Source organism: Nocardia sp. NPDC051900, assembly GCF_044452545.1.
Classification (GTDB): Bacteria; Actinomycetota; Actinomycetes; order Mycobacteriales; family Mycobacteriaceae; genus Nocardia; species Nocardia sichangensis.
Genome location: NZ_JBITBU010000003.1, coordinates 1 through 57671, shown reverse-complemented (window position 1 = coordinate 57671; position 57671 = coordinate 1). Strand labels below are relative to the sequence as shown.

At 69.2% G+C, this 57671-nt stretch carries 41 protein-coding genes (1 of these 41 running past the window's edge); 21 read left to right on the top strand and 20 right to left on the bottom strand.

Translation table 11 applies throughout. The annotated features are described in order from the left end of the window. Both ACIA5H_RS05150 and ACIA5H_RS05145 read left to right on the top strand, forming a co-directional pair. Window positions 1-3815 carry the final stretch of a non-ribosomal peptide synthase/polyketide synthase gene (locus ACIA5H_RS05150; protein WP_397074055.1) on the top strand. 21535 nt of this gene lie to the left of the window's left edge, so only the last 3815 of its 25350 coding nucleotides appear in the window; its start codon lies off the left edge, out of view; the stop codon is at window positions 3813-3815. 40 nt (window positions 3816-3855) lie between these two features. Further along, window positions 3856-4074: an MbtH family protein gene (locus ACIA5H_RS05145; RefSeq protein ID WP_355074840.1), complete on the top strand. Its 219-nt coding sequence runs from the start codon at window positions 3856-3858 to the stop codon at window positions 4072-4074. 71 nt (window positions 4075-4145) lie between these two features. Here the strand turns inward: ACIA5H_RS05145 and ACIA5H_RS05140 are convergent, their stop codons facing one another. Beyond that, entirely contained in the window at window positions 4146-5441 is a 1296-nt protein-coding gene (locus ACIA5H_RS05140; protein ID WP_379250581.1) for a helix-turn-helix domain-containing protein, read from the bottom strand. Between the two features lie 307 nt (window positions 5442-5748). Here ACIA5H_RS05140 and ACIA5H_RS05135 point away from each other — a divergent pair, with 307 nt between their 5' ends. Both ACIA5H_RS05135 and ACIA5H_RS05130 read left to right on the top strand, forming a co-directional pair. Further along, window positions 5749-5937, top strand: a complete 189-nt coding sequence (locus ACIA5H_RS05135; RefSeq protein ID WP_355074836.1) for a hypothetical protein — start codon at window positions 5749-5751, stop codon at window positions 5935-5937. A gap of 6 nt (window positions 5938-5943) precedes the next feature. Continuing rightward, window positions 5944-6210, top strand: coding sequence for a hypothetical protein (locus tag ACIA5H_RS05130; protein WP_379250583.1), 267 nt, complete (start codon window positions 5944-5946; stop codon window positions 6208-6210). 208 nt (window positions 6211-6418) lie between these two features. On the opposite strand, the gene ACIA5H_RS05125 is transcribed toward ACIA5H_RS05130, so the two are convergent. The 4 genes from ACIA5H_RS05125 to ACIA5H_RS05110 form a co-directional block, all read right to left on the bottom strand. Next, entirely contained in the window at window positions 6419-7306 is an 888-nt protein-coding gene (locus tag ACIA5H_RS05125) for an aldo/keto reductase (RefSeq protein ID WP_397074052.1), read from the bottom strand. Window positions 7307-7800: 494 nt separating this feature from the next. Next, the gene (locus ACIA5H_RS05120; RefSeq protein ID WP_355074828.1) at window positions 7801-9045 is read right to left on the bottom strand and encodes a helix-turn-helix domain-containing protein; all 1245 of its coding nucleotides are present in this window, start codon (window positions 9043-9045) and stop codon (window positions 7801-7803) included. Window positions 9046-9194: 149 nt separating this feature from the next. Next, the gene (locus ACIA5H_RS05115; RefSeq protein ID WP_379250587.1) at window positions 9195-10436 is read right to left on the bottom strand and encodes a TetR/AcrR family transcriptional regulator; all 1242 of its coding nucleotides are present in this window, start codon (window positions 10434-10436) and stop codon (window positions 9195-9197) included. A gap of 278 nt (window positions 10437-10714) precedes the next feature. Then, window positions 10715-12061 (bottom strand): cytochrome P450, encoded by a 1347-nt coding sequence (locus ACIA5H_RS05110; RefSeq protein ID WP_397074049.1) that lies wholly within the window; start codon window positions 12059-12061, stop codon window positions 10715-10717. A 169-nt stretch (window positions 12062-12230) separates the two neighbouring features. On the opposite strand from ACIA5H_RS05110, the gene ACIA5H_RS05105 reads away from it, so the two are divergent. Then, a complete protein-coding gene (locus ACIA5H_RS05105; RefSeq protein WP_355074823.1) occupies window positions 12231-12413 on the top strand; it encodes a hypothetical protein in 183 nt (60 codons plus the stop codon). Between the two features lie 133 nt (window positions 12414-12546). Here the strand turns inward: ACIA5H_RS05105 and ACIA5H_RS05100 are convergent, their stop codons facing one another. The 6 genes from ACIA5H_RS05100 to ACIA5H_RS05075 all read right to left on the bottom strand — a co-directional run bounded on the left by ACIA5H_RS05100 (window position 12547) and on the right by ACIA5H_RS05075 (window position 20834). Beyond that, on the bottom strand, window positions 12547-14496 hold the full coding sequence (locus ACIA5H_RS05100; protein ID WP_397074047.1) for an acetoacetate--CoA ligase: 1950 nt from the start codon (window positions 14494-14496) through the stop codon (window positions 12547-12549). Between the two features lie 31 nt (window positions 14497-14527). Next, the gene (locus tag ACIA5H_RS05095) at window positions 14528-15340 is read right to left on the bottom strand and encodes an HpcH/HpaI aldolase/citrate lyase family protein (protein WP_397074045.1); all 813 of its coding nucleotides are present in this window, start codon (window positions 15338-15340) and stop codon (window positions 14528-14530) included. Between the two features lie 202 nt (window positions 15341-15542). After that, window positions 15543-16028, bottom strand: coding sequence for a MaoC family dehydratase (locus ACIA5H_RS05090; RefSeq protein WP_379250597.1), 486 nt, complete (start codon window positions 16026-16028; stop codon window positions 15543-15545). Further along, window positions 16025-17185: an acyl-CoA dehydrogenase family protein gene (locus tag ACIA5H_RS05085; RefSeq protein WP_379250599.1), complete on the bottom strand. Its 1161-nt coding sequence runs from the start codon at window positions 17183-17185 to the stop codon at window positions 16025-16027. Before ACIA5H_RS05085 ends, ACIA5H_RS05090 begins: the two co-directional genes overlap by 4 nt. Next, a complete protein-coding gene (locus ACIA5H_RS05080; protein WP_397074042.1) occupies window positions 17182-19230 on the bottom strand; it encodes a biotin carboxylase N-terminal domain-containing protein in 2049 nt (682 codons plus the stop codon). Before ACIA5H_RS05080 ends, ACIA5H_RS05085 begins: the two co-directional genes overlap by 4 nt. 5 nt (window positions 19231-19235) lie before the next feature. Next, entirely contained in the window at window positions 19236-20834 is a 1599-nt protein-coding gene (locus ACIA5H_RS05075; RefSeq protein WP_397074040.1) for a carboxyl transferase domain-containing protein, read from the bottom strand. Window positions 20835-20927: 93 nt separating this feature from the next. Between ACIA5H_RS05075 and ACIA5H_RS05070 the strand changes: the two genes are divergently transcribed. Next, window positions 20928-21521 carry a TetR/AcrR family transcriptional regulator gene (locus ACIA5H_RS05070; protein ID WP_379250603.1) on the top strand — a complete coding sequence of 198 codons (594 nt, stop codon included), beginning with the start codon at window positions 20928-20930 and terminating at the stop codon, window positions 21519-21521. 8 nt (window positions 21522-21529) lie between these two features. Here the strand turns inward: ACIA5H_RS05070 and ACIA5H_RS05065 are convergent, their stop codons facing one another. Both ACIA5H_RS05065 and ACIA5H_RS05060 read right to left on the bottom strand, forming a co-directional pair. Further along, a complete protein-coding gene (locus tag ACIA5H_RS05065; protein WP_379250605.1) occupies window positions 21530-22276 on the bottom strand; it encodes a 3-hydroxybutyrate dehydrogenase in 747 nt (248 codons plus the stop codon). After that, window positions 22273-23649, bottom strand: coding sequence for an MFS transporter (locus ACIA5H_RS05060; RefSeq protein WP_355074803.1), 1377 nt, complete (start codon window positions 23647-23649; stop codon window positions 22273-22275). Before ACIA5H_RS05060 ends, ACIA5H_RS05065 begins: the two co-directional genes overlap by 4 nt. Before the next feature lie 141 nt (window positions 23650-23790). Here ACIA5H_RS05060 and ACIA5H_RS05055 point away from each other — a divergent pair, with 141 nt between their 5' ends. From ACIA5H_RS05055 to ACIA5H_RS05035, 5 genes are all read left to right on the top strand, one after another. Continuing rightward, a complete protein-coding gene (locus ACIA5H_RS05055) occupies window positions 23791-24708 on the top strand; it encodes a LysR family transcriptional regulator (protein ID WP_364424902.1) in 918 nt (305 codons plus the stop codon). 504 nt (window positions 24709-25212) lie between these two features. Beyond that, on the top strand, window positions 25213-26433 hold the full coding sequence (locus ACIA5H_RS05050; protein ID WP_397074036.1) for an acetyl-CoA carboxylase biotin carboxylase subunit family protein: 1221 nt from the start codon (window positions 25213-25215) through the stop codon (window positions 26431-26433). A gap of 18 nt (window positions 26434-26451) precedes the next feature. Beyond that, complete coding sequence (locus ACIA5H_RS05045) at window positions 26452-27684, top strand: MFS transporter (RefSeq protein ID WP_397074034.1); 1233 nt, start codon at window positions 26452-26454, stop codon at window positions 27682-27684. A gap of 40 nt (window positions 27685-27724) precedes the next feature. Next, a complete protein-coding gene (gene egtD, locus ACIA5H_RS05040) occupies window positions 27725-28699 on the top strand; it encodes an L-histidine N(alpha)-methyltransferase (protein WP_397074496.1) in 975 nt (324 codons plus the stop codon). Next, window positions 28696-30336, top strand: coding sequence for an MFS transporter (locus ACIA5H_RS05035; RefSeq protein WP_397074032.1), 1641 nt, complete (start codon window positions 28696-28698; stop codon window positions 30334-30336). The genes egtD and ACIA5H_RS05035 overlap by 4 nt, the downstream gene beginning before the upstream one ends. A gap of 88 nt (window positions 30337-30424) precedes the next feature. On the opposite strand, the gene ACIA5H_RS05030 is transcribed toward ACIA5H_RS05035, so the two are convergent. Then, window positions 30425-31825, bottom strand: coding sequence for a PLP-dependent aminotransferase family protein (locus ACIA5H_RS05030; protein ID WP_397074030.1), 1401 nt, complete (start codon window positions 31823-31825; stop codon window positions 30425-30427). A gap of 72 nt (window positions 31826-31897) precedes the next feature. Here ACIA5H_RS05030 and ACIA5H_RS05025 point away from each other — a divergent pair, with 72 nt between their 5' ends. Further along, entirely contained in the window at window positions 31898-32218 is a 321-nt protein-coding gene (locus tag ACIA5H_RS05025; RefSeq protein ID WP_397074028.1) for a cupin domain-containing protein, read from the top strand. Window positions 32219-32602: 384 nt separating this feature from the next. Here ACIA5H_RS05025 and ACIA5H_RS05020 read toward each other — a convergent pair whose 3' ends face one another. From ACIA5H_RS05020 to ACIA5H_RS05010, 3 genes are all read right to left on the bottom strand, one after another. Further along, window positions 32603-33262, bottom strand: a complete 660-nt coding sequence (locus tag ACIA5H_RS05020; RefSeq protein WP_397074026.1) for a QsdR family transcriptional regulator — start codon at window positions 33260-33262, stop codon at window positions 32603-32605. A gap of 260 nt (window positions 33263-33522) precedes the next feature. Next, window positions 33523-34827 carry a helix-turn-helix domain-containing protein gene (locus ACIA5H_RS05015; protein WP_397074024.1) on the bottom strand — a complete coding sequence of 435 codons (1305 nt, stop codon included), beginning with the start codon at window positions 34825-34827 and terminating at the stop codon, window positions 33523-33525. A gap of 201 nt (window positions 34828-35028) precedes the next feature. Continuing rightward, the gene (locus tag ACIA5H_RS05010; RefSeq protein WP_397074022.1) at window positions 35029-36345 is read right to left on the bottom strand and encodes a helix-turn-helix domain-containing protein; all 1317 of its coding nucleotides are present in this window, start codon (window positions 36343-36345) and stop codon (window positions 35029-35031) included. A gap of 257 nt (window positions 36346-36602) precedes the next feature. Between ACIA5H_RS05010 and ACIA5H_RS05005 the strand changes: the two genes are divergently transcribed. From ACIA5H_RS05005 to ACIA5H_RS04995, 3 genes are all read left to right on the top strand, one after another. Continuing rightward, on the top strand, window positions 36603-36974 hold the full coding sequence (locus tag ACIA5H_RS05005) for a hypothetical protein (protein ID WP_397074020.1): 372 nt from the start codon (window positions 36603-36605) through the stop codon (window positions 36972-36974). Window positions 36975-37264: 290 nt separating this feature from the next. After that, window positions 37265-37627: a hypothetical protein gene (locus ACIA5H_RS05000; RefSeq protein ID WP_379250625.1), complete on the top strand. Its 363-nt coding sequence runs from the start codon at window positions 37265-37267 to the stop codon at window positions 37625-37627. 41 nt (window positions 37628-37668) lie between these two features. Then, window positions 37669-38601 carry a hypothetical protein gene (locus ACIA5H_RS04995; RefSeq protein ID WP_397074018.1) on the top strand — a complete coding sequence of 311 codons (933 nt, stop codon included), beginning with the start codon at window positions 37669-37671 and terminating at the stop codon, window positions 38599-38601. A gap of 9 nt (window positions 38602-38610) precedes the next feature. Here the strand turns inward: ACIA5H_RS04995 and ACIA5H_RS04990 are convergent, their stop codons facing one another. The 3 genes from ACIA5H_RS04990 to ACIA5H_RS04980 all read right to left on the bottom strand — a co-directional run bounded on the left by ACIA5H_RS04990 (window position 38611) and on the right by ACIA5H_RS04980 (window position 41335). Next, window positions 38611-39087: a hypothetical protein gene (locus ACIA5H_RS04990; protein WP_397074016.1), complete on the bottom strand. Its 477-nt coding sequence runs from the start codon at window positions 39085-39087 to the stop codon at window positions 38611-38613. A 361-nt stretch (window positions 39088-39448) separates the two neighbouring features. Further along, window positions 39449-40192, bottom strand: a complete 744-nt coding sequence (locus tag ACIA5H_RS04985) for an ABC transporter ATP-binding protein (RefSeq protein ID WP_397074014.1) — start codon at window positions 40190-40192, stop codon at window positions 39449-39451. A gap of 96 nt (window positions 40193-40288) precedes the next feature. After that, the gene (locus tag ACIA5H_RS04980; protein ID WP_379250632.1) at window positions 40289-41335 is read right to left on the bottom strand and encodes an ABC transporter permease; all 1047 of its coding nucleotides are present in this window, start codon (window positions 41333-41335) and stop codon (window positions 40289-40291) included. 130 nt (window positions 41336-41465) lie between these two features. Here ACIA5H_RS04980 and ACIA5H_RS04975 point away from each other — a divergent pair, with 130 nt between their 5' ends. The 6 genes from ACIA5H_RS04975 to ACIA5H_RS04950 form a co-directional block, all read left to right on the top strand. Next, window positions 41466-42842 (top strand): histidine kinase, encoded by a 1377-nt coding sequence (locus ACIA5H_RS04975; protein WP_397074011.1) that lies wholly within the window; start codon window positions 41466-41468, stop codon window positions 42840-42842. Beyond that, window positions 42839-43456 carry a response regulator transcription factor gene (locus ACIA5H_RS04970; protein WP_355074768.1) on the top strand — a complete coding sequence of 206 codons (618 nt, stop codon included), beginning with the start codon at window positions 42839-42841 and terminating at the stop codon, window positions 43454-43456. Before ACIA5H_RS04975 ends, ACIA5H_RS04970 begins: the two co-directional genes overlap by 4 nt. Before the next feature lie 99 nt (window positions 43457-43555). Then, window positions 43556-43894 (top strand): hypothetical protein, encoded by a 339-nt coding sequence (locus ACIA5H_RS04965; RefSeq protein WP_379250636.1) that lies wholly within the window; start codon window positions 43556-43558, stop codon window positions 43892-43894. A gap of 175 nt (window positions 43895-44069) precedes the next feature. Next, on the top strand, window positions 44070-44495 hold the full coding sequence (locus ACIA5H_RS04960; protein ID WP_379250638.1) for a PPOX class F420-dependent oxidoreductase: 426 nt from the start codon (window positions 44070-44072) through the stop codon (window positions 44493-44495). 24 nt (window positions 44496-44519) lie between these two features. After that, complete coding sequence (gene cobM, locus ACIA5H_RS04955) at window positions 44520-45269, top strand: precorrin-4 C(11)-methyltransferase (RefSeq protein WP_397074008.1); 750 nt, start codon at window positions 44520-44522, stop codon at window positions 45267-45269. 409 nt (window positions 45270-45678) lie between these two features. Beyond that, on the top strand, window positions 45679-57671 hold an 11993-nt coding region (locus ACIA5H_RS04950), incomplete at its 3' end, for an amino acid adenylation domain-containing protein (RefSeq protein WP_397074006.1).

The following is a 57671-nucleotide window of genomic DNA, read 5'->3' as shown; positions in this document are numbered from 1 at the left end:
ACGACGTGCTGCGCACCGTCTACCCGCTGCACGCGTCCGGACCGGTGCAGGTCGTGTTGCCCGTCGCGGACACCACCCCGGTGCTCGCGCCCATCGCCGTCGCGGCCGACGACCTGGCCGCGGCGGTGGCCGATTTCGTCGGCGGCGGCTTCGACGTCGCCGAGACCGTCCCGGTCCGCGCCCGGTTGTTCGCGCCGGTCGACGGCGACGCGGCGGGGACCGAACACGTGCTCGTGGTGGTGGTGCACCACATCGCCGCGGACGGCTCGTCGCTGGCGCCGCTGGCGCGCGACGTCATGTCCGCCTACGCGGCACGCAAACGCGGCGTCGCACCGGACCGGCCACCGCTTCCCGTGCAGTACACCGATTTCAGCGTGTGGCAGCGTGAACTGCTCGGCGCGGAGGACGATCCCGCCTCGCTGCTGGCGCGGCAGATCCGATTCTGGACCGAGACGCTGGCCGAGCTGCCCGCGCAGCTGAGCCTGCCCACCGATCGCCCGCGTCCCGCCGTCGTCTCCACGCGCGGCAGGCACGTCGATTTCGCGATCACCCCGGATGTGCACACGCGGCTGGCCGATCTCGGCCGGTCCTGCGGCGCCACGCTGTTCATGGTGTTGCACACGGCGTTCACGGTGCTGCTCGTCCGCCTGTCGGGCACCTCGGACATCGCGGTGGGCACCCCGGTGGCCGGGCGCGGCGCCGCCGAACTCGACGACGTCGTCGGCATGTTCGTCAACACGCTGGTGCTGCGCGCCAGGGTGGACGCGGGCGAGGGCTTCACCGACCTGCTCGCGCGCGTGCGCGCCGCCGACGTCGCGGCCTTCGCGCACGCCGACGTGCCGTTCGAGCGTCTGGTCGAGGTGCTCAACCCGGAGCGCTCCACCGTCCGCCACCCGCTGTTCCAGGTCGGCTTCTCCTTCCACAACCAGGCGGAGGCCGATTTCTCGCTGGACGGATTGACCGTCACCGCCGCCGATTTCGAATCCGAAGTCGCCCAGTTCGACCTGCACCTGATCGTCACCGATCGCTACGGCCCCGACGGAACCCCGGCTGGCATGGCGGCTTCGATCACCTACGCCACCGCCCTGTTCGACGAGTCGACGGTGGCCGGTTTCGCCACTCGCCTGCAACGGCTGCTGGGCGCGGTGTGCGCGGACCCGCGACTGCCGGTCGGGGATCTCGCGCTGCTGGACCCGGCGGAGACCGAGCGCGTGCTGGTCACCTGGAACCAGACCGGGCGCGCCTTCACGCCTGCCACGCTGGCCGCCGCGTTCGAAGCGAGGGTGGCCAGGACGCCGCAGGCCATCGCGATCGTCGACGACGCCACGACGGTCACGTACGAGGAGTTCGGCGCGCGGGTCAATCGCCTGGCCCGGGTGCTCATCGCGCGCGGCGTCGGCCCGGAAGAGCTGGTGGCGCTGGCTATTCCGCGCAGCGTCGACCTGCTCGTCGCGATGTACGCGGTGGTGACGGCCGGTGGCGCCTACGTGCCGCTCGACCCGGCGCATCCACTGGAACGCACCGCGAGCGTACTGGCCGCCGCAGGGCCGCGGCTGGTGCTCACTTCGGCGCGGAAGCCGATGCTGCCCGCGACGGCGTCGGAACACAGCGTGGTGCTGGATATCTCGACCGTCGCCGACACGGTGGCCGACGGTCCGGTGCGCGACGACGAACGGATCGCCGCGTTGTCGCCCACGAACACCGCGTATGTCATCTTCACCTCCGGTTCCACCGGCGCGCCGAAGGGTGTGGCGATGCCGCACGCGGCTGTCGCGCACCAGCTGGATTGGATGCAGTCGGAATACGCGCTCGGCCAGGACGACGCGGTGCTGGTGCTGACCTCGGCCGCGTTCGACCTGTCGGTGTGGGAGTACTGGTGGGCGCCGCGGACCGGGGCGCGGCTCGTGCTCGCACCCCGGGACGCGCAGCGCGACCCGGCGGGGCTGCTCGACCTGGTGCGCCGTGCCTCGGTGACGACGCTGACGCTGGTGCCGTCGCTGCTGGCGATGCTGGCCGAAGCGTCCGGCGAGCGCCGCCTGCCGCGTTCGCTGCGCCGACTGCTGGTCATCGGCGAGGCGTTGCCCGCCGCGACGGTGCGGCGGGTCGAGGCGCTCACCGCGGCCAGGATCGACAACCTCTACGGACCCACCGAAGCCGCGGTGTCGGTGACCCGCTTCCGCACCGCCGCGGGCGACCGGCAAGCGCTGGTGCCCATCGGCACACCCGAATCCGGCAACCGGGTCTACGTGCTCGACGACCGTCTGCACCCGGTGCCCGCCGGGGTGACCGGCGAGCTGTATCTCGGTGGCGCGCAGCTGGCCCGCGGCTATCACGGCAGCGCCGAGCTCACCGCGGAGCGGTTCGTGGCCGACCCGTTCGGACCCGGGGGCACTCGCCTGTACCGCACCGGCGACATGGTGCGCTGGTCCGCGGGGGGCCACCTCGAGTACGTCGAGCGGCGCGACTTCCAGGTGAAGATCCGCGGCTACCGCATCGAACTCGCCGAGATCGAGCATGCGCTGCGCTCGCGGCCGGAGATCGGCGAGGCGATCGTCGTCGCCTACGACACCGACGGCGCGAACGCCGTGCTGGCAGGCTATTTCACCGCCGCAGAGCGGCTCGATCCGGCCGCGTTGCGCGCCGCGCTGGCCGAGATCCTGCCGAGCTACATGGTGCCCGCCGTGCTGCGGCAGTTGGCGACGTTGCCGCTCACCGCGAACGGCAAGGTCGACCGCTCCGCCTTGCCCCGGCCCGAGACACAGGCCCGGGAATTCCGCGCCCCCGGCACCGACTTGGAGCATGCCGTGTGCGCCGATTTCGCCGAGATACTCGCCGTCGAGCGGGTCGGCCTGGACGACAATTTCTTCGAGCGCGGCGGCAACTCGCTGCTGGCCACCCGCCTGGCCGTCCGGCTGAGCGCGGCGCTCGGCGAACAGATTCCCGTGTTGTGGCTGTTCGCCGCGCCGACACCGGCCCGCCTGATCGCCCAGCTGGAGCAGCACCGGTCCGGTCGCGGCCGGGTGGACGCGACCGCCGCGTTCGACGTCGTGCTTCCGCTGCGCACCGGCGGCGCGCGGGAGCCGCTGTTCTGCCTCCACCCGGCCGGCGGCGTCGCGTGGTCGTTCGCGGGCCTCGCGGCGCACTTGGACCCGGAGCGCGACGTGTACGGCATCCAGTCGCCGGTGCTCAACTCGGAGGCCATGCCGGAGTCCATCGACGACTGGGCGAGCCGCTACGTGCGCGAGATCCGCGCCGTGCAGCCCGAGGGCCCGTATCACCTGCTCGGCTGGTCGCTCGGCGGCGTACTCGCGCACGCGGTCGCGGTGCGGCTCCAGGAGCAGGGCCAGCGGGTCGCGGTACTGGCCATGATGGACAGCTCGCTGCGGGTCGCCGCGCACGCGGCCATCGCGCTGCCGGTCGCCGATCTGCTCGGCGGGTTGCTCGGCGAAGCGGCCGACGACGAGGACGCCGAACTCGACCCGCCCCGGCTCGCGCGCCTGCTCGCTGACCTGCCCGAGCCGTTCGCCTCGTTCGGCGCCGACCGCCTCGATCGTGTGCTCGGCGCGGGCGCCGGGTCACTGGAGTTGATCCGGCGCTACCGCCCCCGCCCCTACAAGGGCAACCTCGTGTACTTCACCGCCGCGCTGGACGATCCGACCGGTGCCGCGGGCGCCGCGAGCTGGGCGGACGCCGTGGACGGCACCGTGCACAACCACGCGGTGCACGCCTCGCACTGGCGGATGACCTCCGAATCCGCGCTGGCACGGATCGGCCACGTCCTCACCGCGGCGCTGGCCGACACCGACCGCCCTTAGACCCCCCAACCTGATCCGACCAGGAAGAAGGAAATCCGAAATGACCAATCCGTTCGACGACGACAACGCCAAGTTCTACGTCCTGATCAACCAAGAAGGCGAACATTCCCTATGGCCGGTCTTCGCCGCCGTTCCCGGCGGCTGGTCCATCGCCTACGGCGCCGCCAACCGCAAGTCCTGCCTCGAGTACGTCGAGACCCACTGGGTGGACATGCGTCCCAAGTCGCTCATCGAAGCCATGTCCACCGAGGCGAACTGACCACCTGAATACGCGGGGCGCGCCGGTCCACATCCCCCTGCCGACCGGTGCGCCCCGCCTCGTCTCCGGGCTCAGACCTCGGCGTGTGCCGCGTCGATCACCGCGTGCGCGTGCTGCCGCCATTCCGCGACGGCTCTGGTGCGCAGGCCGCCGAGCGCCGAGTCGAACTGTTTCGCGCGCTTGGTGACCGTGAGCCCCACGTAGGTGTGCGCGTTCGTGATGGCGCTGGTCGCCACCGCGCAGGCCTCCTCGACCTCGCCCGAGGCCAGCAGCGCCGTGGCGTGCTCGAAGCGGACCAAGGCGGGCTCCATGGTCTCCGACGGGTCGTACAACGCCATCGCGCGGGCGGCCGCCACGGCGGTCTCCTCGGCGCGGCCGAGCCGGGAATATCCGATCGCCTGATAAAAAGCGAGTTTCTCCGGGCGGAAAGAAAAAATACCGACCGAAAGGTCTTCGGACCCGACGTCTTCCAAAGCCGATGCCGATCGTGCGATACACCGCGCGAATTCATCGGCGTGCCCGAGACTGGCGTGCGCGCGCGCCGCCATTCCCCACAACCATGCGGCGGCCGGGCCGTAGGACGGATTTTCTTGCAAGCGGCCGTCGAGTAACTGCAAAACTTCCTTCGGTTTATCGCTATAGGTCGGCAAATACGCGAGTCCGGCCAGGGCGATGTCCTCCGAATAACGGTCGCCGATGTCCTGCGCGGCGTGGATCGCGGTGGCATACCACATGCGCGCCTGACCGAAATGCCCTTCGTTGAAGAGGATCTCGCCCACCACGTTCGCCAGCCGTCCGGCCGTGCGCACCAATCGGACCTGCTGATGGGTGGGCTGCCGTTCGCCGAGACAGCCACGTACCAGCCGGAATTGCTCGAGCCCCGTCTGCAACAGCTCGTGGGGCGGAACCTGCACCACCCGCGTGCCCAGGACCTCGGCCGACTGCTCCAGGAACGCCAGTCGCCGTTCGCTGATCGACCCCGCGTCGAGGGTTGCCAGCATCCGCTCCGGTTCGCTCGCCACCAGGTCCGCCGCCTGGCCTGCCATGCCCGCGCCGATGCAGGCCAGCAGTTCTCGCCTTCTCACGTCGTCTTCCTCGACTTCCTTGTCGAGCCCGATTTCCCTACCGAGCTTGGTGTGCCTTTCGGGCGCCGAATCGGCGCGTTCGTGGTCGGGGGCCGGCTCCTGGCGCGTGGTGATCGCGCGCTCGAATCGTTCGGCGACGACGGAATCGACGCCCGACAAGACCCTGTCCAGGAGACGCTGGCTAGCGGCGTGCATCCGGGTTGTCCGGCCGTTCTCCCACAGGACCACGGTGCGCGGTGTGACGCCCACCAGACGCGCGAATTCGTAACGGCTTCGCTTCATCGCCGTGCGAAGCGCATGTACAGCTTCGCCCGTCCAGTCGACCTCCACCATAGGTCTCTCTTCCTCGCTCCAGGCCGCTACAAACGGAAAGTACTCGCAATTACCGCATTCGGGTCTGTTATCTACCGAATCGCAACGCGCACTGTTGAATCGCACCCGGCATCGGGGGTCCGCCCAAACCCTGTCGAGGGCGCCCGTTGTCCGGAACCCGGCGCACGGTCCCGACACGGCCCGATCCATCCGTGTCGAGCGCGGCTCCGGCGGCGCCTTCTCGGTGCCGGGTGCACTGCGCTTATGGAGGTGAACGATGGACGTGTTGCACTCGGATGTCCGAGAGCTGTGGTTGATTCAGAGCCGCGACTGCTCGCAGGAACCGCTCGGCCTGACCTATGACCGCGCGCGGTTCCTGTGCGCCGTCCACGCCGGGCACGGCGCGCACTGCAGGCAATACCTAACCGCGTCGGCGTTCTGTTCCCGGCAGGCCGCCGACCAGTGAGCGGCCGTGAACCCGCTGCTGAGCATGCTCGGCGCGTGCACCTTGCTGGTGGCCGCGATCGTCGGCGTCGGCTCCTGCCTGCCGCACGGCGGCGCGGAGGACGCGCACCGACCGCCCGATGAGCCGTTCACCGTCGAGCAGGCGCACCGCGTGATGCAGGGCCACCGCCCCTGCCGCGCCGACGCCTGCCCCCGCAAACAAGCGGCCTTCCGCACCTTGGTCGCATCCGGCCGCGTCGTCCCCGACAACAGGGCCGACGGATACTCGCGCTGACCGACTGGCAGCGCAGCGAACTCGTTGCCGGCAGCGTGATCCGCCCGCCAACGACGTTCATCCCCTGCACGGGACTACGGCGAGGGAGCCCCGGCAGCGCCGAAGTCCTCGTACCCCGTACGACGGGGTACGAGGACTTCCCGGCGTCCGCTCACGCGTCGCGTTCGATCGGTCCTGCCGTGGGGCGCTCAGCCGACAGCAGCAACGGTCAGTTTCCGCTCGACGCGGTGGCGGCCGACAGCGCCTCGAATTCCTTGTCCGTCAGCTCGATTCGCGCGGCGGCGATGTTCTCCTCGACGTGCGCGACGCTGGAGGTGCCCGGTATCGGCAGCATGACCGGGGAGCGGCGCAGCAGCCAGGCCAGGGCGAGCTGGGCGGGGGTCGCGCCGTGCTCGGCGGAGATGGCGGCCAGCGGACCGCCGGGGGCGGCGAGTTCGCCCGTGGCGATGGGGAACCACGGGATGAAGCCGATGTTCTCCTGCTCGGCGTAGTTCAGCACGTCCTCGTCGGCGCGGTTGGCGAGGTTGTACAGGTTCTGCACCGAAACGATGGTGGCGAGTTCGCGCACCTGGCGCAGCTGTTCGACGGTCACCTGCGAGAGGCCGATGTGCCGGATCTTGCCCTCCCGCTGGAGCGCGACCAGCTCGCCGATCTGGTCGGCCAGCGGCACCTGCGAGTCGATGCGATGCAGCTGGTACAGATCGATCCGGTCGACGCCGAGATGGCGCAGGCTCAGTTCCGCTTGCTGGCGCAGGTATTCGGGCCGCGCGACCGGGCGCCACTCGTTCGGACCCTGCCGCGTGAGACCGGCCTTGGTGGCGATGACCAGGCCCTCCGGATACGGGTGCAGGGCCTTGCGGATCAGTTTCTCGCTGACGAACGGACCGTAGGAGTCGGCGGTATCGATGAAGTTCACGCCGAGCTCCACCGCCCGGCGCAGCACCCGTACCGCCTCGTCCGGGTCCTTGGGGTCACCCCAGACGCCGGGGCCGGTCAACTGCATCGCGCCGTATCCCAGCCGATGCACCGGAAGATCGCCGCCGATGGCGAAGGTTCCGGATGCCGCGGCGGGCTGCGCGTCGAGATCTGTGCTCATGAGAATCTTCTTTCCGAAGTCGGAGACTGCGCCGATGCCCTGCGAATGTCGCGCCGGGACCGGACGCGGGCCTTTCTACCGCAACAGCATCGCCCCGAGGCCGATTCCGCCCCGGCGTTCGCCGGTGGCGAAAACCGGCCGTGCCCTCGAACTGGCCCAGGGCCCGCGCCCGATGTTCGGCCTATCGGCAACGCCCACGTAGTCGGCACGGATCCCACCGTACTCGGACTCGGGAATCGAGCACCCCGAGCGACCAGCCCCCGAACGAAAGCTTCCGCCACGATTCCGCCGGTACCACGCGCGCCGACTCCCGCGCTTGGCCGACTCGGCGATACTCGTGCCATCGAGTGGCGCCTCGCTGCGGTGGCCACACACGATTCGCCGCGGCCGTGTGCCCTCTCGCGAACGAAGGCGTCGAGCGGGTTCGCCGGTCGGTCGGCCGCCGTTACCGGACCGACGGTGCGCTGTCGCCCACGTCCGTGGGCCATCCCGCGCTACGGCGTCAGGTGGCCGAAGAGGATCGCCTGCATCAGGCGCACCACGCGCCGGGGGGAGCAGGCCGGGTCGGTGGAGCCGAAGCGTTCGCCCAGGTCGACGACCAGGGCGAAGGCGGCGTGCACCAGCAGCCGCGCCTCGGCGGCGGACAACTCGGGTCGCACGCCGCCCAGCAGTTTGGCCCATTCCTCCACGTTGAGTCGCTGGATGTTGCGCAGCACCGTGCGCTCCTCCGGCGGCACGTTGCTGATTTCGGCGTAGTAGACGAAGGTCAGCTCGCGCTCGGCGAACGAGCCGGCCACATACAACTCGATCAGGGTGTCGAGCGCTTGCTGGGGCGTCTCGGCCGCGGAGACGGCAGGCCCGATGGCGGCCGACACCCGATCCGCCGCCCGGCGGAACGCCGCCGTGAGGATGTCGCCCTTGCCGCGGTAGAACCGGTACACCGCCGAGGATGCGGGCAGTCCGGCGGCGTTGGCGATGTCCTCCACGCTGACGTTCGGGTACCCGCGCTGATGGAACAGCTCCACTGCGCGCGTCAGCAGCAATTCGTGTTTGAAGGTGAGCGGGATCTCGGTCGCGGTGAAGTTCTCGGCCTCGGCGCTGCCGGGCGGCGGCAGCTCGCACGCGGCGAGTGCGTGGCAGGCCGCGGTGAGCCGCGCGGTGAGCGTCCGCACCGGGATCGACACATGGTGATCACCGATGCTGCTGAGCACGCTCAGTTCCGCCGCGGCCAGCACGGCGCGATCGGCCTTCGACAGCGCGGGCCTGGTCTCGGCGAGCAGTGCGGTGAGCGTCGCGTTCACGCCCGCGAGCTGATCGGCCAGCGTGTCCGCGTCGTCTTCCTCCAAGTAGCGCCGCTGCCAGCGCAACAGCGCCGCGCTGCGCCGGTTGACGATGGCGGCCTCGATCAAGGCGTCGAGCACCCGCGCGAGCCGTTGCTCGGCGGACAGGTCCGTGGCTTCGGGCAGCCGGACCGCTTCGGCGCTGACCGCGCCCAACCGCAACACTTCCTCGCGGAACAGCGCGTATTTGCTCGGATAGTGGCGATACAGCGCCGCGGAGCTGATGTCGAGCCGAGAGGCGATGTCGTCCATGCTGACGCCGTGGTAGCCGAGCGCGCCGAACGCCTCGGCCGACGCCGCCGCGATCTGGGCGCGGCGGTCACGTGGTCGGCGCCGGATCACGCGTGCCGGTGTCCCGTCGGCCGCCTTGTCCGCGGCATGGCGGTCCTGGGCACCCATGCCGCGATGGTAGCCCAACACAACGTTCGGTACAGCAACGCTACCCGGTCCCGGGAAGAAATGAACGGTAGATCACAAAAATCTGGTGGTCCGCCTTCAATGTCGCACAATGCGCCGATCGAAACGAGAATCGCTGCTAACTTATCTGACTATCGCGCGGGCCGTCCGAAGAGCACCAGCTGCATCAGCAGGCGCACCCGGTCCTGGGCGGCCAGCGGTTCGTTGCCGAAGGCGCGGCCCAGGTCGACGACCACCGCGAAAGCCGCGTGGACGAGGATGCGCGCCTCCGCCGGAGCGAGCTCCGGACGCACCTCGCGCAGCAGCCGGGCCCACTCCTCGACGCTGAGTCGCTGGATATTGCGCAGCACCGTGCGGTCCTCGGTGGGGACATGCTGGAACTCGGTGTAGTACACGAAGGTGAGGGCGCGTTCGGCGAACGATCCGGCGACGTATTGCGTGATCAACGCGGTGAGCGCGTCCTCGGAATCACCGGCCGCCGCCACGGCCGGGCCGACGGCGCCGGAAACCCGTTCGGCGGCACGGCGGAACGCGGCGGCCAGGATGTCGCTCTTGCCGCGGTAGAAGCGATACACCGCCGAGGCCGCCGAAAGCCCTGCGGCGGTGGCGATGTCCTCCACGCTGACGTTGGGGTAGCCGCGTTCGTGGAACAGCTCGACCGCTTTGCGCAGCAGCAGTTCGTGTTTGAACGAATCCGGAATCTCCACGACCGCGACCGGCTCGACCGCGCGCGTCGCGGGCAGCTTCGCGTGGGCGACCGACCAGCACGCCGAATGCAGCAGGCGGGCAAGGGGTTTCGCCGGGAGAGCGGCGTGATGGTCGGCGATGCTGGTGATCGTGCTGAGCAAGGCGGCGCGCAGCACGCGCACGTCCTCCTCGATGAGTTCCGGGCGCAGCGCGGCCAGCTGGCTGCCCAGCGCGCCGAGTACCGTGGCCTGCTGGTCGTTGAGCGTGGTCTGGTCGTCGGGCTCGAGGTATCTGACTTCCCAGCGCACCAGCGTGACGGTGGGGCGGTTGTCGATGGTGACCGCGATGAGCGCGTCGAGCACGTGCCGCAGCCGCTGTTCGGCGGGCCAGTCGGCCGCCTCATCGGGCAGCTCGACCGATTCGGTCATCGCCTGGCCGACGCGCAGCAGTTCTTCCCGGAACAGCGCGTATTTGCTCGGGTAGTGGCGGTACAGCGCCGCTGAGCTGATGCCGAGCCCGGAGGCGATGTCGTCCATGCTGACGCCGTGGTAGCCGAGCGCGCCGAACGCGGCGGCCGACGCGGCGGCGATCTGGGCACGGCGGTTCTTCGGTCTGCGCCGGATCTCGCGAGGTGCCGAGTCGCCGCTGCTCGCCTTCCGCGCCGTACGGCGATTGTCGACACTCATGACGAACATCGTAACGACCTGGCCGTATGGCCGGGCTGGCCGTGCCACGGGATACGGCTCCCGGGGATGAGCGGCCCCCGGGAGCTGTACCTGTTCTCCGGTGCGCGCCGGCATGCGACAAGGCGGGATGTGCGCGCCGGTGCGTCCGGAAGTCGACAGCCGGACTCGGCCGAAGCGCGGGGCACCATGCGCGCCGTGCCGAGACTAGCTGTCGAACAGAGACAAACTTACACGAATATAATTCCAGTACAAGAGCTGATCGAACACAGAATCATTGTTCACATACTGGTTGACCGCCGGTCGACCACCACCCGCGCTCGGCCGCGCGGCACCGTGGTGATGTTGCGGATCTTGCCGCGCTCGGGCGCGCTGCCCGCCGGGAGCGAAAGGGTGTCGCGGACGAGGATTTCGCGCAGCACTGTGGTGCCCTCGAGCAGTGAGAACCCCGCGCCGATGCATCGCCGCACACCGCCGCCGAACGGCAGCCAGGTGTTCGGCGCCACTTCGCCGTCGAGGAAGCGGGCCGGGCGGAACACGGCGACGTCGGGGTAGGCCTCGGTACGGCGGTGTGCGAGGACGATCGACGTGGCGACCACGGTGCCCGCGGGCAGCCGCTGTCCGCCGATCGTCATGTCCCTGGTCAGTTTTCGATTGGTGCCGGAGATGACGGTGTGCAACCGCATGGCCTCCTTGAGCACCGCGTCCAGGTATCGGTCGTCGCCGGTGCGCGCGGCCTCCGAGGCCTGCCGCTGGATCTCGGGGGCGGCGGCGAGTTCGTAGAGTGCCCAGGACAGCGCCGAGGCGGTGGTCTCGTGCCCGGCCAGCAGCAGCGTGATGAGCTGGTCGCGCAGTTCGGCATCGGTGAGCGGCGCGTCGCCGTCGCCCGCGCCGACCTCGAGCAGGCGTGACAGCACGTCGGTGCGCCCGGCCAGATCGGTCGCCCGCCGCCGCTCGGCGATCTCCGCGTAGAGCAAGGCGTCCACCGCGGCCAGGTTCTCGGCGAAGCTCTTCCACGGGCCGACCCGCCGCAATCGGTCGCTCTTCAAACCCAGGAAGACCAGCGGATTCAGGTGGACGATCCGATTCAGGCGCGGGTTCAGCTCGGCCCTGGTCCGCTCGTCGGTGACGCCGAAGACCACCCGCGTGATCACCTCGAGGGTGAGCGCGTTCATCCGGTCCAGCATGCGCACGGTGGATCCGGGCGCCCAACCGCCGATCTCCGCGGCCGCGATCTCGGAGATCAGCGCTCGGTAGCCGCGCAGCGCGGCGCCGTTGAACGCGGGCATGAGCAGCCTGCGCGCCCGCGCGTGCTCGGCCTCGTCGGTCAGCAGCAGCGAGTGCGGGCCCATGATCGCACCGAGGATCTGGTTGCCCTCGCCCGCGTGCAGGTCGTGCGGATCGCCCGCGAAGATCTCCTTGATGTGCTCGGGGCGGGAGTACACCACGACGCGGTCGGCGAACGGCGGGATCCGCAGGGTGAAGACGTCACCGTAGCGGCGCGCCATCGCGGTGAGGAACCGGGCCCGGTCCCGCTGGAACAACGCGCTCTGCACGAGCGGCGGCAGCGCGGGCCCAGGCGGAAAACCCGCGGGCTCCGTGCGTTCTCGGACGTCCTGTGCGGCCACGATGCCACCTCCACGCGCATGTCGAACCGGCTGTCGCCTCCACGCTAGGAGAAACCCGGACGCCGGTCCATGCCCGATGCCCGCCGCTCGCGTACCCCGGCTCACCATCCAATACTCCGTTTGTCCGAAACCGTCTGTACCGGTGCGTCTTTCTGGTAAGGAGTTCGTCATGGCGTTGGCTTTGCGCCCGGTGGACCCCATCCCGGTGCTCGGCGCCGTGGTCGCCGCGGTACGGCGGATCACGGCGCGCTATCGGCTCACCCCGCAGGAGAAGCGCAACCTGGAAGCCGCCCGCGGCGCGCGGGCGGCGGTCTTCACCGCGTCCATCGGCGGGCGCGGCTACCACCGATAAAATTCTGCGCCGCAGCCGAACTCGCGACGCACACAGCCGCGCCCGTTCTGGATCGCGGCGCCCGATTCGCGCGCTCCCGGCACTGCGTCCGGCAACTGATCGGGATCGGCCGCAGCCGAAGTCGGGAGCGCCCTCAGCCGCGCCCGCCGGGCCGGATCGTGCCGTACCAGTCGAGCAGGTCCGGGTTGTCCACGGCGCTGCGTTCGACGACGCGGGTCGGGTCGGCGCCCTGGAACAGCTTCTTGATCGGTACCTCGAGCTTCTTCCCGGTGCGGGTGTGCGGGATGCCGGGGGCCAGGATGATCTCGTCGGGCACGTGTCGGGGGGATACCTCGGTGCGGATGGTGCTGTTGACGCGCGCTTTCAGCTCGTCGGTGAGTTCCGCGCCGGGCGCGAGGGTCACGAACAGCGGCATCCAGTATCCGCCGTCGGGCTGCTCGGCGCCGATCACCAGCGCTTCGGCGATCTCCGGGAGCCGTTCGACGGATTGGTAGATGTCGGCGCTGCCCATCCGGATGCCGTGCCGGTTGAGCGTGGAGTCCGACCGCCCGTGCACGACCACGCTGTGGTGGTCGGTGATGGTGATCCAGTCGCCGTGCCGCCACACGCCGGGGAACATGTCGAAATACGCGTCGTGATAACGCTTCCCGTCCTCGTCGCGCCAGAAGGAGACCGGCATGGACGGCATCGGCGCGGTGACGACGAGCTCGCCGACTTCGCCGCGCACCGGCTGCCCCGCCGGGTCGTAGGCATCCAGCGCGACGCCGAGGAAGGGCGCCGACAGCTCACCCGGCCACACGGGCACGGTGCGCGCGCCCCCGATGAACGCGGACACCACGTCGGTGCCGCCGCTGATCGAGGACACCTGGACGTGCTCGCCGACGTTCTCGCCCAGCCACAGCGCCGAGGAGGTGGGCAGCGAGGAGCCGGTGATGCCGACGGTGCGCAGGGCCGACAGGTCGTGCTCGGTGCGCGGCACCGAGCCAGCTTTGATGCAGGCCAGCACATAGCCGGGGCTGGCGCCGAGCACGGTGGCGCCGACCTCGGCGGCGATCCGCCACAGCGCGTCGGGGGTCGGAGCGGTAGGGCTGCCGTCGTAGGTGACGATGGTCGCCCCGGCCAGCAGGCCCGCGATCTGGAAGTTCCACATCATCCAGCTCGGGCTGGTGTACCAGAAGAAGGTGTCCTCGGGTCCGATGTCGGATTGCAGGGCAACAGCTTTGAGGTGTTCGAGCAGCACGCCGCCGTGGCCGTGCACGATGCCCTTGGGCAGGCCGGTGGTGCCGGAGGAGAACACGATCCACAGCGGATGGTCGAAATCCACCGACTCCGTGGTGATCACCGGAGGCAGCCCGTCGGTGGTGGTCACCGCCTCGTCCCACGAGGTCGCGTCCGGCACGTCCAGCCCGAGCTGGGAGACCGCGATCGTGCCGTTCAGCGAGTCCAGGCCGGCACGCAACGCGGCGATGTCGTCGCGCTTGTCGTGCGCCTTGCCGCCGAAGCGGTAGCCGTCGGCGGTGACCAGGACAGTCGGCTCCAATTGCCCGAGACGGTCCAGCGCGGCTTTCGGCGAGTAGTCCTGTCCGCAGGCGCTCCAGATCGCGCCGATGCTCGCGGTGGCCAGGAACGCGATCACCGCTTCCGGGATGTTCGGCAGATACCCGGCCACCCGGTCGCCGGGCCGCACACCCAGCGACCGCAGCGTCTGTGCGAAAGCGGCGGTGTGGTCGATCAATTCGGCCCAGGACACCTCGCGGATCGGAGCGTCCTCACTGACCGCCTTGATCGCGGGCCGGTCGGTGCGCAGCTGCCGGATCACCTGGTCCACATAGTTCAACCGGGTGCCGGGGAACCACTGCGCGCCTGGCATCTCCGCGCTCGCCAACACTTCGCCCGCGATGTCACCGAGCTCGAAGTAGTCCCAGACCGCGTGCCAGAACCCGGCGAGATCGTCGACCGACCACTGCCACAGCGCGTGATAGTCGGTCGCGTGCACACCGGTGCGTTCCGCGACGAATCGGGCGAAGTCGGTGATCCTCGCCTCGGCGATGTCTTCTTCGGTCGGCACCCATTGTGGTTGCATCGCGGTCCTCTCGACTGGGGAAACTCTGCGTTCAGGCGCGGTCGGCGCGCCGCACGATCTGCTCGGCGTGCCGGAACACGGGGCCATCGACCATCCTGCCCTCGAAGGCGAAGACGCCGCGGTGGTTCGGCGCTTCGGCCAGCACTCGGCGGGCCCAATCGATCTGCTCCTCGGACGGCGCGTAGGCGGCCCGCAGCACCGGCACCTGGCTGGGGTGGATCGCGACCTTGGCGTCGAATCCGACCGCGACCGCGTCCTCGGCCTCTGCTCGCAGGCCGTCCAGATCGCGGATGTCCAGATACACCGAGTCCAGCGCGAACTTGCCGTACGCCTTGGCGGCCAGCAGCGCGCGGGAGCGGACGTGTCGCGCCACGTCGCGGTAGCTGCCGTCGGCGTGCCTGCTCGCGGTGCCGCCGAGCCCGGCCACCAGGTCCTCCGCGCCCCACATGACGCCGATCGCGTTGGCCGCCGTCATCGCCTCGCCGACCGTCAGCGCGCCGAGCGGCGACTCGATCAGCGCGATCACCTCGTAGTCCGGCAGGGCTGTGATGTCTTCGGCGGATTCGCATTTCGGCAGCATGAGCCTGCGGTAGGCGGTGTCGGCGAGCGCCGCCAGATCGAGCGCGTGGTCCTCGGTACCCGCCGCGTTGACGCGCACCACCGTGGTCGCCGGATCGAGCGGTGTATCCAGCAGCGCCTTGCGCGCCGCCGCTTTGTCGTGCGCGGCAACGCCGTCCTCGAGGTCGAGAATCACGACGTCGGCCGCAGCCGCCGCCTTCGCGAAGCGCTCGGGACGATCGGCCGGGCAGAACAACCAGGCCGGACCTGCCATCTGCCAATTCATGCGGCATCGCCTCCGGCATGAGCGCGACCCTGCCGACTCCGGGCCGAACCGCTCATGCTGTGTCGGTTGTGGATACCCACGGAGCCTGGTGTAGCAGTGCCACTGTGCTGCCTCAGGGCCGGGCCGCTCATGCTGTGTCGGTTGTGGGCATCCGCATCGCTGTTCGTGGTGACCTCGGGTTGTCTCACCCGGACCGGGCCCCTCATGCCGCGCCCTCCGGAGCCTTGCGCACCAGCGTCTTGCGCACCGCCGTTGCCACGACCTCGCCGTGCTGATTGCGCGCCGTGTGCGCGAAGGTCACGATGCCCTCGCCCGGACGGCTCTTCGATTCGCGCTTGTCGGTGACCACGGTTTCGGCGTACATGGTGTCGCCATGGAACAGCGGCTTGGGGAAAGCGACCTCCGAGAAGCCGAGGTTGGCCACGATGGTGCCCTGGGTCAGCTGCGCCACCGACAGTCCGATCAACGTGGACAGGGTGAACATCGAGTTCACCAACCGCTGATTGAACGGAGGCAATCGATCGCTGAACGCCGCGTCCAGGTGCAGCGCCTGGGTGTTCATGGTGAGCGTGGTGAACAGGACGTTGTCCGCCTCGGTGATGGTGCGGCCGGGGCGGTGCTCGTAGACCACCTCGGTGTCGAACTCCTCGAACCACAGGCCGCGCTGCACGATCGTCCGCCGGGTCACAGGCCCAGCTCCCGTCCGATCAGCATCAGCTGCACCTCCGTCGTCCCCTCGCCGATTTCCAGGATCTTGCTGTCGCGATAGTGCCGGGCGACGGCGTATTCGTTCATGAAGCCGTAGCCGCCGAAGATCTGCGTCGCGTCGCGAGCGTTGTCCATGGCGGCCTCGCTGGCCACCAGCTTGGCGATGGACGCCTGCTTCTTGAACGGCTTGCCCGCCAGCATCAGCGCCGCCGCGTCGTAGTAGGCCGTGCGCGCGGCGTGCGCCCGCGTCTCCATCCTGGCGATCTTGAACGCGATGGCCTGATTGCGCCCGATCGCCTGGCCGAACGCCTCGCGCTCCTTGGCGTAGCGCACGCTCTCGTCCACACAGCCCTGCGCGGCGCCGACCGCAAGCGCGGCGATGGCGATGCGGCCCTCGTCGAGGATGCGCAGGAAGTTCGCGTAACCGCGCCCGCGCTCGCCGAGCAGATTCTCCTCGGGGACGCGGACGTCGGTGAAACTGAGCGGATGGGTGTCGGAGGCGTTCCAGCCGACCTTGTTGTACGCGGGCTCGGCGACGAAACCGGGCGTGTCGGTCGGCACCAGGATCGTCGAGATCTCCTTCTTGCCGCCGGTGTTCCCGGTCACCGCGGTCACCGTGACGAGCTTGGTGATGTCGGTGCCGGAATTGGTGATGAACTGCTTGCTGCCGTTGATGATCCATTCGCCGCCGTCGATGACCGCGGTGGTCCTGGTGCCGCCCGCGTCGCTGCCCGCGCCCGGTTCGGTGAGCCCGAACGCGGCGAGGTTGCGGCCGCTGGTCAGCTGCGGCAGCCATTCCTGCTTCTGCTTGTCGTTGCCGAAGCGGTAGATCGGCATCGCGCCGAGCGAGACGCCCGCCTCCAGCGTGATCGCCACGCTCTGGTCGACCTTGCCCAGTTCCTCGAGCGCCAGGCACAGCGCGAAGTAGTCGCCGCCCATGCCGCCGTACTCCTCCGGGAACGGCAGGCCGAACAGGCCCATCTCGGCCATCCCCGCGACCACTTCGTACGGGAAGGTGTGGTTCGCGTCGTGCTCGGCCGCCACCGGAGCGACCACCGACCGCGCGAAGTCGCGCACGGTCAGCGCGAGATCGCGGTACTCCTCCGGCAGCGTGCCGGTGGACAGGAAGTCGGTCATGCGGGGATTCCTTCTCGTTCAATGGGATTCGTTGCGGCCTGTGCGACGACGCGCGCCAGCACTTGGTCCAGGCGCACCTGCGCGCCGGGTTCGACCAGTAGTTCGACGGTTCCGGCGACCGGCGCGGTGAGCGAGTGCTCCATCTTCATCGCCTCCACGATGACCACCGGATCGCCCGCGGCGACGGCGGCGCCGGAGGCGACCGGCACCGCGATCACGGAGCCGGGCATGGGGGAGCGGATCTCGGCGTCGCCCACGTGCTCGTCGCCGCCGCGCACGTTGACCTCGGCCACTTCGCGCAGTACCGCGATGCCGGACGGTCCGGCCACCCACGACAAGCCGTCCTGCTCGGCGACCCGGTAGGTGCGGCGCAGGCCGTCCAGGGTGAGGGCGAGTTCGCCCGCGCATCGATCGCCGGAGGCGGTGAATACGGCGGTCAGCGAGCGGCTTTCGCCCTCGTCGACCCGCACCATGCCGTCGTCCGGCGTGCCGGACAGATAGACGTGCTCGACCCGCTCGCCGCCCGCGAGCCGGATCGGCGTCGGCGCGTCGGCCCCGAGCCGCCAGCCGGAGGGCACCTCCCAGGGGTCGCGCGGCGCGGCGGGCCAGCGGCGCACCCAGTGCCAGGCCGCCGCGGCGACGAACTCGTCGTCGCCGACGGCGGCGGGCCGGAAGTCGGCGACCCGCCGGTCCAGCAGGGCGGTGTCCAGCCGTCCTTCGGCCACGTCCGGGTCGGCGAGCAGGAAGCGCAGGAATTCGATATTGCTGGTCACGCCGAGCAGCACGGTATCGGCCAGCGCCCGATCCAGTTTCGCGAGCGCGGCGGCGCGATCACCGGCGTGCGCGATGACCTTCGACAGCATCGGGTCGTAGTCGCTGCCGACGCGCGTGCCGATCCGCAGGCCCGAGTCGACCCGGACACCGGGACCTTCCGGCTCGTCGAGGTCGAGCACCGTGCCGCCGGTGGGCAGGAACCCGCGCCCCGGATCCTCGGCGTACACCCTGGCCTCGATCGCGTGCCCGACCATGCGGATGTCGTCCTGCGCCACCGCAAGCTTCTGCCCGGCCGCCACCCGGACCTGGCATTCCACCAAGTCGACGCCGGTGACCAGCTCGGTGACCGGATGCTCTACCTGCAGGCGGGTGTTCATCTCCATGAAGAAGAACTCGTCCGGCTGGTCGGCGGAGACGATGAACTCCACGGTGCCCGCGCCCACGTAGTCCACGCTGCGCGCGGTGTTGCAGGCCGCCGCGCCGATCCTGGCCCTGGTGGCCGCGTCCAGCAGCGGCGAGGGAGCCTCCTCGATCACCTTCTGGTGGCGGCGCTGCAAGCTGCATTCGCGCTCGCCCAGGTGCAGCACGTTGCCGAACTGGTCGGCGAGAATCTGCACCTCGATGTGCCGCGGCCGGGTGACGAACCGTTCCAGGAACAGCGTGTCGTCGCCGAACGCGGCGGCGGCCTCGCGCCGGGCGCTGCGCAGCGCCTCCGGCAGGCGGGCCGGATCGTCCACCCGGCGCATGCCCTTGCCTCCACCGCCCGCGGACGGCTTGACCAGCACCGGATAGCCCACTTCGGCGGCCGCGGCGATCAGCTCGTCATCGGTCAGGCCGGGGGTGGCGATGCCGGGCACCACGGGGACGCCGAACGCGGCCACGGTGTTCTTCGCGGTGATCTTGTCGCCCATCACCTCGATGGCGCGGGCCGGCGGGCCGAGGAAGACGATGTCCGCCTCCGCCAGCGCGGCGGCGAAAGCGGCGTTCTCCGAGAGGAACCCGTAGCCGGGGTGGACCGCTTGCGCGCCGGTGCGCACGGCGGCGGCCACCACCCGGTCGATGGCGAGGTAGCTCTCCCGGGCGGGGGCCGGGCCGAGACGCACCGCCGTGTCGGCTTCGTGGACGTGACGGGCGTCGGCGTCGGCGTCGCTGTAGACGGCCACCGAGCGAATCCCCAAGGCGCGCAGAGTGCGGATCACCCGCACCGCGATCTCGCCGCGGTTGGCGACCAGCACGGTGTCGAATCCGACGGGAACGGATCTGTTCAGCATCGTCATCACATCCGGAAAACGCCGTAGGAGACGGGTTCGAGCGGGGCCTGCGCGCACACCGACAGCGCCAGCCCGAGCACGGTTCTGGTGTCGGCGGGATCGATCACGCCGTCGTCCCACAACCTGGCCGTCGAGTAATAGGGGTTGCCCTGGCTCTCGTACTGGTCCCGGATCGGGGCCTTGAACGCCTCCTCGTCCGCGGCCGACCAGGGCTGCCCGCTGCTGTCGAGCTGGTCGCCGCGCACCGTCGCCAGCACCGACGCCGCCTGCTCGCCACCCATCACCGAGATCCGGGCGTTCGGCCACATCCACAGGAACCGCGGCGAATACGCGCGCCCGCACATCGAGTAGTTGCCCGCGCCGTAGGAGCCGCCGATGACGACGGTGAGCTTCGGCACGCGGGCGCAGGCCACCGCGGTGACCATCTTCGCGCCGTGCTTGGCGATGCCGCCCGCCTCGTAGTCGCGGCCGACCATGAAGCCGGTGATGTTCTGCAGGAACAGCAGCGGGATACTGCGCTTGTCGCACAGCTCGATGAAATGCGCGCCCTTCATGGCGGATTCGCTGAACAGCACGCCGTTGTTGGCGACGATGCCCACCGGATGTCCGTGGATGTGCGCGAACCCGGTGACCAAGGTCTTGCCGTATTCGGCCTTGAACTCGTGGAACCCGCTCTCGCCCTCGACGGTCCCGTCGACCAGGCGATGGATCACCTCGCGCACGTCGTAGGGAGTGCGCAGGTCGGTCGGCACCACGTCGTAGAGCTCGGATTCCGGCGCGGCGGGCGCGATGACGGGCCGCACGTCCCACGGGACCGGCGTGCGCGGGCCGAGCGTGGCCACGATGCGGCGCACGATGCGCAGCGCGTCCTGATCGTCCTCGGCCAAGTGGTCGGTGACGCCGGAGGTGCGCGAGTGCAGCTCGCCGCCGCCGAGTTCCTCGGCCGTGACCACCTCACCGGTCGCGGCCTTCACCAGCGGCGGGCCGCCGAGGAAGATGGTGCCCTGGTTGTGCACGATCACGGCCTCGTCGCTCATCGCGGGCACGTAGGCGCCGCCCGCGGTGCAGGAGCCGAGCACCGCGGCGATCTGGGGAATCCCTTTGGCGCTCATGGTCGCCTGGTTGTAGAAGATGCGCCCGAAATGCTCCCGGTCGGGGAACACCTCGTCCTGGTGCGGCAGGTACGCGCCACCGGAGTCGACCAAGTAGACGCACGGCAGCTGGTTCTGCAACGCGATCTCCTGCGCGCGCAGGTGCTTCTTCACCGTCATGGGGTAGTAGGTGCCGCCCTTGACCGTCGCGTCGTTGGCCACGATCACGCATTCCCGGCCGGACACCCGGCCGATCCCGGTGATGATCCCGGCGCCGGGGGAGTCGTCGCCGTACATTCCGGTCGCGGCCAGCGGGGACAGCTCGAGGAACGGGCTCCCCGGGTCCAGCAGCTGGTCCACGCGCTGCCTGGGCAGCAGTTTGCCCCGCGCGACGTGGCGAGCGCGCGCCTTCGGGGGCCCGCCCAGCGCGGCGGCGGCCAGCCGGGCGCGCAGATCGTCGACCAACGCCGCGTGCGCGGCGCGGTTCCCGACGACCTCTTCGGTAACGGTCATTACGTAATCCTGTCGTCCAGTTAGTCGACGATAACTGAAATTCAGGTTAGTCTTGATTAACCGAGTTGTCCAGATCGGCCGAAAGGACCGCGTGTGACCAGTGCCGAATCCGTCGCGCCGACGCGTCGTGAGCAATTGAAGGCGCAGCGCAGGGCGCAACTGCTGGAAGCGGGAGCGCGGTTGATCGCCGATCGCGGCTTCCTCGGCATGCGCCTGGACGACCTGGGCGCCGCCGTCGGCATCAGCGGCCCCGCGGTCTACCGGCACTTCCCGAACAAGGAAGCGCTGCTGATCGAGCTGCTGGTCGGGGTGAGTCAGCGCCTGCTCGACGGCGGCAAGAAGGTGGTCGCGGGCACGAACTCCCCTGAGGAGGCGCTCGCCGGGCTGGTCGATCACCACTTGGACTTCGCGCTCGGCGAGCCGGAGCTCATCCGCATCCAGGACCGCGACCTGGACAACGTGCCCGCCCCGGCCCGCCGCGAGATCCGCCGCACCCAGCGCCAGTACGTGGAGATCTGGGTGAGCGTGTTGCGCGAGCTGCATCCCGAACTACCCGAGGAGGCGGCGCGGGTGCAGGCCCACGCCGCCTTCGGCCTGATCAACTCCACCCCGCACAGCGCGAGCGAGGCGACCGCGGCACGCGCCCGGCCGGTGCTGCGCGGGATGGCGCTGACCGCGCTCGGGTGAGCGCGCCCTCATCGCGCGCTCCACCCGCCATCCATCGTGTAGGCCGCGCCGGTGACCATGCCCGCCTCCGGCGACACCAGCCAGGCCACCAGCGACGCGACCTCCTCCGGCTCGACGAGCCGTTTGATCGCGCTCTCGGTGAGCAGGATCTTCTCCACCACCTCCTGCTCGGGCACGCCGTGCGCCTTGGCCTGGTCCGCGATCTGCTTGTCCACCAGCGACGTCCGCACGTAGCCCGGGTTCACGCAATTGCTGGTGACGCCGTGCGGGCCGCCCTCCAGCGCGGTGACCTTGGACAGCCCCTCCAGGCCGTGCTTGGCCGTCACGTACGCGACCTTGTATTCGGAGGCGCGCAGGCCGTGGACCGAGGAGATGTTGACGATCCGTCCCCAGCCCTGCCGGTACATGTGCGGCAGCGCCGCGCGCACCAGCAGGAACGGCGCCTCGACCATCAGCGTGAGCAGGTCGCGGAAGCGCTGCGGCGCGAAGTCCTGGATCGGGCTGACGTGCTGCACCCCGGCGTTGTTGATCAGGATGTCGACGTCGAGTTGCAGCTCCTCCAGCGCCGCGACGTCGAGCAAATCCACCGCCCACGACTTGCCGCCCAGCTCCCTGGCCACGGTCTTCGCGCCGACGCCGTCGACGTCGGCCACCGTGACCGTGGCCCCCCGCGCCGCGAGCGCGCGGGCGCACGCAGCGCCGATGCCGCTCGCGCCGCCGGTGACCAGGGCGCTGCGCCCCGCCAGATCGCTCATCGCACGGTCACTTCGGTGCGCGCGCCGAGGGTCTCGGCGTCGGCGTGATCGATGCTCTCCAAGGTCAGTCCCTTCGTCTCTCGTGCGACGAGCACGGCGATCGCGCTCACCGCCGCCGCGCCCGCCAGGTACCAGGCGATCGGCACCGCGGAGTGGTAGGTGTTCAGCAGCCGGACGGCGATGATCGGCGCCAGCGAACCGGCCACGATCGAGGTCACCTGGTAGCCGAGGGACACACCGGAATAGCGCATCCGGGTGGGGAACATCTCGGCCATGATCGCGGGCTGCCCGGCGTACATGAAGGCGTGGAAGATCAAGCCGATGACGATGGCGGACATGATGACCACGTTGTGGCCGCTGTCCATCATCGGGAAGGCGAAGAAGCCCCAGGTGCCCGCGGTGAGCGCGCCGATCAGGTAGACCGGCCGCCTGCCGATGCGGTCGGACAGGTTGCCCACCAGCGGGATCGCCACGAAGTGCACCGCGTGCGCGGCCAGCAGCCACCACAGGATCACTTGGGTGTCGGCGTGCACCTGCGTCTTCAGATAGGTGATGGTGAACGTGACCACCAGGTAGTACATGACGTTCTCGCCGAAACGCAGCCCCATCGCGGTGAACACGCCGCGCGGGTAGCGGCGCAGCACCTCCACCACGCTCAGCGAAGTCGCCTTGATCTGCTCGGCTTCCCGCTGCGCCGCGACGAAAATGGGCGCGTCGGTGATCTTGGTGCGGATGTAGTAGCCGATCAGCACCACGACCGCCGACAACCAGAACGCGACCCGCCATCCCCAGCCGAGGAACGCCTCGTCCGACAGCGTGGAGGTGAGCACCAGCAGCACCACCGTCGCCAGCAGGTTGCCCGCGGGTACGCCTGCCTGTGGCCAGCTCGCCCAGAATCCGCGGCTGCGGCTCGGGCTGTGCTCGGCGACCAGCAGCACCGCGCCACCCCACTCTCCGCCGACCGCGAAGCCCTGGATGAAGCGCAGGGCCACCAGCAGCGCGGGCGCCCAGTAGCCGATCTGCCCGAAGGTCGGCAGGCAGCCCATCAGGAACGTCGCGCTGCCCACCAGCACCAGGCTGAATTGCAGCAGCTTCTTGCGGCCGTACTTGTCGCCGAAGTGCCCGAACACCACGCCGCCCAGCGGCCGCGCCGCGAAACCGACCGCGTAGGTGATGAACGCGGCGAGGATGGCGTCCAGGTCGCTGGTGCCCTTGGCGAAGAACACCTTGCTGAACACCAGCGTGGCGGCGGTGCCGTACAGGAAGAACTCGTACCACTCCACCACCGTGCCCGCCATCGACGCGGCCACCACGCGGCGCAGGCCGCTGGTCGTGCCGCCCGAATCCGCCGCTACGGCGTTGTGCTCCCTCATCGCACTTCTCCTTCGTGCCCGGGGCCACACTTCGTTCCCGATGTGACGGCCCCCACAATGCTTTGGCTGCACCGAGTATTGGTGCAGAGGAATTACGCCGCAATGACCATTTGTGCAGTGCGTCTCTGCAAAGATGCAGATATGCGCCCGGCCACTCCTGGTCGTCCCAGCGCGGACGACCTCCTCGTCCTCCTGGCCGTCGGGCGCTCCGGCCGATTCGTGACGGCGGCCGACGAACTCGGCATCAACCACACCACCATCTCCCGGCGCATCGCCGCGCTGGAGCACACCCTCGGCGGCCGGGTGCTCACTCGGGTGACCGGTGGCTGGGAGCTGACCGATCTCGGCAGGGAAGCCCTGGCCGCGGCCGAGGCGGTGGAGTCGGCGGTGAAGTCGCTGGCCGCGGACGCCGACGGCAACCGGGTGCTGGAGGGGGTGGTCCGGCTCTCGGCGACCGACGGCTTCAGCGCTTACATCGCCGCGCCCGCGGCGGCGGAGGTGCAGCGGCGGCACCCCAAGATCTCGGTGGAAATCGTGGCGATCACCCGGCGCGCCTCGCAACAGCGTTCGGGGCTGGATCTCGAGATCGTGGTGGGCGAGCCGCAAGTGCACCGCGCCACCGCCACGCATCTGGCCGACTACTGTCTCGGCCTCTACGGTTCCCGCGAATACCTGTACGAGAACGGCGCACCCGCGACGATCGATGACCTGTCCCGGTATCCGCTGGTCTACTTCATCGACTCCATGCTGCAAGTCGACGATCTCGACTTGGCTTCCAGCTTCGTACCCGCGATGCGCGAATCGGTTACGTCCACCAATGTTTTCGTGCACGTCGAGGCCACGCGCGCCTCCGCGGGCCTTGGCCTGCTGCCGTGCTTCATGGCCGATCGCCACGCGGACCTCGTTCGCGTGCTGGCCGATTCGGTGACCGTCACCCTCGGCTACTGGCTCGTCGCGCGCACCGAAACCCTTCGCCGCCCGGAAGTGGCCGCCGTCGTCGCCGCGATCCGCGCCGTGGTCGCCGATCAGCGTGACATCCTCCTCGGTCGTCGGCACTGACGGTCGACTCCGGCCCCGGGGGGCGATGCGACTCGTCTTCGTCCGCTCCTGGCGGCATCCTCGGCCTCGCTCCTGACCGTGCGGCTTCGGTGGCTCAGCGGGCGAGGTGTCCGGCCTGGCGGCGCGCTGTGATCCAAATTACTGGTATCCGACCATCTGGACAGCGCACAGCTATCTCAAAGAAAACTCACAGCAATCAGCTGAACAGATGTTTTCATGCTGTCGCCGCCAGCGACGCCGGTGAGGTTAACAGGCCAGCGTACAACGTGGTCAGACATGCGGGCATTTCTCATTTCGGGGAAGAATTGCCAGTGTTGGGAAGGTGCATACTCAGCAGTATGAGGCATAGATCACGCGCTACGTGAACGCGCAATCATTCTCCTGACCAGATGTTTCTCCGCCGCGCTGCCGGGCGTTGGCGGAGTCGTAACTCTGTCTTCGTCTCCGGCGCCTTATTTGAGTTCAGTGAGCCGACTTCAAACGGAGGAATCTGTGCTACCACACGTGACCGTGATCCACCGCGTACGTGGTGTCGATGTTCCGTATACCGAGCGTATCGATCACGTTCGCAATCTTGTCACCTATGTTTGCGCGAGCGGCTTGCCCGACGGCATACCCGAGCAGGCGGCGGCGGTCACGGTTCTCGACGGCGCGACTCCGGTGCACGGTGCCGTGCGCGATCTCGCGGCACGGTTCGGCACGCCGGAACGCATTGTCGCACTGCACGAGTTCGACCTCTTCGCGGCGGCGGAGTTGCGCGCGGAGTTCGACATCCCCGGCGACCGGGCGGAATACGTCACCCGGTTCCGCGACAAGCTGACGATGGCCCAGGCGGTCGCCGCGCGGAACGTCTCCGTTCCCGCATTCCGCGCCGCACCCGACCTGTCCTCGGTCGCCGAATTCGCCGCGGCGTCCGGTTTCCCGATCATCGTCAAGCCGCGATTCGGCGCGGGCAGCCGCGATGTGGTCAAGCTGAATTCGGAAGCGGATCTCGCCGCATTGCCGGACCTCGCGTCCGAACCATTTCTGGTCCAAGAATTCTGCCCGGACGAAGTCGGCGCCATAGACGGCGTATGGACGGGTTCCCAACTCGGGCCGTGGCGCGCTTCGAAATATCTCGGAACATGCCTCGATTTCGCCAACGACGCGGAAAGCCTGGGCTATGTCGAGGTCGACGATCCCGCATTGACCGGTACATTGACCGAGTTCGCCGAATCGGTTCTTTGCGCACTCAGCCCTGGTGTCCCGACCGTATTCCATCTCGAATTCTTCGTCGGCGGCGACGGCGATTCTCCCCGCGTCCAGTTTCTGGAGGTCGCGGCGCGCGCGTGCGGCGGGCAAACCACCCACATGTGGCGCGAGGTGCACCGGTACGACCTGCTCGGCGCGGCGGTCGACATCCAGCTCGGCCGGACGCCCGCCACGGCGCCGCTCACCGACGGCGAGGTGGTCGCCGAACTGCTCATCCACCCGCCGGTGACGCCGCCGTGCCGGGTGGTGGACGTGCACTGGGCGGTCCCGGAGGCCTACGCCCCGTACCACTGCTCGATTCCGCAGGTGGGGTCGGTGATCACCGAAACGTTCGGCTACGCCGATATCGGTGCGGCATTCCGCATCCGCGGAAAGTCGACCGCGGAAGTACTGGAATCGGTGCGGCGCACCGTGGCCGGGTTCCGAATGATGTGCACGGCGCTCGATTCACCTGTCGCGGTGGCGGTCGCCTGATCTGCTCGGACTTCTCTCGTGTCTCGGCTCTCCGTAGCTCTGCCGCCGCCGGGTCCGCAGCGCATGCTGACCCTGATCACCGCGGCGTCCGCTGTCTCCAGCGGAATCTATTTGTCCACCGTGGTCCTGTATTTCACCAGGATCGTGCGCATTTCGCCGATACGCGTCGGTGTGGGGCTCAGCATCGCCGGCGCCGCCTGCGTTGTCGGCGGAGTACTCGTCGGCAAACTCTCGGATCGGCATGATCCGCTGCTGGTATTGCGTCGCAGTCTGATCGTCGCCGCTCTCGCCACGCTCGGATTTCTCGCGGTCGACGGATTCGCGATGTATTTGCTCGTCGTTCCCGCGGCGGCCGCGGGGCAGGCCTGCGTGCAATTGCTGACCACGGCGATCATCACCAAGATCGGCACCGACCGGGCCAACGAGTTCCGGGCGTACACGCGGTCGGTGCTCAACGTCGGCATCGCCGTCGGCATCGGGATGTCCGCGCTGGCGGTGCAATTCGACTCCGCCCTGCTCTATCGCGCGGCGATCGTCGTCGGAGCGATATTTCTCGCCCTGGCGGCGCTGCTGGTCGGCCGACTGCCCGCGCTGCGACCCGTCGATGCCGAGTCGCCCGGCGGCCGCAGCCGGTGGGCGGCATTACGCGACCGGCCGTATCTGGCATTGACGGCGCTCGACGGTGTGCTGTCGCTGCAATACCGCGTCCAGTCGGTCGCCATTCCCTTGTGGATCATCGGCGCGACCACGGCGCCGCGCTGGTCGATCGCCACGCTCGACATGCTCAACATCGCCATCGTCGTGTTGTTCCAGGTCCGCGCCAGCAGGCGCGTCCTCGACGTCCCAGCGGCGGGCGCGGCGCTGCGGCGCTGCGGCTGGGCGTTCCTGATCGCCTGCGTCCTGTTCGCGTCCGCGCGCGGCCACGGGGGATGGATCGCGGTGCTCATCCTGGTCGCGGGCGGCGCGATCCTGAGCGTGGGGGAGCTGTGGCAGACGGCGGGCGGCTTCGAAGCGTCGAACCTGCTCGCCCCCCCGCGGGAAATCGGCGCGTACCTGGGTGTTTTCAGCATCGGCTTACGAATGGCCGACACCATCGGCCCGGCGCTGCTCGCTTGGTTGTGCGTCGATGTCGGCGTCGTCGGCTGGTACATCACGGGATTCGTCCTGCTGGCCGCCGGGCTGCTGTCCCCCCTCGTCGTCGCTTGGGCCGAATCGACCCGCGACAGGTACGCGCTCGCTCCGGCGTCGTGAAGCCGGACGCGAGACCCCGGTACTGGCATTGGAAGGAACCATCCCGATGGAAGCGACGATCGACATCCGGATCACCGAGGCGGATCTGGCCGAAGCACTGCGCACGGATGTCATGACCGGACTGTCCGGACCGCGGAAATGGCTGCCGCCCAAGTGGTTCTACGACGCCCGTGGCAGCAAGCTGTTCGAGGCGATCACCGACCTGCCCGAGTACTATCCGACCCGCACCGAGCGCGCGCTGCTGCACGCCTGCGCTCAGGAGATCGCGGTCGGGGCCTCCGACGCGACGGAGCTGATCGAACTCGGTTCGGGATCCTCGGAGAAGACCGGTCTGCTGCTGCGTTCGTTCAGCGAACACGGCTCGTTGCGCTCGTATGTGCCCTTGGACGTCTCCGAGTCCGCTCTGCGAGACGCGGTCGGGTGGATCAACGCGGAGTTCCCCCGGATCGAGGTCCACGGCCTGGTCAGTGATTTCACCAACGGGCTCGACTGGCTGCCACGCCGTGGGCGGAGAATCGTCGCGCTGCTCGGCGGCACGCTGGGCAACCTCGTCCCGGCGGAGCGGGCCGAGTTCTTCGGGCGCCTGCACGACGTGCTCGAGCCGGGGGAACAGTTGCTGCTGGGCGTGGGCCTGGTGACCGATCCGGCCGTCATGGTGCCCGCCTACGACGACGCCGCGGGCGTGACCGCCGAGTTCAACCGGAACATCCTGCACGTGGTGAACAACCGGCTCGGCGCGAATTTCGAACCCTCGCGGTTCGCGCACGTCGCCGTGTGGGATCCCGGCAACCGGTGGATCGAGATGCGGTTGGAGGCCACCGCCGACATGACGGTCACCGTCGCGGACCTGGATCTGGTGCTCGACTTCGCCGCCGGTGAGCAGATGCGCACCGAGATCTCGGCGAAGTTCCGGCTGGCGGACTTCCACGCCGAGCTGGCCGCTGCCGGGCTACCGGCGCAGCGATCCTGGACCGATCCCGCCGAGCGCTTCGCCGTGGTGCTCGCGGGCAGATGAGCGACGTCATCGCGGCGGCCGGGGCGACGTTCGCCGAACGTCCCCGGCTGCGGTCCGGCACGGGCCGGTGGATCATGGCCGCAGCCGTGCTCGGTTCGGCGCTGGTCTCCATCGACACCACCGTGGTCAATCTCGTCGTGCCGCGGATCGGGGCGGACCTCGACGCCGACATGGTGGATCTCCAATGGGTGGTGAGCGGCTACACCCTCGCCTTGGCGTCGCTGATCCTGGTGGGCGGGGCGTTGGGTGACAGGTACGGCCGTCGCGCGGTATTCGTCTGGGGCAGTGTGGTCTTCGCGCTGTCCTCGGCGTGGTGCGGAGTCGCGCCGGACGTCGCGACGCTGGTGGCGGCGCGGGTGGTGCAGGGGGTCGCGGGTGCGCTGATCACGCCCGGCAGTCTCGCGCTGATCGCGGCGTCGCTGGATCCGCGTGATCAAGGCGCGGCGATCGGCATGTGGTCCGGTCTCGGGGGCGTGGCGGGTGCGGTGGGGCCGATCGTCGGCGGCTGGCTGGTGGAACTGGCCGGATGGCGCTCGGTGTTCCTGATCAATGTCCCGTTGGCCGTGGCCGTGGCCGTCGTGTCGATGCGTCGCGTCCCGGAGTCCCGAGATCCGTACGCGCCGCGGCGGCCGGATCTGCTCGGCACGGCGGTGGTGGTCACGGGCTTGGTGGTGCTGACCTACGGCTTCATCGCGGGGCAGGTGGAGATGCAGGCGGCTGGCGCGGTGCTGGTGGCCGTCTTCGTGATCGTGCAGACCCGCGTCCGCAACCCGCTGGTGCCGCCCGCGCTCTTCCGGTCGCGGCAATTCACCGCGGTCAATCTGGTGACGTTACCGGTGTATGCCGCCTTGGGGTGTGTGCTGTTCCTGTTGCTGCTCCAATTGCAGATCGTCGCGGGGTATTCCCCTCTGGTCGCCGGAACCGCGACGATCCCGATTACCGCGATCATGCTGCTGTCGTCGGGTCGGATCGGGCGGTGGGCGCAGCGGCACGGTGCGCGCCTGCTGATGACCATCGGCCTGCTGCTATCCGCCGCCGGAGCGATGTCGTTGGCCGGAATCGGTGCGGACGGTTCGTATGCCACCGCGGTGCTGCCCGGCGTCCTCCTGCTCGGCGCGGGCATGGCGGTGTTCGTGGCTCCGTTGACCGAATCCGTGTTCGCGTCGGTGCCGACCGAGGAGGCGGGCATCGCCTCCGGGGTCAACAACGCGATCGCCCGCATCGCCCAGTTGCTCGCCATTGCCGCGATCCCCGGCCTGGTCGGCATCTCCCGGACGCCGCTCACCGACGGCGTCGCGTTCGGCGCGGGCTACCGCGCGGCCATGTGGATCTGCTCGGCCCTGTTCGCCTCGGGCGCCACACTCGCCGCGACCCTCATGCCTCGACCGGCAAGGACCACGGTGGCCGCCCCACCTGCGGCGCGATGGCCGAGCGACCTGCTTCCCTTTTCGGCGGACGCGGTGGACATCGGCGAGTCGCGGACGACCCCGTCGCGAGGTCGTCGGCTGGGCCGCGGCCGGGGTCCGCGTCGGCAACCGGGCGGCGGCCCGTCGGACCACGACGTTCGCCGCCCGCGACCTACCCACTCGACCGCACGGCCGGAAAACCGCTCCGGTCAACGTATGCGGAACGAGTGAGTGCGGGTCGGCCGCTTACGCCGTGCGTGCGGGTCGGCACGCGTTCGCGCCCCTCGGACGGTGCAGCGCAGCCGGAACGGAAGTCCGTTCAAATAGCAAGCGGGGGTGACACCGCGACGGGCTGGTCAGGTGGTTCGTAGGTCCGCCATGCCTCGGCTAATCGGCGTGCGGCTTCGCGCAGGTCGTGGGGTTCGGCGACGAAACTGATCCGTATGCGGTCGATGCTGCCGCCGGAGGCATCCAGCCCGGCGCCGGGCAAGATCGCGACCCCGTGTCGCAGTGCGCGCTGAGCGAAGGAGGCGCCATCCCCATGGGGCAGTCGGATCCACAGCGTCTGGCCACCGGACACCGTGGGGATGTCCCATTTCGGTAGCCGCGCGGCCAGTTCGGCCACCAGCAGGTCGTGACCTTCTCTGCGCTGCTGCGAGATTCGTTCCCGCAATCGGTCGAGATCGCGGAGCAGCCAGGTGGCGGCCAACTGTGCTGGGATGTTGCCGCCGAGATCGTGCACCGCACGCAGCCGAGACAACCGGGCGATCACCGGGACCGGTGCCCGCACCCAACCGACACGCAACCCGCCCCAGACGACCTTGCTGAGCGAACCGATGGATATCACCGATTCGTCATAGTGGGCCAACGGCGGTGGTGGCGGATCGGTGCCAGGGAATCCGAGATCGGCCAGCACCTCGTCATCGACCAAAGGCACCGCGGCCCTTCTCGCCGACTCGACCAGGGCCCGCCGTCCCGGCGCGGGAAGCACCGTCCCTGTGGGGTTGTGGCATGTCGCAACGACATACGCGAGCGCCGCCGAGGTTACCGTGCCCAAGCCGACCGGGCCTGTCCGCAGTACCGTCGCGGCCTCGCGAAACGCCTCGAGCGCGCCCGGGTACGTCGGTGACTCGACCAGGACGTGGTCACCGGGCCGGAGCAGCGCGCGGGCGAGTAGCGACAGCGCGTGTTGTCCGCCGCCGGTGACGAGAATCTGCTCCGGATCGGTCGGCACGCCACGCGCTCGATATCGGTCGGCAATCGCCCTGCGCAACAGCGGATGTCCGGTTGGGTGGTAACCGATGTCGCCCTCGACCGCGGCGAGCTCGGGCGCGATGTGCCGATATGCCTGGGCCAACTCGGGCGGCGGTTTCCCCGGAGCGGCACAAGCGAGCGCGATGACATCGGCGCTCGGCTCGAGCAGTTGCAAAAAGGCCGGGGAATGGGTGGTCTCGCGAGCCGGGACCGTCTCGGGTCCCGCGACCCGGGTGCCACTGCCCTGTCGGCGCACCACGCGACCATCCGCGCCGAGCAGATCGTATGCCGCTACCACCGTACTGCGCCCGACCGCGAGAGCCTTCGCCAGTTTGCGCTCGGGCGGCAGCCGCATGCCCGACCGCAGCTCACCGTCATCGATCAACGCCCGCAGTCGCCCCGCCAGCAGGACATAGAGCGGACCTCGGTCGGTCGACCAGCGACCGAGCCGATCAGCAAGTTCCATTGGCTCCATATGCAAACCAATTCTGCCTGATTGGCTCTAGGGTCCCGACCTCGCCACGGCGACGATGAACCCATGAGCAAGATCTCCATTACCGATGTCGTCGACGACCTGAGCGGTCCTTGGCAGCCGCGCGACCTGGCCACCGCCAACGACGCCGTGGTGCGCATCGCTCGCCTGCACGGCGCATTCCCCTGGCATCACCACGACGAAGACGAGCTGTTCCTCTGCTGGAACGGCACCTTCCGCATCGAAATGCAGGACCATGCGGCGGTAACACTTGGTCCCGGCGAGATCTTCGTGGTTCCTCGCGGAGTCGAACACCGACCGGTGGCCGAGGAACCAGCTCACGCGATCATGATCGAACGGCCGGAAACCAGGCAATACGGCAACTAGCCGAGGACGCACGCGACAGCGGTAGAAGCTGCGACGCGCTGAGTGAACTGTCAGTGCGGCTCCCTATGCCGCGGCAGCCTGGTCAGCTCCTCGTGGTACCGGGGCGGCGTAGTAGGCGCGATAGGAGTGAGTCAGGGAAGTAGCCACAGTCGTTCACAAGGCAGCCGGTCATATTCAATGCTTTGATCGCCGACTTCGAATGCCGATACTTCCGGACAGTGACTCTCGGGCCACTTTCGCAACAGGTTTCGGACTGCTGTTCGACAAGCTACGTAGTCGAATACGCCGGCAGGTCCGGTGAACCTGATGTGGACGTCGGGTTCGCGGGGAAGCGGGGATTCCGCTGAAGAGGTGTACACCTGTCGTCACGCAGCTTCCGGTGGCCTACTCCGCATCCGGACCGCTGGTCGTCCCGCAGGGTAGGAGTGCGTTGACAACCCTGGCGGAACGATCATGGTCGGGCTGCTGGCCGGTGATGAGCCCGAGGTAGGTATAGGACTCCATGACGCGGACCAGTACGTACGGCAGATCTTCGGAAGGAATCGACGACTGCAGGCGACCGGCGGCGGTCTCCTCGCGCACGATCTCGGCGATCAGCTCGATCAGTCGAGCCTCGAAACCGGACGCCTTGGTTGTCAGCAGGCGCAGGGCCAGTTCGCCCTCGCGGTCGATGAAGCGCTGCATGCCCGGATTCGTGTTGACGGCGCGCATGGCCTCGTTCATGACGGCTGCGGCGGGGGACTGACCGGGCGCGGCGGGAGGTCCGGAGTGGCAGTGGGTCTTCCGCGAGCGGGTGAGGGTGGGTTCGATCAGTGACCAGAGAATCTCGGTGAGCAATTGGTCGCGGGAGCCGACCCAGCGATACAGGGTGGCGCGGTCAACGGCGAGACCCTTGGCCAGCGCTTGCATGTCCACACGGTCGCCGGCGAGGAAGGTTTTGCGGGCTTCGCGGAAGGCGTCGAGAGCGGTCGGACGCGACGTCGCGGTGCCGTCGAGATGGCGCCGCAACGGTGTGTCGGCGGAGCGGGGGTCCTGCCTTGGCATCCTGCGCACCTCCCTGCGGTTGTCTCGGAATGCGTGCCGACCGTCACAGTATGCTACATTTCGGAGAAACATTGCAAGAAAGCTACGGATAATTATTCTGGTGCAACACTGAACTATCCGCCGCTTCGGCCTCCTGACCCGAACCCGGTGTCATGGGCGGTCTTTGAGCACAACCGTGCAGGTGTGAAGGGACAACCGCCGATCTGACGCATTTGGTCTCGGCGGCTGCGCTGCGCAGTTACATGTCTTGTCGAGCCAGGTCACGCCGTGCGGGCGAGTGTGTCGAAGCGGTGGCGGAGGTGTTCGGCGTTGTCGCCGTGGGTATGGGTGGCGGCGGCGCGGACGGGGCGTAGTTCGGCCAGAAGGCGTGGGGAGTTGACGGGGCCTTCGAGGAGGGTGAGGGCGGTGTGTGCTTCGGTGATGGCGGAGGTGGTGTCGCCGAGGCCCGCGAGGGCTGCGGCGTAGTAGGCGCGGTACGAGGCTTCGTCGCGCGGACGCTGAGTGCCGCGGGTGCCGATAGTTTCCCGGTAGATGCCCACCGCCCGATCGTGCTGGCCCAGATAGACCCGGCCCCTGGCCTCGATGGATCGGATCTCGAACGGCGTCACGTGGTGCAGCCATACCGGCTCGTCGACATCGTCGAGCCCTCGATCGACCTCGCGCCAGGCGCGCGTCATCGCCCGATCGAAGTCCTGTCGTTCGCCGATCGCGGCATGCGCCACGGCCTCCCGCGCGGAGCGAACGGCATTCAGCCGAGCCGATGGGATCCGGCGAGCAAGGTGACTGGCCCGCTGTGCCAGCCGCACCGGTTCTCGGCTGGTCGGCCGGTCTGTGGTCAGAAACGTCAAGCTGGCCAGCGCATTGGCGAGCAGTTCGTCGTTATCGGCCTGCTCGGCCATCAGCACCGCTTCGACGTAGCACCGCCGGGCGACGGCTGGGCGACCGGCGTCCAGACAAAGCCAGCCCGCGCACCGAGCGAGTCGGCTCGTCTCGGCCAACAGCCGCACGCCGGTTTCCCGGCCGTAGGTGCCGTGGTCGAGCAGGCGACGAGCCAAACCGTATTGGCGAAGCGCGAATTCGGCGATGTCCCCGCCTCCGAAGTGATTGTCGTGCTGCCACATGCGTTGCGTCAGCGTCTGCAAGTAGTCGACATGGCTGGACCCGACTCGCGTCGGCACCGTGGCCGCCGGAGCGGTTGCCGCCAAGGTTGTGATCGTCGCAGCGAGGCCGAATTGTCTGCGGTCCATTTCGTCGGCTCCTTTACCCCCATCTTCGATGGTCCTCGGATCGGCCGGACCCAGCAAGATTGGCAGCAACGCGGTGCGCGGCACGCCCAGCGCGTCGGCGGCACGGACCAGTTCCCGGATGTCGAAGATGGTTCCCACTTCTCCGCGCTCGACTCGTCCGGCGTGGGTGCGGTCCCAGTGCAGCAGCGCGCCGAAATCGGCTTGGGATAGCCCCATTTCTTTGCGGACGAGGGCGAGGGCCTGCCCGGGCTGTCCTTCGGCGAGCAACTTGCGGAATCGCGGCGACTTCCATACGCCGTCGATCTCGTTGTCCGTCACTTTCGTCCCCCTGACCCCGAAATTTGCTGTGATGGCGCGACTTTAAGCACGATCGCGCAGGTCGGGAGGGACAATCGCAGATATCGCACGGCTGTTCCCTCGCAGTTGACAGTCTCTGGAGGGGCTCCATGTGGCTTCACTCGGTCGATGCAGTCGACTTCGGGCCATTATGGTGGCTGCGCTGCGAAGTCACATGTCACGTCACGCCGTGCGGGCGAGTGTGTCGAAGCGGTGGCGGAGGTGTTCGGCGTTGTCGCCGTGGGTATGGGTGGCGGCGGCGCGGACGGGGCGTAGTTCGGCCAGAAGGCGTGGGGAGTTGACGGGGCCTTCGAGGAGGGTGAGGGCGGTGTGTGCTTCGGTGATGGCGGAGGTGGTGTCGCCGAGGCCCGCGAGGGCTGCGGCGTAGTAGGCGCGGTACGAGGCTTCGTCGCGCGGGAAACAGCTCTCATGGCCGACGCTCTCGCGGTACAGCTGCACCGCCCGGCTGTGGTGTCCGAGCATGCCGAGTCCTCGCGCCTCGTGGGCGCGCAGTTCGGCCTCGGTGACGTGCTCCAGCCATGCCGGGTCGTCCGGGCTGTCGAGCCCGCGATCGGCTTCGCGCCAGACTCGCGCCATCGCGCGGCCGAACTCCTGCTCGTCGCCGACGGCCGCGTAGGCCGTTGCCTCCTCGGCGGCCTTCAGCGCGTTCATACGAGCCGACGGTATTCCCCTGACGAGTTCCGTCGAGCGCCGTGCGAGGCGCACGGGCTCGGCGAATGAAGCGGGCGAGGACGCGGCGAGATTCGCGAGATCACCGAGGGCGGCGGCCAATAAGGCATTGTCACCGCACTGTTCGGCGAGCAAGACCGATTCCGTGAGGTGCCGCCGGGCCGTGCCGGGGCGATTACTGTCGCGAGCCAACCATGCAACGGTATTCGACAGCCATCCCGTCGCACTGACCAATTCGGCACCTATGCGGTGGCCGTAGGACCTCGAGTCCAGTAGCCGCCGTACGGAGGCGTATTGCCCTGCTGCGTAGTGGAATATCGCGCCGCCACCGCGATGATGGTCGTGCTCCCAGAGTCGTTCGGTGAGCATGCGGATATACGTGATATGCCCGGTGCCGACCCGAATCGGTTCCGCGTTCCTGGTCGGCGGTATGGAGACACCCGCCACCGCCGTCATTGTCGCTGCCAGGCCGAATTGTCTGCGGTCCACGTCATCGACTCCTTCGCAGGCCTCGTTGTCGATGGTCCCCGTATCGGGGGTAGCGAGCAAGAGGGGCAGCAACGCGGTGCGCGGCACGCCCAGCGCGTCGGCGGCACGGACCAGTTCCCGGATGTCGAAGATGGTTCCCACTTCTCCGCGCTCGACTCGTCCGGCGTGGGTGCGGTCCCAGTGCAGCAGCGCGCCGAAATCGGCTTGGGATAGCCCCATTTCTTTGCGGACGAGGGCGAGGGCTCGACCTGGTTGTCCCTCGGCGAGCAACTTGCGGAAGCGCGGCGACTTCCATATGCCGTCGATCTCATTGTCCGACACTTTCGTCCCCCTGACCCGAAATCCGATGTTATGAGCGGACTTTAAGCACGATCGCGCAGGTGGGGAGCGACAACCGCAGATATCGCGCACCTGGTCTCGTGCGCTTGACAGCGTGGCTATCCGCCTCCCGTTCCTCGAGGCTCGGGATGCGCGCGCCGTCGGGGTGATGCCGTGCGGGGCACGGCACTCCGGACGCGGTGAGCCGCGAACGGTGGCGAAAGCCCCCGGCGGCGGGCGTTCCCATCGAACGAGAGGTGATGATGAAGCCGAAAGTGGTCGGGTACCTGCGCCGCGACATCTCCGGGCAGCGCACGCGCAGGCACGAGATGGAAATTCGCGCTATGGCGAAGTCCTCGGGTTTCGATCTGGCACGAACGCTGGTCGCCGGTCCGACCGCGCCCGCTTCGCTCGCGGCGCTGCTCACCGTGGTCGGCCGCGTCGGCGCGGTCGCGGTGATAACGCCCGCGCTCGACCATGTGCAATTCCGCGCGGACGACATCATGGCGGTGTGCGCGCTGATCACGCTCGATTCCCAGCACCTCCCGCCGCCCGGCATCGTCGGTCGGCGTCCGGCCGCCTCGTCGCACCCGGGTTTCCCGGGCCCGGCCTGCCTGCCCTGGCAGCGCTGATCCGCGAACTCGCGCGGCCTGAGACCACTGGTTCGGAGCACCCGCACGAGAAAGAAGTCGCTGTGCCCGTCGTTCGTCGCCGCATTCGCTGGCACAGCGCCGGACTCGGAGCGTCGTTTCGAGTTCGGACGCGATGTACCTGCGCTGAGCGCACGGGACCTTGCTGGGATAAACAGACCGTTCGGTAGTAAGTTCCCTCATGAGACGTCGACATTCCGCTCCGGCAGCTTCGCTCCGGTCGGATGTTGGACCGCTGCCGGGCGGTTCGTCGCAGGTGAAGGTGAGGGTTCATGGCCGAGTACACGCCGACTCTGGTCGCGATCTACGACGTGGGTTATTCGCGGACGCGCCGCGTAGCCGAGTTCAGGTTGGATCCCGGCGGTGGCGTGACGCTGGCGGTGACCGATCGGAACGGATGCCCGCTCGCTGAAAGGCTGTACGAGCGCGGTATCAAAGTCTTCGATTCGCCCGCGCGAATAACGCCGGACGAAGGTCCGCGTTTCCTGCGCGCGCTGCTCGATGCGCAGGCGATGAGCTATTACCGCGTCATCGATGAAACCCCGGACGAGCCGGAGCGGCCCGGCGTGCGCACGCCTTGGTCCGCGATCCCAGCACCGGGCTCGGACGGCGCGGCCCCGCCGCCCGCTCGGTGAGAGATGCTGTCACCCCTCTACTTCGCAATATCACCCGGCGCTTGACCAGAACCCTCGATCTGGGGACCCGGACCGCGGCGGGCACCTACCGGCGCACCAGCAGCACGCTGGATCTCGGTGCTCGCGAGTTCCGGGCAGTCGACGAGCGGTCCGCGCGTCTGGTGGAAGAAGCGCGCACCCAGGTGCGGTCGCACCCGGCGCAGGGGGCTCGGCAGAGGTGGAATTACCAGCCCAGTGTCGCCGAATCCGCCATGCGTGCGCGCCGGTTGACGACCGATGTCGGCTTCGACGGCGATATGAGAGAAGCCGTGGCGAAAAGCTCCACCACAGTGCGGAAGATGCTCTCCGACGACGGGCAATTGAACGTCTACAAACCGATTGATGGCGAGAAATACGACGCGGGATTACCTTTCGTGCACGCGCCCGGTGCGCTCACGAGCCGGGAGATCGCGGCATACCGTGTGGACGAACTGCTCGGCTTCGGCAGAGTGCCGCCGACCGCACGGACCGACGGCGTGATAGGACCCGACGGCCGGCCCAGGCCGGGCATGATTCAGCAATTCGTCGAGTCCGAGCCGTTCAGGCCGGTGGGCGAGTATTCGAGAACTCAGCAACAGCAGGTCGGAGTACTCGACTACATCATCGGGGCCATGGATCGCCATCCCGGCAACTACCGCACTGTCGAACGCGGTGGGCAGTTGGAAGTGGTGGCCATCGATCACGGTCGATCGTTCCCGCTGTCGACTCGGCCGCTCGAAATCGAGATCGATTCCGACTTCGTCACGGCGCAGAAGGGTGAACGGCTCGAAGACGATGTCTTTCGCGCGGTGCAGAATGTGGACATGGACCGCTTTCGGGCGGCGCTCGGCGACGCCGGTCTGCACGACAATGCCATCAGCGGCGCGGTGACCCGGCTGGAGAAGATACGTGAACTCGGCATGATCCCGGCCGACGCCAACGTGCTGCCACCCTGATCCGCTGAGTCATCCGGCCTGCGGGTGCGGTCGCCGCTCGATCGTGTCGCGCGCCCGTGCCCACACTTCTTGTTTCTCGAACGTGGCGGCCTGCCACGAGTCGGTGGCGAGACCGACTCGACCGCGCCATTTCCGCATGATGTCGGCGTGCACCGGCCAGCGCACGAACCGCCGCATGTCCCGCTCGGTTTCCCACACCGAGATCGAGCCGCCGCGTGACTCCGACGGCCGAGCCCACAGCCACAGGCCGACCGCGCCGTGCATCACCGGCCAGTTCCGGCCCAGCCGCATTCCCGTCTTGTAGATCGCCTGGACGTCCTCTTCGGAGGCGGCCAGAAAGTCGGTCACGCTGACGAACACCGGGCCCCGGCTGTCGTGCAGCGGCCCGGCCTGCCAGGGCATCAGCACGGTTCCGTCGGAAAACGGCTGTTCGTCCGTGCCGCTGTGTCGGTCGCCGGAACGGTTCTCGCCAGAGTTAGTAAGCATGAGTAGATGATATGCACACGCTTATTGAATTGCCAACCCTTACCTTCTGGTCTTCGCGGCCGGCGGTACATCGAACCCGCGACTACCACCGGCAGTGCTCCGATTCGTCGTATCGATCGACTGGATCCGAGTGGTTGCACAGCGGGCGTCTTGCTGTAGTCGGTCGGAGTCGGCACCGCGGCGAGCCATGCGGCAGCCACTCGCGAAACTGGCTGTACACCAATGGAGTTGCTATCCGCCGTCGAGCTGTACCTGGTCGACGGACTAACCGCGACAGGTGTCCGCCGAGCTCGAAAGGGTCAGAGGCGCGAGGAGTCCGCTGCGTTCTGTTGTCGGCTCGGGCGGTCCGTCGGCTGTCGACCTATGGCGTCACTGGGGCCGCGGCCGTTGCGGTCTCCGGAGTGAGGTGTCCGTCGACCATGCGGTAGACGGCGTTCATCCGGTGTAGGTGGGAGCGGTCGTGGGTGACCAGGAGGGTGGCGGCCTCGTGTTCGTGGGCGACGGACAGGATCAGGTCGATCACCGCGGCGCCGCGTTCGGTGTCCAGTGCGCTGGTGGGTTCGTCGATCACCAGGAGGGACGGTGCGTTCATCAGGGCGCGGGCGATGTTCACTCGTTGCCGTTGACCGCCGGACAGTTGCGCGGGACGCTTGTCTCGCTGGTCGGCGAGCCCGACCGAGTCCAGTAGTGCCAGTGCGCGGTCGCGGGTCGTTCGGCGGTGTCGGCGTGACGTGATGATCCGCTGCCCGAGATGCGCCATCGCCTCGAGTTGCTCGACGGCGGTGAGTGCCGGGATCAGGTTCGGTTGTTGGAAGACGATGCCGATCGACGAGCGACGCAGTGCGGCGGCTTCGCGACGGGTCACGTCAGCGAGATCGGCGGTGCCCCGGGGTGTTACGAGACGGATGCGCCCGGATTCCGGGCGGATCAGGGTGGCTGTCACGGCCAGCAGGCTGGACTTGCCGGAGCCGGACGGGCCGGTGATGGCGGCGATCTCGCCGCCGCAGACCCGCAGGTTCACTCGGTCCAAGGCGGTGAGCCGGCCGGTGCCGTCGGGGTAGGTGAGCGTCACGTCCGCGAGGGTGAGCGTGGTGGTGGGTGTCATCGGAACTCCGTGCTGAGGGCGGTCGGGCGGTTCGGGTGCGCTGATGAGGCGATCCGGGTGCGGCGGTTGGCGATCGTGCCGTGCGGAGGCCTGCGGTCAGCGGCCCGCGCCGAGCGCGGTGAGCGGGTCGGCGGTGAACAGGAAGCGCAGGGCGAACGCCGCGCCGAGCAAGCCGAGCAGGATCAGCGCGAGCGAGGGAAGCAGTGTGGTGGCCGGGCTCAGCACGAACGGCACCGCGTCGCCGAGCAATGCCGCCGCGGCGACGGTGATCCCGAGGCCGGTCGCGATACCGGCCGTGAGCACGGTGGCGGCTTGGACGAGTGCGTCGCGGACGAGCGACCCCGAAGTCGCCCCCAGCGCTTTCAGCGTGGCGATGTCGGGCATCCGCTGAATCGTCCACACGGTGAAGAACGCGCCGATCACCAGCGCGGAGATGGCGAACAGCAGGGCGGTCATCAGGGTGAGCGAGCCGTTTTCGGCCTGGTAGGAGCCGATCGCCGAGCGCGCTCCCGACAAGTCGGTGGTCCGGGTGTGCGCGGTGGCGTTCACCGCTTCCGGATCGGTCGCCCCCGAGACCGCGAGCACGGTGGCCGCGCCGGAACGAGGGTTGAGCGCCTGCCAGTCGGCGAGCGTCATCCAGACCACGGGCGTATGGCTGTACCAGTCGTCGCCACGCACGGCGGACACGACGAACGCGCGGCCGCCGATCACCACGGAACCGCCGGGCGCGGCACCGAGATCGGCGGCCGCGCCGGTACTGAGCAGCACCGTGCCCGCATCGGTCGCCGGGCGGTTGCCGAATGCCGTGTCCGTGCCGAACAGGGCGACCTGCGCGGGGGCGGAGCCGTCACCGTTCGCTTTGCCGCGGGCGATGCCCACCGGTGTCACGCCGCGGGCGGCGGCGCGCCAAGTCGCGATCTGCTCTCCGGTCAGCATGGACCCGTCGAACGAGGGAGCGCCGCCGGTGTCGGCGAAGACGACGGTATCGCCGGGCAACGACTCGACGGCCGAGACGTTCTGGTGCGCGAGCCCGGCCGTGAGCCCGCTGAGGAAGCTCACCAGCACCGCCACCAGCGTGACGACGAGTGTGATCAGTGCGAACCGGCCGCGGGCGGCGCGGAGGTCTCGGAGTGCGACGAACATGTCTCCACCCTCACGCCGCGCCGGGCCGTTTCCATCGCGCCGGGGGAGGAAGCGCGGATGAGCGAAAGTCGGCGGCGGTTTTCCACCTTTCGATGGATGCCCCGGCGATAGCCGTACATAAGCTGACACCGTGCACTCGTCCCCGTTGACCCCGGTTTTCACCACGTTGCGGCTCGGCCTGCACGTGCTGATGACCGGTTTGGCGGTAGTGGTCGCCGTGCGCGCGGTGCTGCCCGGCGCGGCACATCCGGCCGCGACCGTCGGTCTCGCCGCGGCCTTCCTCGTGACCTATTTCGCGGGTGCGGGGTTCGCGGGGAAACGGCGCGCGATTCCGGTGTGGCTCGGTGCGCTGACGGCCTTGTGGCTCGGGCTGGTCGTACTCGCGCCGGACGCGGGTTATCTCGCGTTCGGCCTGTTCTTCCTGTACCTGCACCTGCTGCCGCGCCCATGGAATCTCTGCGCCGTGGCCGCCGCGACCGCCGTGGCGGTAGTCGGCTTCGGCCTGCATCGGGGCTGGTCGGTGGCCGGTGTGGTCGGCCCGGTCATCGGAGCCGCCGTCGCGGTCGGGATCGGGCTCGGTTATCAGGCGTTGTTCCGCGAGGCCGCGGAACGACAGCGACTGATCGACGAATTGCTCAGCACCAGAGCGATACTGGCCGAACGGGAACGCACGGCGGGCAAGCTCGCCGAGCGGGAGCGGCTGGCCGCCGAGATCCACGACACGGTCGCGCAGGGGCTGAGCTCCATTCAACTGCTGCTGCACGCGGCCGAGCGGGAAGCGCCGGATCACCCCGCGCTGCAACGGATCCGGCTGGCCAGGGAGGCGGCCGCGGAGAACCTCGCCGAGACCAGGCGACTCATCGCCGAACTGGCTCCCGCCGCGCTGGAGGGACAGTCACTGGCCGAGGCGCTGGAGCGGATCACTCAGCGCGCCGCCGCGCCCGGGTTGAATACCAGGTTCGTTGTGGAGGGTCCGCCGGAGCGACTGCCCATGCCGATCGAGGCCGCGCTGGTCCGGATCGCGCAAGGCGCGGTCTCGAACGTGATCCGGCACGCCGGTGCGGGCCGGATGCGCGTGACGCTCACGTATGCGGACGACGCGATCCATCTCGACGTGGTCGACGACGGTGTCGGCATCGCTCCCGAAGTGCTCGAGCGCAGCCCGTCCGGATCGTTCGGGCTGGCCGCCATGCGATCGCGGGTACACGAGCAGGGCGGAGTCATGGCGGTCGAGTCCGAGCCGGGGCACACGGCAGTCACCGTGTCCTTTCCGCTCGACACTGTCTCGGGTTGCGCCGAACTCGAAGCGGACGAACATGGCGCGGTGCCGCTCGCCATGGCACATCCGCCGCGCACGGAACCGGCCCGGACGGAATCAACTGCCTCGGACCCGGTCGGGCCGGTGTCCGGCAGTCAAGGCGGGCCCGAGACCGGTCCGCCCGACCAGGGCGGAACGGACACCCGAGGCGCGGACTCGCCCGACCTCGGCGCGGAGGGTTCCGAGTGATCCGCCTGCTGCTCGCCGATGACCACGCGATCGTCCGCGCCGGATTGCGCGCGCTGCTGGACGTCGCCGACGACATCACCGTCGTCGGCGAGGCGGCCACCGCGGAGGCCGCCGTCGCGTTCTGCGCGACCACGCCGGTCGACCTCGTGCTGATGGACCTGAGTTTCGGGTCCGGCCGGTCGGGAGTCGAGGCGACCGCGCGGCTGCGTGAGTTGCCGAGCCCGCCGAACGTCCTCGTGGTCACCAACTACGACACCGACGCCGACATCCTCGGCGCGGTCGAGGCCGGCGCGTGCGGCTACATCCTCAAGGACACACCGCCCGGCGAATTGCTCTCCGCGGTGCGGTCGGCCGCGGCGGGCGACAGCGTGCTCTCGCCCGCGGTCGCGTCCAAGTTGATGACCAGGGTGCGCCGCGCCGACACCACGCTGAGCAGGCGCGAGATCGAGGTATTGCGGCTGGTGTCCGACGGCCGGTCCAACCGCGAGATCGCCAAACAGTTGTTCCTCAGCGAGACCACCGTCAAGTCCCACTTGGTGCATATCTACGGAAAACTCGGCGTGCGCTCGCGTACCTCCGCGGTGGCGCGGGCCCGCGAGCGCGGCATGCTGTGACGCGGACGCGCGCGGGAACGGCCGTTCTTCACCGGAGCCGAAGCTCCGCCGATCGACTACTGTGACCGACATCGGATTTTCTATCTTCGGGGGTTTCACATGCTGATCTGGGGCTGGCAGAAGCGTATCCACACGCTCGCCATGATCACCTTGATCTGCGGCCGCTGCGGCAATCCCGCCGCGCACGCGCTGCGCAAGCTCGTCACGAAGTTCACGCTCTTCTTCATTCCGCTCTTCCCGCTCAGCACCAAGCATCACCTGGAGTGCACGTGGTGCGGCGCATCGTCACCGGTCGCCGGACCGCAGGTGCCCGACCTCCTCGCCCGCGCGAACGCCGAGAGCATGGGCCCCGCCCAGTACCAGCAGCAGCCCGCCGCGGGCGGCCCCAACGCCCAGTGGCCCCAGCAGCCCGCTCCCAACCCCAACTGGCAGCGCTGACGAAAGTCCACCGGAGACAGCCAGTGGGTCGGCAGTCCGGCACGGTGCGCGCTGATCGCCTTCCACCGCGGTCGATACCGACGCGACGAGTGAATCGCGCGACCGAACTCAGCCGAACGGAGCCGATCGAACCAACCGAGCCGAGCTGTCCGGAGTCACCACCTAGGGTGAGCGGATGGCCTCTCTTTCCGATCCCGAAGTGCGCGAGTTTCTGACCCATGGCACCCGCACCGGCAAGGTGGCGTTCGTGACGGCTGACGGCAGGCCGATGGTGACGCCGGTGTGGTTCATCGTCGACGGCGACGAACTGGTGTTCAACACCGGCAAGTCCACCGCGAAGGGCAAGGCGTTCGCCCGGGACGGCCGCGTCTCGGTGTGCGTCGACCTGGAGGAACCGCCCTACGCGTCGGTCCAGTTGCGCGGCACGGTGACGCTCTCGGAAGACCCGGGCGAACTGCTGCGCACCGCCACCGAGATCGGCGGCCGTTACATGGGCGCCGACCGTGCCGAGGAATTCGGCAAGCGCAACGGCGTCCCCGGCGAACTCGTCGTCCGCCTCCGCCCCGAGAAGGTGATCGCCCACTTCGACGCCACCGCCTGAGCGGGGGTCAATACACTCGCGCGCATGACCGTGCACTTCATCGGGGCCGGGCCGGGCGCGGCCGATTTGTTGACGGTGCGCGCGGTCGAGTTGCTCCGCGCGTCGCCGGTGTGCCTGTACGCGGGGACCTATCTGGATCCCGGCGTGCTGGCGTACTGCGCGCCCGACGCCGAGCTGGTCGATACCCAGCGCTTGGACCTCGACCAGATCACCGAGCGTCTGGTGCGCGCGGACCGGGCCGGACAGGACGTGGCCCGCCTGTGCTCGGGCGACCCGTCGCTGTATTCGGCGCTGACCGAGCAGACCCGCAGGTTGGACGCGCACGGGGTGCCGTGGGATGTCACACCGGGCGTGCCCGCCTATGCCGCCGCGGCGGCGGTGCTCGGTGCGGAGTTGACCGTGCCGGAGCTGGTCCAGTCGGTCGTGCTGACCCGGGCGCAGGCCCGCTCCACCGCGATGCCCGAGTCCGAAGCGCTGGCGAATTTCGCCGCCACCGGCGCCACCCTCGCGCTGCACCTGGCCGTCACCCGCACCCGCGCGACGGCCGCCGAACTGGCCGCCGAGTACGGCCCGGATTGCCCGGTCGCTGTCGTCTACCGCGCCAGCCAGCCCGAGCAATTGATCCTGCGTGGGACCCTGGCCGACATCGCCGACCAGGTCGAGGCCGCCGGACTGCGGCAGGCCGCGGTGATCCTGGTTGGCCGCGCGCTCGCGCCGGCGGTGTCGTGCGCGGAATCCCACCTCTATGACCCGGCGCGGGTGCGCGGGTCGTGACGGCGGGTGACATAGGCGGCCGCCTCCCGCGGCGCGAAAGCGCCGGTTTGGGGCGGGGGTGACGCATGTGAGAACCGCAACATCCTCCTGGCAAACCTCTTACAACCTACCTACCTGCGTTGATGCGCAGCGGCTATGACGATTGGTTGGTCGGCTGCCGGGGGCGACGGTAGATTGATCCGGTGATTCGCAAAGAAGGTCCCGGCGGAGCCGGTCGGTGGGTGCTGGGCACGGGCGAGCCCATGTAACGAGCCCGGCCGGTTGGACAGATAGTTCAATTGAACATTTTTGCCTGATTTGATGTGAGAACTGAACCTGGAGACGCAGGCGCCACGCTCGGATAGGTGGAGCGCCCTCTCCGGGTGTGGTCGGGGAGCGCTTGCGTGGTGTTCCGGAAGCGAGGTTACGGTTGGACCGGCTGGATTTCGGCGGAAACGGCGAAACTGGTGGCGAACGGGCACACGCTGCGTCTGGGGTAGCACCCGAGGTGTCGGGTGCGTTCCCGTTGTCTCCCGCTCAGCTGGGCATCTGGTACGCGCAGCACGTCGACCCGCAGGTGCCGGTCACGATCGCGCAGTACGTCGACCTGCACGGTGAGCTGGATGTCGATGTGCTCGAGCAGGCCAGCATCGACGCGTCGCACGAGTTGGGTTCCGGGTTCCTGCGGATCGTCGAGCGCGATGGCGAGCCGCTGCAGTTCGTCGACCACTCGATCGCCGATTACGACAAGGTCGTGTACGTCGATCTGCGCGGCGAGGCCGATCCGGCCGCCGCCGCGATGGCGTGGATGCGCGCGGAGTACAGCCGTCCGTTCGACCTGCTGAACGACCGGTTGATCAAGGTCGCGGCGCTGCAGCTGGCCGACGATCATTGGTACTGGTATTCCCGCTCGCATCACGTCGCGCTCGATGGCTTCGGCGCGATGACCTATGTGAATCGCATCGCTGAGCTCTACACCGCCTATGTCGACGGGGTCGAACCGGCTGTTTCCAAGGCGACCGACCTGCACACGCTGTATGAGCAGGAGATCGCCTATCGGGAGAGTTCCCGCTTCGCCTCCGACAAGGAGTACTGGGCGCAGCGGGTGGCGGGGCTGGAGGAAGGCACCAGCCTGACCGGCCGTTCCGCGCCGCCCGCCGCGATCAACGGCATCGCCAGCGCCGCGCTGTCGGACGAGCAGAACACCCTGCTGGACGCGGCGGTCGCGCGGCACGATTCCTCGCCCGCCGGTCTGCTGCTGGCCGGTTTCGCCGCGTACCTGGCGCAGTGGAACGGCGTCGAGGACGTCATTCTCAGCCTGCCGGTGACCGCGCGCACCACCGCGGCGATGCGCCGCTCGGGCGGTGTGTCGTCGAACATCGTGCCGCTGCGGCTGCACGTGGGCCACGACACGACGGTGTCGGAGCTGCTCAAGCAGGTGGCGGTCGAGGTGTCCGGCGCGTTGCGGCACCAGCGGTACCGGCACGAGGACATCCGCCGCGACGCGGCCGGTGACGGTGTGGTGACCACGGAGTTCTTCGGGCCGTGGGTCAACATCATGCTGTTCGGTGACGAGATCGCGCTCGGCCCGATGGTCGGGCAGCTCAGCGTGCTGTCGACCGGCAGCATCGAGGATCTCGGTGTCAACTTCTACCAGTCGGTCGCGGGCACGCGTTCGCACATCGACTTCGAGACCAACCCGAACCTCTACACCGAGGACGAGGCGCGCCGCCACCACGGCCGCTTCCTGGAGTTCTTCGATCGCTTCCTTGCCGCCGAGGCGAGCGCCACCGTGTGGGGGCTTCCGGTCGCCACCGCCGACGAGCGCGAGCGGACGCTGCTGGAGTGGAACGACTCCGAGCAGGACGTCCCGGAGACCACGCTCGCGGCGCTGCTGGACGCGCAGATGCCGCGGACCCCGGACAACATCGCCCTCGACTTCGAGGGCACAACCCTGACCTACGCGGAGTTCGACGCGCGGGTCAACCGGCTGGCTCGTTTCCTGATCGCCGACGGCGTGGGCCCGGAGTCGCTGGTCGCGCTGGGCATGCGCCGCTCGTTGGAGCTGGTGATCGGCATGCACGCGGTGCTGAAGGCCGGTGGCGCGTACGTGCCGATCGATCCGGACCATCCGGCCGAGCGCACCGCCTACATCCTCGACAGCGCCGCGCCGGTGTGCGTGCTGACGCACTCGGCCGACGAGCTGGAGCTGCCGCAGGCGGTGCGGCGGGTGGAGATCGACACCCTGGACACCTCGGCGTACTCCGCCGACCCGGTGACCGACGCCGATCGCCTGGCGCCGCTGCGTCCGGACAACACCGCCTACGTCATCTACACCTCGGGTTCGACCGGCCGCCCCAAGGGCGTCGCGGTCACCCACCACGCGATCGTCAACCAGCAGCTGTGGATGCTCGACGAGTACCGGCTGACCGCGGAAGACGTGTACCTGCAGAAGACGGCGACCACGTTCGACGTGTCGCTGTGGGGTTACTTCCTGCCGCTGATGGTGGGCGCGAAGCTGGTCATCGCGTCGCCGGACGGGCACCGCGACCCGCTGTACGTGGCGGAGATGATCGCCCGGCACGGGGTCACCGTGACCGACTTCGTCCCGTCCATGCTGACGGTGTTCGTCGCACACGCCACGCAGGCCCAATGCGCGACGCTGCGGGCGGTTTTCGTGATCGGCGAGGCGTTGCCGCCGGAGACCGCGGCGGGCTTCCGCGCCATCACCGACGCGGGGCTGCACAACCTGTACGGCCCGACCGAGGCCGCGGTCTCGGTGACCTACTGGGAGGCGACGGCCGCCGACACGGTGACCGTGCCGATCGGTATCCCGGAGTGGAACGTCCAGGTCTACGTGCTGGATTCGCGGCTGCGCCCGGCCGCGATCGGCGCGCCCGGTGAGCTGTACCTCGGCGGGCGTCAGCTGGCGCGCGGCTACCGCGGCCGCCCCGACCTGACCTCGGATCGCTTCGTCGCGAACCCGCTGTCGAGCACGGGTGAGCGGATGTATCGCACCGGCGACCTCGTGCGCTGGAACGAAGCGGGCACGCTGGAATATATCGGCCGCACCGACTTCCAGGTGAAGTTCCGCGGCCAGCGCATCGAGCTGGGCGAGATCGAGACCGATCTGCTCGCCCACCCCGCGGTCAGCCAGGCCGTCGTGCTGGTGGTGGACACCGCGACCGGTCAGCAGCTGGTGGCCTACGTCGTGCCCGCTCCCGGTCACAGCGTGGAACCGGTGGAGCTGACCAGGTTCGCCGCCGAGCAGCTGCCCAGCTACATGGTGCCCACGTCGATCATGGTGCTGGACGCGTTCCCGCTCAACACCAGCGGCAAGCTGGACCGCAAGGCGCTGCCGGAGCCGGTGTTCAGCGCCGACGCCGGCGACTTCCGCGCGCCGCGCACCCAGGCCGAGCAGATCGTGGCGGGCATCTTCGCCGACGTGCTCAGCCAGGACCGCGTCGGCATCGACGACAACTTCTTCGACCTGGGCGGCAACTCGCTGGTCGCCACCCAGGTGGTGGCGCGCATCGGCGCCGCGTTCGGCACCCAGATCGGGGTGCGCGCGCTGTTCGAGACCCCCACCGTCGCCGGTATCGCCGCGCGCGCGGAAAACGCCGCGCCCGTGGGCGAATCGCGTCCGCCGCTGGTGGCCCAGCAGTTGCCGGAGCGGGTGCCGCTGTCGCTGGCACAGCAGCGTATGTGGTTCATCAACCAGTTCGACCCGACCGTGCCGACCTACAACCTGCCGTTCGTGGTGCGGTTGCGCGGCCAGGTGGATCTGGAAGCGTTGCAGTCGGCGCTGCTGGACGTGGTCGAGCGGCAGCAGTCGCTGCGCACGATCTTCCCCGAGTCCGGCGACGGCGGCTACCAGCAGGTGCTCCCGGTCGACCAGGTCGATCTCGGTATCGAGGTGCAGCCGATCGACGAGGCCGAACTGCACGGCGCGCTGGCCGAATTCGCGGCGCGCGGCTTCGACGTCTCGACCGAGCTGCCGATCCGGGTGCGGGTCTTCGCGGTCACCGGCGGGCGTGGCAACGGCGCGGCGGACTACGCGCTGGCGTTCGTCGTGCACCACATCGCGGCCGACGGCTTCTCCTTCGGCCCGCTGGCGCGCGACGTGGCCGCCGCCTATCTGTCCCGCAGCGCGGGCGAGGCGCCGAGCTGGGCGCCGCTGCCGGTGCAGTACCAGGACTTCAGCGTCTGGCAGCGCGAGCTGCTCGGCGCGGAGTCCGATCCCGCGTCCATGGCGGCGCGCGAGATCGCCTATTGGCGCAGGGCATTGGCCGGTCTGCCGGATCAGCTCGACCTGCCCGCGGACCGCCAGCGCCCGCCGGTGCAGAGCTTCCACGGCAGCCGGGTGAGTTTCGACATCGACGCCGAGTTGCACCGGCGGCTGGTCGCGCTGGCCCGCGCGCAGGGCGTCAGCCTCTTCATGGTCATGCACGCCTCGCTGGCCGTGCTGCTGGCCCGGTTGTCCGGCACCAGCGACATCGCGATCGGCACCCCGGTGGCCGGGCGTGGCGAGCAGGCGCTCGACGACCTGATCGGCATGTTCGTCAACACCCTCGTGCTGCGTTCGGAAGTGGACGGCAGCGAGTCGTTCGCCGAATTCCTCGGCCGCACCAGGGAAACCGATCTCGCCGCGTTCGCGTTCGCGGACGTGCCGTTCGAGCGGCTGGTCGAGGTGCTCAACCCGACTCGCTCGCAGGCGCGGCACCCGCTGTTCCAGGTGATGCTGTCGTTCCAGGAGATGTCGCACGCGACCCTGGAACTGCCCGGGCTCTCGGTCACCGCCGACGAACTCGAGGTCGATATCGCCAAGTTCGACCTGCAATGGACGGTCACCGAGGAACGCGGCGCGAACGGTGAGCCCGCAGGCATGGGCGCGGTCATCTCCTTCGCCACCGACCTGTTCGACGCGCCCACCGTCGCCGAGTTCGGCCGCCGTTACCTGCGCGTGCTGGAAGCCGCCGTCGCCGCGCCGGGAACCACGGTGCGCGACATCGAGATCCTCGACGAGGCCGAGCGCGCCCGGGTGCTGTCCGAGTGGAACCACACCGGGCACGACGTGCCCGCCGCCACCGTGCTCGAGCTGTTCGAAGAGCAGGTGCGGGGCAGGCCGGACGACCCGGCCGTCCTGTTCGACGGCGGCACGCGCGGCGCGGAGGAGTTCGGCGCGCCGATCGAGCTGACCTACGCCGAGTTCGCCGCGCGGGTGAACCGGTTGGCGCGCAAGCTGATCGAGGCGGGCGTCGGCCCGGAGACGTTGGTCGCGGTCGGCATCCGCCGCTCGGTGGACATGCTGGTGGCGATCTACGCCACGCTGACCGCCGGTGGCGGCTACGTGCCGATCGACCCCGACCACCCGGCCGAGCGCACCGAATACGTGCTCGACAGCTCGTCTCCGGTGTGCGTGCTCACCACCACCGGCGACAACGTCACCGCCGCCGACATCCCGGTGCTGACGCTGGACACCCTGGACCTGAGCGTATTCGGCGACGAGCCCGTCACCGACGCCGAGCGCCGCGCCCCGCTGCGCGCCGCGAACACCGCCTACGTGCTCTACACCTCCGGCTCCACCGGCCGCCCCAAGGGCGTCGCGGTCAGCCACGCGTCGGTGGTCAACCAGATCGCCTGGATCACCGCCGAATACCGGATCGGCCCGGCCGATGTGATCCTGCAGAAGACGCCGGTCACCTTCGACGTGTCGGTGTGGGAGCTGTTCGGCACGCTGGCCGTCGGCGCCCGCATGCTGATCGCCGCGCCGGACGGTCACCGCGATCCGATCTACCTGTCGGAGATCATCGGACGGCACCGGGTCACCATGACCTCGTTCGTGCCGTCCATGCTCTCGGTGTTCGCCGGGTCCGCCGACACCGCCGAATGCGCCTCGCTGCGCGCGGTTCTGGTCGCCGGTGAGGCGCTGCCGCCCGCGACCGTCACCGCCTTCCGGCAGTTCTCGACCGCCGCGGTGCACAACCTGTACGGCCCGACCGAGTTCACCGTGCACGCCACCGCCTGGCAGCTCAACGAGGTCGCTCCCACGTCGGTGCCGATCGGCCGCCCGGTGTGGAACGCGCAGACCTACGTGCTGGACGAGGGCCTCGCCCCGGTTCCGGTCGGCGTGCCCGGCGAGCTGTACCTCGGCGGCGTGCAGACCGCCCGCGGCTACCACGGCCGTCCCGACCTGTCCGCCGAGCGCTTCGTCGCCGACCCGTTCGGCCCGCCCGGCTCCCGCCTGTACCGCACCGGCGACCTGGTGCGCTGGGTGCGTCCACGCGATCCGGAGGTGGGCAGCGCGGGCGTACTGGAGTACATCGGCCGCACCGACTTCCAGGTGAAGTTCCGCGGTCAGCGCATCGAGCTCGGCGAGATCGAGACCGCCCTGCTCGACCATCCGGCCGTCACCCAGGCCGTGGTGCTGGTCATGGACACCGTCGCGGGCGACCAGCTGGTCGCCTACGTGGTCACCGGCGGCGGTCCCGTCGACCTGGACAGCATCAAGAACGCGCTGCACCGCACGCTGCCCGCGTACATGGTGCCCTCGGCGATCGTGGTGCTCGAGGCGTTCCCGCTGAACGCCTCCGGCAAGCTGGACCGCAAGGCGCTGCCTGCGCCGGTGTTCGAGGTGCGCGAATTCCGCGCTCCGACCACGCCGATCGAGGAGATCGTCGCGCAGATCTTCGGTGAGGTACTCGGTATCTCCCGCGTCGGCGTGGACGACGACTTCTTCGAGCTGGGCGGCAACTCGCTGATCGCCACCCAGGTGGCCTCCCGCCTCGGCATCGCGCTGGACACCAGGGTGCCGGTGCGCATGCTGTTCGAGGCGTCCACGGTCGCGGCGCTGGCCGCGCGGGTGGAGTCGCACGCCGGGGACGGCGCGCGCAAGGCGCTGGTGGCCCGGCACCGTCCGGAGCAGGTGCCGTTGTCGCTGGCGCAGCAGCGCATGTGGTTCCTCAACCGTTTCGACACCTCCTCGGCGGTCAACAACATCCCGGTCGCGATCCGGCTGTCCGGCGATCTGGACATCGCCGCGTTGCAGGTCGCGGTCATCGACGTGATCGACCGCCACGAGTCGCTGCGGACGGTGTTCCCGGAGACCAAGACCGGCCCCGTGCAGGTGGTGCTGGACGCGGCGCAGATCGTGCCGGACCTGACCCCGGTGCGGGTGACCGAGCACAACCTGATCGATCACCTGGTCGAGCTGGCGTCGATGGCGTTCGACGTGACCAGCGAAGTGCCGCTGCACGCCCGGCTGTTCGAGATCAGCGAGACCGAGTACGTGCTGGGCATGGTGGTGCACCACATCTCGGCCGACGGCTGGTCGATGGGCCCGCTGGCCCGCGACGTCATGGTGGCCTACGCCGCCCGCACGTCGTGGGAGGCGCCCGCGTGGTCGGCGCTGCCGGTGCAGTACGCCGACTACGCGCTGTGGCAGCGCGAGGTGCTCGGCTCCGAGGACGACCCGAGTTCGCTGATCGCCAACCAGATCCGGTACTGGACGCGCGAACTGGCCGATCTGCCCGACGAATTGACGCTGCCGTCGGACCGGCCGCGCCCGGCCGTCGCCTCCTACCGCGGCGGCACCTACCCGTTCGTGATCTCCGGCGAGACCCAGCGCGCCCTGATCGAGCTGGGCCGCAGGCACAACGCGTCACTGTTCATGGTGCTGCACAGCGCGCTGGCGGTCCTGCTCGCCCGCGCCAGCGGCACCAGCGACATCGCCATCGGCACCCCGGTCGCCGGCCGCGGTGAAGCCGCGCTGGACGACTTGATCGGCATGTTCGTCAACACCCTGGTGCTGCGCACCGAGGTGGACGGCGCGATGAGCTTCGCCGACCTGCTCGCCCGCTCCCGCGAGACCGACCTGCACGCCTTCGCGCACGCGGACGTACCGTTCGAGCGCCTGGTCGAGGTGCTCAACCCGGCGCGTTCGCAGGCGCGGCATCCGCTGTTCCAGGTGATGCTGACCTTCCAGAACACCCGGCAGGCCAGCTTGGAACTGCCCGGACTGTCGGTCAACGGCATCGACTACGACGCGCGGCTGGCCAAGTTCGACCTGCAGCTGACCCTCTCGGAGACCCAGGACGACCACGGCGATTCGGCGGGCATGTCGGCCGAATTCTCCTACGCCCTGGATCTTTTCGACGAGCCGACCGTCGCGGCGTTCGCCCGGCGCTTGGACCGCATCCTCGCGGCCGTGACCGCCGACCCGGACGTCCCGATCGGCGACATCGACCTGCTCGCGTCCGAGGAACGCGCCAGGGTGCTGATCGATTGGAACGACACCGGACATCCGGTGGACCAGGTCGCTACGCTGGTCTCGCTGTTCGACGCGCAGGCGGCGGCGACGCCGGACGCGATCGCGCTGGACTTCGAAGGCGAGCGGCTGACCTACCGCCAGTTCCAGGAACGGGCCAACCGCATCGCCCGCCAGCTCATCGGCGCGGGCGTGGGCCCGGAATCGCTGGTGGCGCTGGCGCTGCGGCGTTCCACCGAACTGGTCGTCGCGATGTACGCGGTGGTGCAGACCGGCGCGGCCTACGTGCCGCTGGACCCGGATCAGCCCGCCGACCGGATCAACTACATCATCGAGACCGCCCGCCCGCGGATGATCCTGTACCGCTCGGCGGACGGATTCGGCCTTGACCCGCAGCCGGCGGTGACCGCGCTGTCGGTGGAAGGCATCGAGGGCGTGCCCGGTTTCGCCGAGACCAGCGGCGCGCCGATCACGGATGCCGAGCGCACGCGCCCGCTGCGGCCGGAGAACACCGCGTACGTCATCTTCACGTCCGGTTCGACCGGACGCCCGAAGGGTGTCGCGGTCAGCCACGAAGCGATCGTGAACCGGTTGCTGTGGATGCAGCACGAGTACCCGATCGGTCGCGACGACGCGGTGTTGCAGAAGACGCCCGCCACGTTCGACGTGTCGGTGTGGGAGTTCTTCTGGCCGTTGCAGACGGGGGCCAGGCTGGTCGTGGCGCGCCCGGACGGGCACCGCGACCCGGTGTACCTGTCCCAGATCATCGCCGAGAAGCAGATCACCACGGCGCATTTCGTGCCGTCGATGCTCTCGGTCTTCGTCTCCACGCTCGGCAACGAGAACGGCGACGGACTGCCCGCGCCGCGGCTGCGGCAGGTCTTCGCCTCCGGTGAGGCGCTGCCCGCGCAGACGGCGCAGCGTCTGCGCGAGCTGACCGGCGCGCGGCTGCACAACTTGTACGGCCCGACCGAGGCCGCCGTCGACGTCACCTACCACGAGGCGACCGACGCCGACGCGGTGTCGGTGCCGATCGGACGCCCGGTGTGGAACACCCGCGTCTTCGTGCTGGACAGCCGCCTGCACCCGGTCGCCCCGGGTGTCGCGGGTGAGCTGTATCTCGCGGGCGATCAGCTGGCGCTCGGTTACCTGGGCCGCTCGGACCTGACGGCCGACCGATTCGTGGCCAACCCGTACGGCGCGCCGGGCGAGCGGATGTACCGCACCGGTGACCTGGTGGCCTGGACTCCGGACGGCGAGCTGGAGTACCTGGGCCGCACGGACTTCCAGGTGAAGCTGCGCGGCCTGCGCATCGAGCTGGGCGAGATCGAGTCCGCGTTGCTGGCGCAGCCCGGGATCGCGCAGTCGGTGGTCGTACTGCGCTCCGACGCGCACGCGGGCGATCAGCTGGTGGGCTACCTGGTCTGCGAACCGTATGTGGCCGTGGACATCGACGAGGTGAAGTCCGCGCTGGCCGCGGCGCTGCCGGGCTACATGGTCCCGGCCGCGCTGGTCGTGCTGGACGCCTTCCCGGTGAACGCCTCCGGCAAGCTGGACCGCAGGGCGCTGCCCGCTCCGGTGTTCGAGGCCAGGGTGTTCCGCGCGCCCTCGACTCCGATCGAGGAGATCGTCGCGGAGATCTTCGCCGACCTGCTCGGCGTGCCGCGCGTCGGCGTGGACGACGACTTCTTCGAGCTCGGCGGCAACTCGCTGGTCGCCACCCAGGTGACCGCCCGCGTCAGCGCCGCGCTGAACACCGAGGTCGGCGTGCGCGTGCTGTTCGAGGCCCCGACCGTGGGCGCGCTCGCCGCGCGGATCGAGTCGCACGCGGGAAGCGGTGCGCGCCAGGCGCTGACGGCACAGGTGCGTCCCGAGCACCCGCCGCTGTCGCTGGCGCAGCAGCGCATGTGGTTCCTCAACCGCTTCGACATCGGGAGCGCAGCGACCACATCAGGCGCGGCCTCCGCCACCTACAACATCCCGGCCGCGGTGCGGCTGGAAGGCGCGCTGGATCTGGACGCGCTGCGCGGCGCGGTCGCCGACGTGGTCAGCCGGCACGAGTCGTTGCGCACCATCTACCCGTCTCGCGACGGCGTGGCCTACCAGCGGGTGTTGAACGCCACCAGGGCGATTCCCGAGCTGGACGTGGTCGAGGTGGCCGAGGGGCAATTGCTCGGCGTGCTCTACGAGTTCGTCGAGCGCGGCTTCGACGTGACCGCCCAGCCGCCGGTGCGCCTGCGCGCCTACCGGCTCGCCCCGGACGACTACGTGCTGGTCGTGGTGGTGCACCACATCGCCGCGGACGGCTTCTCCATGCGTCCGCTGGTGCGCGACCTGATGACCGCTTACGTGGCGCGGACCTCGGCGGCTGAGCCGGGCTGGCCGCCGCTGGCGGTGCAGTACGTGGACTTCGCGCTGTGGCAGCGCGACACGCTCGGCTCCGAGGACGACCCGACCTCGCTGATCTCCGAGCAGCTCGACTACTGGCGCGAGACGCTGGCCGGGCTGCCCGACGAACTGCGCCTGGCCGGTCGTCCGCGGCCCGCAGTCGCCTCCTACGGCGCGGGCACCTATCGGTTCCGGGTGCCGGGCGAGCTGATCGAAGACCTGAACCGGGTCGCGCAGACGCACGGCAGCACGCTGTTCATGGTGGTGCACGGCGCCTTCGCCGCGCTGCTGGCGCGGTTGAGCGGCTCCGAGGACATCGCCATCGGCATCCCGGTCGCCGGTCGTGGCGAGCAGGCGCTCGACGATCTGGTCGGCATGTTCGTCAACACCTTGGTGTTGCGCGCCGAGGTGGACACCGCCGAGCCGTTCGCCGATCTGCTCGCCCGGGTCCGCGAACGCGACCTGCAGGCGTTCGCGCACGCGGACGTGCCGTTCGAGCGGCTGGTCGAGGTGCTCAACCCGGCGCGTTCGCAGGCGCGGCACCCGCTGTTCCAGGTGATGCTGTCGTTCCAGAACCTCGGCCGCACCGCGCTGGAACTGCCCGGTCTCACCGTCTCCGAGCTGGGCATCGACCAGCCGACGGCGAAGTTCGACCTGCAGCTCACACTCAGCGAGGTCCCCGGGGCCGAGACGGCGATGGACGCCGAACTCGTCTACGCCACCGACCTGTTCGACGGCGTTTTCGCCGGGACGTTCGCCGAGCGGTTCGTGCGCGTGCTGCACGGCATCGCCGCCGATCCGTCGGTCACCGTCGGCGACATCGACCTGCTCGACGACGCCGAGCGGGCCTTGGTGATCGAGCGCTGGAACGCCACCGAATTCCCGGTCGACGCCGCGCTCACCTCGCCGGTCGGCGACGCCGCCGCGACCCTGGTCTCGCTGTTCGAGGCGCAGGTCGCGCGCACTCCGGACAGTCCCGCGGTGACGTTCGAGGGGACGAGTCTGTCCTACGCCGAGTTCGCCCGCCGGGTGCATCGCTTGGCGCGCTGGCTCAAGGTCAACGGCGTCGGCCCGGAATCGTATGTGGCGCTGGGCATGCGCCGCTCGATCGACCTGGTGGTCGGCATGTACGCGGTGAACGCCGCGGGCGGCGCGTACGTGCCGCTGGATCCGGACCATCCGGCCGAGCGCATCGACTACATCCTGGAGACCGCGCGCCCGGTGTGCGTGCTGACCTCCGGTTCGGACCTGGAGACCACGGTTTCCCGGCAGGTGCGCATCGATCAGCTCGACCTGTCGGAGTTCTCCGACGGGCCGCTGACCGACGCCGACCGGCACAAGCCGCTGCGTCCGGCCAACACCGCGTACGTGATCTTCACCTCCGGTTCGACCGGCCGCCCGAAGGGTGTGGCGGTCTCGCACGCGGCGATCGTCAACCGTCTGGTGTGGATGCACGCCGAATACGGTTTGGCGGCCTATGACGTCGTGTTGCAGAAGACGCCCGCGACGTTCGACGTGTCGGTGTGGGAGTTCTTCTGGCCGTTGCAGGTCGGCGCGCGCCTGGTGGTGGCGAAGCCGGACGGTCATCGCGACCCCGCGTACCTGGCGCGGCTGATCGTCGACGAGCAGGTCACCACGGTGCACTTCGTGCCGTCGATGCTGTCGGTGTTCGTGGCCGAGGAGCGCGCGGCCGAATGCACGAGCCTGCGCAATGTTTTCGCGTCCGGTGAGGCGCTGCCCGCGGTGACCGCGCAGAAGTTGCGCGAGCT

What these genes read in the sequence shown, in the direction of transcription:
- ACIA5H_RS05005 (WP_397074020.1), top strand. Translation starts at nt 36,603, where the DNA reads ATGATGAAGCCGAAAGTGGTCGGGTACCTGCGCCGCGACATCTCCGGG.
- ACIA5H_RS04985 (WP_397074014.1), bottom strand. Translation starts at nt 40,192, where the DNA reads ATGACACCCACCACCACGCTCACCCTCGCGGACGTGACGCTCACCTAC.
- ACIA5H_RS05000 (WP_379250625.1), top strand. Translation starts at nt 37,265, where the DNA reads ATGGCCGAGTACACGCCGACTCTGGTCGCGATCTACGACGTGGGTTAT.
- ACIA5H_RS04960 (WP_379250638.1), top strand. Translation starts at nt 44,070, where the DNA reads ATGGCCTCTCTTTCCGATCCCGAAGTGCGCGAGTTTCTGACCCATGGC.
- ACIA5H_RS05065 (WP_379250605.1), bottom strand. Translation starts at nt 22,276, where the DNA reads ATGAGCGATCTGGCGGGGCGCAGCGCCCTGGTCACCGGCGGCGCGAGC.
- ACIA5H_RS05025 (WP_397074028.1), top strand. Translation starts at nt 31,898, where the DNA reads ATGAGCAAGATCTCCATTACCGATGTCGTCGACGACCTGAGCGGTCCT.
- ACIA5H_RS05100 (WP_397074047.1), bottom strand. Translation starts at nt 14,496, where the DNA reads ATGCAACCACAATGGGTGCCGACCGAAGAAGACATCGCCGAGGCGAGG.
- ACIA5H_RS05085 (WP_379250599.1), bottom strand. Translation starts at nt 17,185, where the DNA reads ATGACCGACTTCCTGTCCACCGGCACGCTGCCGGAGGAGTACCGCGAT.
- ACIA5H_RS05060 (WP_355074803.1), bottom strand. Translation starts at nt 23,649, where the DNA reads ATGAGGGAGCACAACGCCGTAGCGGCGGATTCGGGCGGCACGACCAGC.
- ACIA5H_RS05075 (WP_397074040.1), bottom strand. Translation starts at nt 20,834, where the DNA reads ATGACCGTTACCGAAGAGGTCGTCGGGAACCGCGCCGCGCACGCGGCG.
- ACIA5H_RS05145 (WP_355074840.1), top strand. Translation starts at nt 3,856, where the DNA reads ATGACCAATCCGTTCGACGACGACAACGCCAAGTTCTACGTCCTGATC.
- ACIA5H_RS05095 (WP_397074045.1), bottom strand. Translation starts at nt 15,340, where the DNA reads ATGAATTGGCAGATGGCAGGTCCGGCCTGGTTGTTCTGCCCGGCCGAT.
- ACIA5H_RS05055 (WP_364424902.1), top strand. Translation starts at nt 23,791, where the DNA reads ATGCGCCCGGCCACTCCTGGTCGTCCCAGCGCGGACGACCTCCTCGTC.
- ACIA5H_RS05080 (WP_397074042.1), bottom strand. Translation starts at nt 19,230, where the DNA reads ATGCTGAACAGATCCGTTCCCGTCGGATTCGACACCGTGCTGGTCGCC.
- ACIA5H_RS05105 (WP_355074823.1), top strand. Translation starts at nt 12,231, where the DNA reads ATGGCGTTGGCTTTGCGCCCGGTGGACCCCATCCCGGTGCTCGGCGCC.
- ACIA5H_RS05030 (WP_397074030.1), bottom strand. Translation starts at nt 31,825, where the DNA reads ATGGAACTTGCTGATCGGCTCGGTCGCTGGTCGACCGACCGAGGTCCG.
- ACIA5H_RS04965 (WP_379250636.1), top strand. Translation starts at nt 43,556, where the DNA reads ATGCTGATCTGGGGCTGGCAGAAGCGTATCCACACGCTCGCCATGATC.
- ACIA5H_RS05125 (WP_397074052.1), bottom strand. Translation starts at nt 7,306, where the DNA reads ATGAGCACAGATCTCGACGCGCAGCCCGCCGCGGCATCCGGAACCTTC.
- ACIA5H_RS04980 (WP_379250632.1), bottom strand. Translation starts at nt 41,335, where the DNA reads ATGTTCGTCGCACTCCGAGACCTCCGCGCCGCCCGCGGCCGGTTCGCA.
- ACIA5H_RS05120 (WP_355074828.1), bottom strand. Translation starts at nt 9,045, where the DNA reads ATGGGTGCCCAGGACCGCCATGCCGCGGACAAGGCGGCCGACGGGACA.
- ACIA5H_RS05115 (WP_379250587.1), bottom strand. Translation starts at nt 10,436, where the DNA reads ATGAGTGTCGACAATCGCCGTACGGCGCGGAAGGCGAGCAGCGGCGAC.
- ACIA5H_RS05020 (WP_397074026.1), bottom strand. Translation starts at nt 33,262, where the DNA reads ATGCCAAGGCAGGACCCCCGCTCCGCCGACACACCGTTGCGGCGCCAT.
- ACIA5H_RS04990 (WP_397074016.1), bottom strand. Translation starts at nt 39,087, where the DNA reads ATGCTTACTAACTCTGGCGAGAACCGTTCCGGCGACCGACACAGCGGC.
- ACIA5H_RS05135 (WP_355074836.1), top strand. Translation starts at nt 5,749, where the DNA reads ATGGACGTGTTGCACTCGGATGTCCGAGAGCTGTGGTTGATTCAGAGC.
- ACIA5H_RS05035 (WP_397074032.1), top strand. Translation starts at nt 28,696, where the DNA reads ATGAGCGACGTCATCGCGGCGGCCGGGGCGACGTTCGCCGAACGTCCC.
- ACIA5H_RS05140 (WP_379250581.1), bottom strand. Translation starts at nt 5,441, where the DNA reads ATGAAGCGAAGCCGTTACGAATTCGCGCGTCTGGTGGGCGTCACACCG.
- cobM (WP_397074008.1), top strand. Translation starts at nt 44,520, where the DNA reads ATGACCGTGCACTTCATCGGGGCCGGGCCGGGCGCGGCCGATTTGTTG.